Origin of the sequence: Streptomyces syringium, assembly GCF_017876625.1 — a bacterium.
In the GTDB taxonomy this organism is placed as follows: Bacteria; Actinomycetota; Actinomycetes; order Streptomycetales; family Streptomycetaceae; genus Streptomyces; species Streptomyces syringius.
The window spans coordinates 1543371-1600657 of record NZ_JAGIOH010000001.1 but is presented as its reverse complement, the minus strand read 5'-3'; the positions used below and the strand labels follow the sequence as shown (position 1 = coordinate 1600657).

Below are 57287 nucleotides of genomic sequence, written 5' to 3'. Positions count from 1 at the left end.
GGCTGCCTGCCCGGCATCACCCGCGCCCTCGTCGTCGAGTGGACCGGGGCCAAGGAGACCGACCTCCCGCTCGACGTCCTGGACCGCGCCGAGGAGGTCTTCCTGACCTCCACCCTCCGCGACGTCCAGGCCGTGCACCGGGTCGACGGCCGTGAACTGCCGGACGCCCCGGGCCCGGTGACCGCGAAGGCCATGCGGATCTTCGACGAGCACGCGAGCGCGGACCTCGATCCGTAAAGCGAGTGACGCGACGCCGCGGGACCGGTACAACACCATCGTGACCACCACCCTGCGGCCCACCGCACCCGAGCAGCGCACCGACGACGGCGGCCGCTCCCGCCGTTACGAGATCTGCGTCAACAGCCGGCCGGTCGGCCGCGTCGACCTGGCCACGGACCGTCGCTTCGGCCCCCGCGCCGGCCGGATCGTCCACCTCGACGTGGACGAACGCGACCGGCACCGCGGCCGCGCCACCGTCGCCGCCCTCGCCGCCGAGGAAGTGCTGCGCGGCTGGGGCTGCGAGCGCGTCGAGGTGTCCGTGGACGCGGGCGCCGAGGTGGCCCTGGGCCTCGCCGGTGCCCTCGGCTACGTCGAGCGCAACCGCAACATGACCAAGCCCCTGACCGAGGCTCCCCGGCTGCCCGAGGGCACCGAAGGGCGGTCGATGACCGAGGCCGAGTTCACCGTCTGGCAGGAGCGCGCCAAGGCCGCGTACGCCCAGGACTGGATCACCCGCGGCGTCCCCGCCGACCAGGCGCACGCCAAGGCCGAGGCCGACCACGCCGGCGCGCTGCCCGCGGGCCTCGCCACCCCCGGCACGCTGATCAGCGTCCTCACCCACCACGGCACGACCGTCGGCACCCTCTGGATCGCCCTCCGGGAGGGCGGCACCGACGAGCCGGGCGCGTACGTCTACGACGTCGAGACCGCCGAGGAGCACCGGGGCCGGGGACACGGACGGTCACTGATGCTGCTGGCCGAGACCCAGTCCCTGGCCGCCGGTGTCCGCATCCTCGGCCTCAACGTCTTCGCGAACAACACCCCGGCGCTGCGCCTGTACGAGTCGCTGGGCTACCGGCCGACCGTCTTCCACCTGTACAAGGCGCTGCTCTAACCCAGCAGCCGGTCCACGGTCTCCTCGATCCGCTCCCGCAGCCCCTCCTGGCTCTTGCCGCCGTCGAGCCGCTGACCGTCGATGACGTACGTCGGCGTGCCCGTCACCCCGATCGCCTTGCCCTCGGCCTGGTCCGCGTCGACGATCAGCAGGTGCCGCCCGTCGATGAGCGCGGTGTCCACCTCCTCGGCGTCCAGGCCCAGCTCCCGCGCCACCTCCACGAGCAGCTTCTCGCCCCGCTCGCCCAGCTCCTCGGCCCGCGCCAGCACGGCCTCGACGTACGGCCAGGCCTGCCCCTGCTCGGCCGCCTCCTCGGCGGCCTGCGCGGCGGCGTACGCGTGCTTGTGCTTCTCCAGCGGGAAGTGCCGCAGCCGGATCTCCAGCCGGTCCCCGTAGCGGGCCCGCAGGGCCTGCAGATCGTCCAGGGCCAGGCGGCAGTCGGGGCACTGCAGCTCGCACCAGACGTCCAGGACGGGTCGGGCGGCAGGGGCGGTGCGGTCGGTGTCGGTCTCGCTCATGGGGCCAGTCTTCCAGCCCGCGCCCTCCCGGCCCGCCTCCGGCCCCGGCCACGGGGGCCGGGGCCCTCCTCGGCCCTGAGGAGGAGACGGGCCCTGCCCAACCCCTAGATCCCCCCGATCCCGGGCCCGGTCCTGGCCCGCGTCGCACCGGCCGGTGCAGGATGGACGGGAGGAGCCCCACGGCTGGAGGACCGGATGTTGATCTCGACCGTCTGCGCCGCGGTGTCCGCGGCCGGCCTGGGCATCGCCCTGCTGACGGCTTACCGCAAGCGTTTTCTCGCCGCGACCCGCATCGCGGCCTATGCCCTGATACCCGTCGGCCTGGTCATGACCGGCATCATCGACTGGGTCACGGACCTGGTCCTCAAGCCCGCCGTCTGGGCGGGCTTCGGCGTGCTCGCGCTCTCCGCCGCACTGTTCATGATCACGCGGGCGGTGGAGCGCCGCGGCGGCGCCACGGGGACCCGCAAGGAGCGCCGGGCGGCCGCCGCCGGCCGGCCCGAGGCCGTGGCCCCCGCGGCCGCCGCACCCTCTCTGGGCCCCGGCCGCGCCGCGCGGCCGCCCAAGGGCAAGAGCAAGCCCAAAGCGGGCGGCGACGACTTCGCCGACATCGAGGCCATCCTGAAGAAGCACGGAATCTGATGAACTGCCCCGCCACAGAGGCGCATTGGTAAGAGCAGTGCCTCCGGCTGCGCCATGATCAGGCGGAGATGAACGATGAACCCGCCGAGCTGACCGAGGAGCCGCGCGGATGCCTTTTCGCGCTCTCCCAACCGCCGCTGATGTTGTTTCTCGCCTTCGTCGGCACCCTGATCTTCCTGACCGGCCTGCACGATCTGTACCGCTGGTGATCCGGCACCCCGCCCCCGCGGCCCCGGCGCGGGCCTCAGTCCGCCGCTTCCCTGCGGCGCGCCCGGTACGCGGCGACATGGAGCCGGTTCCCGCAGGTCCGCCCGTCGCAATAGCGGCGCGACCGGTTACGGGAGAGATCCACGAAGGCCCGCCCGCAGTCCGGCGCCTCACAGCGCCGCAGCCGCTCCCGCTCACCCGCCACGACGAGGAACGCGAGCGCCATCCCGCCGTCGGCCGCGAGGTGCTCGGCGACCGAGGCACCGGGTGCGAAGTAATGCACATGCCAGTCATAGCCGTCGTGATCCGTCAGCTGCGGCGTGGTCCCGGCCTCGGCCACCAGCGCGTTCAGCAGCTCCGCCGCACTCCGCGTGTCGGCGGCGGCGAACACCTGAGCGAATGTATCCCGGACGTCCCGCACGGCCGCCAGATCCCGCTCGCCCAGCGCACCGACATCGCTCAGGTCCGTGCTCTCGACGAACCGGCGCAACGCCGCCAGATCCGTCAGCGCGTCGCTCGCCGGGCCGTCGGGCCCCTCCGGGGCGGTGTTCAGCAGCTCGACGACGGCGTTGAGCGCGCACCGGGTGTCGTGGTTGATCAGCACGGGCGTTCGCTCCCTGGCCGGCCGGGGACGGCATCTGTTCGATTGCGGGCAGACTCTAGCGGCTCCCCACGCGACGGCGCCGTCGCACGCGGTGGATCCGCGGCGACGGCGCCATGTCCTGCCGTAATGCGAGGGTGCGCACCCCGCCTCCCCGAGTGGGCGGGTGCGCGTCGGGCCGGATACCTCCCGGGCTCAGCTCTCGGCCAGGATGTGGGACAGCTCCGTATCCAGGTCGAAGTGCCGGTGCTCGGTGCCCGGCGGGACGGCGGCGTCGGTCCGCTTCAGGAACGACTCCAGGGCTCGCGCGGGGGCCTCCAGCAGGGCTTCCCCCTCCGGAGAGCTCAACGCGATGCAGACGACGCCCTGACCGTGGCTGCGGGACGGCCAGACACGGACGTCGCCGGTGCCGGTCGGACGGTGCAGCCCTTCGGCGAGCAGATCTCGCGCGAAGACCCATTCGACCGTCTCTTCGGCTCCGGTGTGGAAGGTGGCGTGCACGGCATACGGATCGGCCGTGTCGTAACGCAGCCCTGCGGGTACAGGCAGTGAGGACTCGCTCGACACGACGAGGCGCAGGTGCAGCTCGCAGCTGACCGTGGTGTTCATAAGCGCCAGGGCCTTTCGCTCAGTGTGCGCTCGGGGATTCGCACGTCGGCGAAATCGACATGCCACCTACGGTGCCGTTGTAAACCCCTCTGACCGTTTTGAGGCTCTTCGGATACCTCGTACGGCGGTGTTGTTCCGCCGCTTGTACCGCCATACCGGTGAGCAGTTCCCGGTCGGGTACGTTTGACCCCATGAACGCGGAGAGTGACGAGCGGCCCGCGACGGCCGCGGCGGGGGACAGCACCGAAACAGAGCCGCCTCTCGGCTCCCGGGCCCCGCATTTCATCAAGCGGTCCCGGCCCCTGCACGTGAGCTGGCAGGTCGGCGTCTTCATCGTCGGCCTCGCCGTCGTCGCAGCCGGCATCGTCATGCTGCCCCTGCCCGGCCCCGGCTGGCTGGTCATCTTCGGCGGCATGGCGATCTGGGCCACCGAATTCGTCTGGGCCCAGCTCGTGCTGCGCTGGACCAAGCGCAAGGTCACCGAGGCCGCCCAGCGCGCCCTCGACCCCAAGGTGCGCCGCCGCAACATCATCCTCACCACGATCGGCCTCGTGATCATCGCGGTGCTCGTCGGCATCTACGTGTGGAAGTTCGGCATGGAGCTGCCCTGGAAGGTCCGCGACTGATCCCCGCCCGCCCCGGCCCGGGGCGGGCGCCATGGTCCCAAGCACCGTCTGACATGCGGTAATGTTTGCGGTGCGCCCGGGCGATTAGCTCAGCGGGAGAGCGCTTCGTTCACACCGAAGAGGTCACTGGTTCGATCCCAGTATCGCCCACACAGGACCGAGGGTCCGCAAGGTTCACCCCTTGCGGACCCTCGGTTTTTTGGTGTCCGCTGACCCTCATGCCCCGCAGCCGCCACACCTTCCGCTTCCGCAGCACCTGGACCCTCCCCGCCCCGCCGGAGACCGTCTACGCCGCCCTGGAGGCCACGGAGAGCTACCCCGCCTGGTGGCCCCAGGTCCGGGACGTGCGCCTCCTCGGCGAGGCCGACGGCACCGCCCGCTTCCGATCCTTCCTCCCGTACGACCTCACCGTCGCCGCCCGCGCGCGACGCCGCGACCCGGTCGCCCGGGTCCTGGAGATCGCCCTGACCGGCGACCTCGAAGGATGGGCCCGCTGGACCGTGCTGCCCCACGGCGCCACGGGCAGCCGCGCCCGATTCGAGCAGGAAGTCGAGGTCCGCAACCCCCTCATGCGGCGCTGGGCCCTGCCCGCCCGCCCGCTCTTCATCGCCAACCACGCGTGGATGATGCGCGCCGGACGACGCGGACTGCGCGCACACCTGGAGCGCCGGGCGGACGAGATTTGATGGAGAGCCGCCACGGGCTGTATTGTTCACTGCGTTGCCGGGGGAAACGCCGGTAGCGCACTCGGGCGATTAGCTCAGTGGGAGAGCGCTTCGTTCACACCGAAGAGGTCACTGGTTCGAACCCAGTATCGCCCACCCCGAGAAGGCCGGTACGTCAAATGACGGACCGGCCTTGTGCGTTGTGCGCAGCGGCCGTCGCAGTAGCCGTCGCAGGGGCCGGTCCGGACCTCAGGCCGCGGCGGGCACGTCCGGCCGCAGCGGCCAGGCCGGGTCGCACACCTCCTCCGAACCGTTGCGCGCGAACCACGCCTGAAGGCCACGGGCCTGCGCCGAGTGCCACACCGCCTGCCGCGTGTGCAGCTCCGCCGGACTCAGCCGCTCCAGCCGCGCCGCGAACCGGCGCCCCACCGCCCGCACCACCTCCAGCGCCGCCGTGGCGTCCGCCACCGCGTCGTGTGCGCCCGCCAGCTCCACCCCGTACTGCGCACACAGATCCGTCAGCGTGCGACGCCCCTTGCGGTACCGGTCCAGATGCTTGTCGAGCACCCAGGGATCCAGCACGCACAACGGCGTCACCCCCAGATACTCCGACAGCGGCGTCGCCCGGTGCCGCCGCAACTCCCGGTCCAGCAACGTCAGATCGAACGGCGCGTTCATCACCACCAGCGGCACCCCACGCGCCGACTGCCGCGCGAGCGCCCGCGCCACCTCCTCCATCACCGGAGCCGGCCAGCGCCCGTTCCGCTGGAGGTACTCATCCGTCAGACCGTGTATCGCCGTCGCCCCCTCGGGCACCGGCACCCCCGGATCCACCAGCCAACTGGTGACGATCGGCGCGGCCCCCGACTGCGACTGCAGCACGAGGGCCGCCGACACTATCCGGTCATTCTCGACATCGATCCCCGTGGTCTCGGTGTCGAAGGCGGCGAGCGGCCCCTCGAACCAGCACGACATGTCCCCAACTCCTCGCGCTCGACCGGCAATTGGCGTGTTCTCCTCCTTGCCAGGTGATACCCGGCCACCCCCGGATGCGAACCGTCCCTGTTTGCGGGGGAGTTCATACGGTGACAACACAGATGTACGGAACCGTTGGACCGGTGCAGCCCGGAAGGTATTTCGGACATGACCCTCGCGCAGCCCGACCCGGCCCTGCCGGCGAGCGGCCTGCTGCCCGACCGGATCCCCCCGCCGCGCGGGACGCTCGCCACCACCGCCTGCATGGAGACCCTCCAGGTCGGCTATCTGCACGCCGTCGCGGCAGCCGCCGGCTGCTCACTCGCCCAGCCCTTTCCCGACTACGGCATCGACTGGCACGTCAGCCACAGCACCCCCCGCCACGCCGTCGACGACGAGGTCACCATCAAGGTGCAGCTCAAGTGCACCTACCAGCTCGCCCCCCGCCCGCCCGGGCCGACCTTCTCCTTCACCCTCGACAACGACCACCTGGCCAAGCTCGCCCGCACCCCCGTCTCGGTGCACAAGATCCTCGTCGTGATGATCGTGCCCCGGGCCCGGGACGACTGGCTGCGAGCCGGCCACGACCGCCTCGAACTACGCCACTGCTGCTACTGGACCAACCTGGCCGGCCACCCCGTGACGGGCAGGCGCAGAACCACAGTGCGGATCCCGACCACGCGCGTCTTCGACGACCGAGCCCTCTGCGAGATCATGACGCGGGTCGGGGAGGGAGGGAGACCCTGATGGACCGACCGGCCGACGCCCCCCGACGACACCCCGCCCGGGAGCGAGTCGACCCCGCCGTTCTCAGCGCCCTGCTCACCCGCCACGGCTGGCGCCGCCGCGGAGGAGAAGTGGGCCGCTACGGCCGCTGGACCCCGCCCGACGGCACCGGCACCAGCCTCCTCGTCCCCGAGGACCCGGCCTTCCCCGACAGCGCCGACCTGCTCGCCGAAGCCCTCACCGCACTCGAACGCAGCCCCGTCCCCTCCGCCCGCGACGTCCTCGTCTCCCTGCGCACCCCCAGCGACGAGATCCGCTGGCACCGCGAGATCGCCGAACCCGCCGCCCCCGCCGCCGCCTGGACCGCACAGGAACGGCTCCGCGCCGGGGCCCGCGCCATGCTGCTCGCCGGAGCGCTCGCCGCCCACGGCCACGCCGGCCACCACGGCGCGCGCCGCCGCAGGCAGGCCGAGACCGCCCTCGACCCCCTGCTGGTGGGCCCCGCCCCCGGCGGCCGCGAACTGACGGTCTTCCTGCCGGTCGGCACGCCGGGCCCCGCCGGCCCGGACGCCATCGGCGGCCGCCGGGTCGCCACCGCCCTGCTACGGGCCCTCCAGGCCGCCCGGGACGCCACCGACTACCAGCGGGCGACCGGCAGGACCGAGGCCTTCGACGCGGCGCTGGAAGCGGGCGTGTGCCACGAGCTCACCGAGGCGATCACCACGCTGGTCCGCGGCTCGCAAGGCATCCGCGTCACCCTCGACTGGGCCCCGGCCGTCCCCCCGCCCCAGGGGTTCGCCGCCCGGCCCGAGCCGGTGGAGTTCTCCCCGGGCGACCTCCCCGCCCTCCGGGCCGCCGGAGCCCGGTACGTACGCGACGAGCCCTCCGTGCCCGTACGGCTCACCGGCACCGTGGTGCGGCTGCGGCGTGAGACACCGGGCGGGACCGGAGTGGTGCGCCTACGGGTGCTTGCCGGCGCGGACGTGGCGCAGGTGCGGGTGGCACTCGACGAGGACGACTACCGGATCGCCGGCCACGCCCACCTCGCGGGGCTCCCGCTGCGGGTCAGCGGGGACCTGGAGAGCCGGGGCGGCTTCCGCCGGCTGACCGGGGCGAGCGACGTCGCGCCCGTACAGGTCGACGAGGCGGAGCGGGACCGGCTGCTGAAGTCCCTCCACGTCGCCTTCTTCGAGGAGGCGCGCGACGACTGACGTCTGTGCGGCGGTCTTCCGACCGGGGTTCGACCGGCTACGCGTGCGCGCAGCGCAAACCGTTTCGCGACCAGGGTGCCCGGCTCGGTACGATTCAGGCGCGCAGCGTTCGCTGTCGCGCCCCGTGAGTCAGGAGAGACCGGTGTCAGACGTCCGTGTGATCATCCAGCGCGATTCCGAGCGGGACGAGCGTGTGGTGACGACGGGCACTACGGCCGCCGACCTGTTCGCCGGAGAGCGCACCATCGTCGCCGCCCGTGTCGCGGGCGAGCTGAAGGACCTCGCGTACGCGGTCGCCGACGGCGACGAGGTCGAGCCCGTCGAGATCTCCTCCGAGGACGGCCTCAACATCCTGCGCCACTCGACGGCCCACGTCATGGCCCAGGCCGTGCAGGAGCTCTTCCCCGAGGCCAAGCTGGGCATCGGCCCGCCGGTCAAGGACGGCTTCTACTACGACTTCGACGTCGAGAAGCCCTTCCACCCCGATGACCTCAAGGCCATCGAGAAGAAAATGCAGGAAATCCAGAAGCGGGGCCAGAAGTTCTCCCGCCGCGTGGTGACCGACGAGGCCGCCCGCGAGGAGCTCGCCGACGAGCCCTACAAGCTGGAGCTGATCGGCCTCAAGGGCTCCGCCTCGCACGAGGACGGCGCGGACGTCGAGGTGGGCGCCGGCGAGCTCACCATCTACGACAACCTGGACCCGAAGACCGGCGAGACGTGCTGGAGCGACCTCTGCCGCGGCCCGCACCTGCCGACCACCCGGTTCATCCCGGCGTTCAAGCTCATGCGCAACGCGGCGGCGTACTGGCGCGGCAGCGAGAAAAACCCCATGCTGCAGCGCATCTACGGCACCGCGTGGCCGACGAAGGACGAGCTGAAGGCGCACCTGGAGTTCCTCGCCGAGGCGGAGAAGCGTGACCATCGCAAGCTCGGTTCGGAGCTTGATCTCTTCTCCATCCCGGACGAGATCGGCTCGGGTCTCGCGGTCTTCCACCCCCGTGGCGGCATCATCCGCCGGGTCATGGAGGACTACTCGCGCCGGCGTCACGAGGAGGAGGGGTACGAGTTCGTCTACACCCCGCACGCCACCAAGGGCGCCCTCTTCGAGAAGTCGGGCCACCTGGACTGGTACGCCGACGGCATGTACCCCCCCATGCAGCTCGACGCGGGCACGGACTACTACCTCAAGCCCATGAACTGCCCGATGCACAACCTGATCTTCGACGCGCGCGGGCGTTCGTACCGTGAGCTGCCGTTGAGGCTGTTTGAATTCGGGACCGTGTACCGGTACGAGAAGTCGGGTGTCGTGCACGGCCTGACCCGTGCCCGTGGCTTCACGCAGGACGACGCGCACATCTACTGCACCCGCGAGCAGATGGCGGAGGAGCTCGACACGACGCTGACCTTCGTGCTCGACCTGCTCCGGGACTACGGTCTGAACGACTTCTACCTGGAGCTGTCCACCAAGGACCCGGAGAAGTTCGTCGGATCCGACGAGGCGTGGGAAGAAGCCACCGAGACCCTGCGCAAGGTCGCGGAGAAGCAGGGCCTCGAGCTGGTCGCCGACCCGGGCGGCGCGGCGTTCTACGGCCCGAAGATCTCGGTGCAGGCGCGGGACGCCATCGGCCGCACGTGGCAGATGTCGACCATCCAGCTCGACTTCAACCTGCCCGAGCGTTTCGACCTGGAGTACACCGGTGCCGACGGCACCAAGCAGCGCCCGGTCATGATCCACCGTGCGCTGTTCGGCAGCATCGAAAGGTTCTTCGCCGTTCTGCTGGAGCACTACGCGGGCGCGTTCCCGGCGTGGCTGGCCCCGGTCCAGGCGGTCGGCATCCCGATCGGTGACGGGCACGTCGAGTACCTGCAGGACTTCGCCGCCGAGGCGAAGAAGAAGGGCCTGCGGGTCGAGGTCGACGCTTCGTCGGACCGGATGCAGAAAAAGATCAGGAACCACCAGAAGGCCAAGGTCCCGTTCATGATCATCGTCGGTGACGAGGACATGGCCGCGGGCACGGTGTCCTTCCGCTACCGGGACGGGTCGCAGGAGAACGGGATTGCCCGTGACCAGGCCATCGCGAAGCTCGTTGACGTGGTGGAGCGCCGCGTCCAGGTGTGACTTGCTCCCCGTGCGAGCGGGGTGATCCGGATGCGATCGGCCGGACTTGGCAGATGACAACGTGCTCCCCGCACCCGCGGGGATTCCGAGGGGCGGCCCATCAGGGCCGCCCCTCGGCGCATCTTCACCCGCCCGGGGAATATGCTGCTCAACATGACGACTGAGCCGGAACAGCAGATCGGAGTCGGGACGCCGGACGCGTTCCAGCGCCTGTGGACGCCCCACCGGATGGCGTACATCCAGGGTGAGAACAAGCCGACCGGCCCCGGTGCCGACGACGGCTGTCCGTTCTGCTCGATTCCCGAGAAGAGCGACGAGGACGGGCTGATCATCGCCCGAGGTGAGCGCGTGTACGCGGTGCTCAACCTCTACCCGTACAACGGCGGGCACCTCATGGTCGTCCCCTTCCGGCACATCGCCGATTACACGGAGCTCGACGACGCCGAGACCCTGGAGCTCGCGGAATTCACCAAGCGGGCCATGGCCGCCCTGCGGGCCGCCTCCGGGGCGCACGGGTTCAACATCGGCATGAACCAGGGCAGCGTGGCCGGCGCCGGTATCGCCGCCCACCTGCACCAGCACATCGTGCCGCGCTGGGGCGGGGACACCAATTTCCTGCCCGTCATCGGCCACACCAAGGTGCTGCCCCAACTGCTCGCCGACACGCGGAAGATGCTCGCGGACGTCTGGCCGACCGTCTGACCTCGTCATACCGCCGTAAGGCGAGGACACGCCTCGCCTAAAACGGGCAAATCGCCCCAATTCTTTACAAAGAAGCTCTAATGGTGCGGTGACCTTCCTTCACCGCCGCACAGTGCTGCGCGCGGCCGCGAGCGGCGCCCTCGCCGGGGCCGCGGGGGCGGCCGCCGCGGGCTGCGCGGGGCGCGACGGGACCGCCGACGGTGGCGCGGCGGCCAGGGGCCCGGCGGCGTCGACGCCGGCCGAGGCGGCCAAGAAGCCCGACGCGCCCCGGCCGCCGGTGCTGCCCCCGCTGCCCGCCGGGCTGCCCGCCCAGATCGAGCACGGCCCGCGCACCGGGAACGCGGTGGCGCTCACCTTCCACGGCCAGGGTGATCCGAAGACGGCCACGGACATGCTGGCGGCGGCCGAACGGGCCGGGGCGCGGCTGACCGTGCTGGCCGTCGGTGACTGGCTGGACGCGGAGCCGGGGATGGCGCGCCGGGTGCTCGACGGCGGGCACGAGCTGGGCAATCACACCATGCGCCATCTGGACATCTCCACGATGAGCGCCACGGAGGCCGCCGCCGAGATCCGTGAGTGCGCCGAGCGGTTGCGGTCGCTCACGGGCGGGGTCGGCCGCTGGTTCCGGCCGTCGCGCACGCGGTACGCCACCGATCAGGTGGCCCGGCTCGCACGCGAGGCCGGATACCCGCACGTCCTGTCGTACGACGTGGACTCCCTGGACTTCACCGACCCGGGCGCGGAGGCGGTCCGGCGTACCGTGTTGGACGCGGTGCGGCCAGGGTCGGTCGTGAGTCTGCACTTCGGGCACGCCGGCACGGTCGCCGCGCTGCCCGCGATCCTCGACGGCTTGCACCGCCGCGGTCTGCGCGCGGTGACGACTACGGAGCTGCTGACCCGATGATCCTCCTCTCGCACCACCGTTCCCGCCCCCGTCCGCGGGGGGCCCGCCGGGCCGCGCTGCTGGCGGCCGCCTGTGCGTTGCTGGCCGCCGGCTGTGGTGGCACCGCCTCCAACGAGGCGGCGGACGGCTCGCACCGGGGCGCGCACCATCAGAAGGCGGCCGCGCCGCCCGGGCTGCCCGGCATGCCTCCGGTGCTCGACCCGAACGACCTGTACGCGGCCGACCGGCCGAACGCCCTGTCTCCCGTGGTGAAGAACTTTCCGTCGCGGGTGTACGTGCCCAATACCGAGTCCGACACGGTCAGCGTTATCGACCCGAAGACGTACAAGGTCATCGAGACGATCCCGGTCGGCGTGCAGCCGCAGCACGTGGTGCCGTCGTGGGACCTGAAGACGCTGTGGGTCAACAACAACCGCGGACACACTCTTACGCCCATCGATCCGGCCACCGGCAAGGTGGGGGAGACCGTCGAGGTCCACGACCCGTACAACCTGTACTTCACGCCGGACGGCAAGTACGCGGTGGTGATGGCGTCGATGGACCGGGAGCTGGTCTTCCGTGACGCGCACACGATGGAGCGCAAGCGCACGGAGCCGGTGACGTGTGCGGGGGTCAATCACGCGGACTTCTCGCCGGACGGGAGGTACTTCGTCGTCTCGTGCGAGTTCTCCGGGGAGCTGCTCAAGGTCGACACGGCGAAGATGAAGGTCATCGGTCAGCAGAAGCTGCCGTTCAAGGGGGCGATGCCGCAGGACGTGAAGATCTCGTCGGACGGCAAGACCTGGTACATCGCCGACATGATGGCCGACGGTGTGTGGGTGCTGAACGGCGACAAGTTCACCAAGCCCTGGCTGATGCCGACGGGCAAGGGCGCTCACGGGCTCTATGTGAGCCGGGACTCGAAGTCGATGTACATCTCCAACCGGGGTGAGGGCTCGGTCTCGGTGCTGGACCTGCCGAGCCGCAAGCTGGTGAAGAAGTGGGAGCTGCCGGACGGTGGCAGCCCGGACATGGGCGGGGTGTCGGCGGACGGCAAGGAGCTGTGGCTGTCCGGCCGCTACGACTCCGAGGTGTATGTGATCGACACCCGGGACGGTCACCAGATCGCCCGGATCCCGGTGGGTGACGGGCCGCACGGGCTCGCCTTCTATCCGCAGCCGGGCCGCTATTCGCTGGGCCACACGGGCATCTTCCGCTGACGGCTTCCCGGGTCGGGCACAGTCCCTGACCCACAGTCAGGCCCCGGGACCGTTTTGGTCCCGGGGCCTTGTCCTGTGTCACCCGCCGGTGTCTGGATCAGGCGTTGTAGACGTCGGCCTGAGTGGGCTTCACGTCCTGGATCGCGACGCTGAGCGAGCCCGCGCGCTTGCCGAAGTGCTCGGTGTCCACGCCGTTCTCCTTCAGGACGCGCAGGGCGGCCTCGTGGACCACGCGCAGGACGGGGGTGGCGGCGCGCAGTGCGTCGTCGGCCATGAAGCGGTGCCGCCAGGGCTTGTCGGCCCAGGCGTGGCGGAGGCCGAAGGGCTCGGGGAGGACGAGCTTGCCGCCCCAGTACTCCAGCAGGGGCGGGTACCAGGTGAGGGGGGCGCGGGCGGCGAGCCGTACGACCTCGCGGGGGGCGACGACGGGCAGGGTCACGGTCCGGGTCTCCCAGAACTTGAGGCCCTTTTTGAAGGTCTTGGTGCGGTTCTTGGGCTTGCCGTTGAACAGGGAGTGGGTGGGGCCGAGGGCGTGGCCGGTGACCTCGATGCGCAGCGTCTTGTGCAGGACGGTGACGGTGATGAGGAGGGTGATGACCAGCTGGCCGTCCCAGAGGACGAACTGGACGCCCAGGTAGTGGCGGTCGCCGCTGCCGAACTGCTGCTCGTTGCAGATCTTCTGGAGCTCCGCGCCGCGTATCTGGAAGGCGCCTTCGGTCCCTTCGGGCCGGGAGACGGCGGTCGCGCCCTCGCCGATGGGGGAGACGACCCAGTGCTCGACGAAGGGCGGGGTGAAGCCGCCGGTGTGGACGGGGCTGCGCTCGAGGAGGCGCAGCTGGTCGTGGATGGCGCGGATGACGTCCCAGCTGCGGAAGGGGTTGATTTCCTTGTCCGGGTCGAGGGGGATGAGCTCTTCGGCGAGCTGCCAGCTGCCCCAGCGGGTGCCCATGCCGAGTATGCCCTTGGGGCCGGCGTAGAAGACGATGTTGCTCCGCTGGTCGGCGCTGAGCCGCTCCAGGCTCTGGCGCAGTCGCTCGGCGGCGGTCTCGCCGGGGCTCTGGGGGACGGCTTCGGGGACCTTCGCGGCGACGCCGCCGCCGCTGAGCAGGCCGGTCCAGGCGCTGCGGAGGTCCTTGGCGGTGCGCTCGCAGATGCGCTTGGCCCACAGTCCGCCGATGACGGGGGCGATGACCATGGCCCGGATGTAGATGCCCCAGAAGCCGTGGACGGGCAGTTTGACCAGGAGGATGACGGCGATGATGCCGAGGGCGGTCAGCAGGAGGGTGCTGAGGGCCCCGGCGCGCTTGTTCTGTGCTCCGGCGAGCACGCGGCGGAGCTGGAAGACGCCGAGCCAGAGCAGGACGCCGGGGAGGAAGAGCACCCCGCAGACGGCCATGATGAGGGTCAGTCTGGCGTCGCGCTGTTTGCGGATGCGGTTGGCGGCGAGGCAGTGCTCGACGACGGGCCGGGGTTCGAGGCCGAAGGACTGGATGAGGGGTTTGCCGCCGAGCATCCGCTGCTGCACGGCGCGGGAGAAGGCTTCGCCCAGGTTGGGTTCGAAGAGGGCGATGCGGGGTTTCTTGACCTCGGAGGTGGCCCAGTCGGAGTTGGCCTTGAGCAGTTCCTCGACGGAGTCGTCGCGGTAGGCGGCGGAGGCCAGGGCCTGCGTCGCCGCGGTCTGTCCGGCGGCCCCCGTGAGGGGGATCTGCGCGCCCGGACTGAAGTCGAACGGGTCCCCTGCTGCCACTGTTGCCCCCAATGCCGCGCATTCCCGATGCTGCGACGTGCTCCCGACTACGGCCCGGTTGTCTACGTTATGGGGCCGCGTGCTCAGCGTAACGGGTGGGGTGCCGCCTGTCGTGGGAGATCGGAAAGCCGCCCGCCTCCGGCCAGTTGGGGCGGGCGGCTTGTGAACTATGCGCCGTTCTCGGCCTGTTCGCGGACGCGGTCCGCGACATTGGGCGGCATGGGTTCGTGCCGGGCGTAGGAGCGGCTGAAGCGTCCGGTGCCGTGCGAGAGGGAGCGCAGGTCCACCGCGTAGCGGTCGATCTCGATCTCCGGGACCTCGGCCCGTACGAGGGTGCGGCCGTCTCCGGACTGCTCGGTTCCGACGACGCGGCCGCGGCGGCCGGAGAGGTCGCTCATCACCGGGCCGACGTAGTCGTCGGAGACCAGGACCCGTACCTCGGCGACGGGTTCGAGGAGGTGGATGCGGGCCTCGGCGGCGGCTTCGCGCAGGGCGAGGGCGCCCGCGGTCTGGAAGGCGGCGTCGGAGGAGTCCACCGAGTGGGCCTTGCCGTCGAGGAGGGTGATCCGGACGTCGACGAGGGGGTGGCCGGCGGCGACGCCGCGGGCCGCCTGGGCGCGGACGCCCTTCTCCACCGAGGGGATGAACTGGCGGGGCACCGCGCCGCCGACGACCTTGTCGACGAATTCGATGCCGGAGCCGCCGGGCAGGGGTTCGACCTCGATCTCGCAGATGGCGTACTGGCCGTGGCCACCCGACTGTTTGACGTGCCGTCCGCGCCCCGCGGCCTTGGAGCCGAAGGTCTCGCGCAGGGACACCTTGTACGGCACGGCGTCGACGCGTACGCCGTAGCGGGTGCGCAGCCGTTCCAGGGCCACGTCGCGGTGGGCTTCGCCCAGGCACCACAGGACGACCTGGTGGGTGTGCGGGTTGTGTTCCAGGCGCATGGTGGGGTCTTCGGCGACCAGCCGGGCCAGGCCTTGGGAGAGCTTGTCCTCGTCGGCTTTGCTGTGGGCCTGGATGGCGACGGGCAGCAGGGGGTCGGGCATCTCCCAGGGTTCCATCAGGAGCGGGTCGCCCTTGGCGGAGAGGGTGTCGCCGGTCTCGGCGCGGGTGAGTTTGGCGACGCAGGCGATGTCGCCGGCGATGGCCTGGTTGAGCGGCCGCTGGTGTTTGCCGAAGGGCGAGGAGAGGGCGCCGACGCGTTCGTCGACGTCGTGGCTCTCGTGGCCCCGGTCCTCCAGCCCGTGTCCGGAGACGTGCACCGTCTCGTCGGGGCGCAGGGTGCCGGAGAAGACGCGGACCAGGGAGATCCGGCCGACGTACGGGTCCGAGGAGGTTTTGATCACCTCTGCGGCGAGGGGTCCGGCGGGGTCGCACTCCAGGGGCGGGCGCGGGGCGCCGCCGGGAGTGGTGACGACGGGGGTGCGGCGCTCGGGCGGGGTGGGGAAGGCGCCGGTGATCAGCTCCAGCAGCTCGATGGTGCCCAGGCCCGCCTTGGCGCCCTCGGCGGCGGGGGCGGCGGCGAGGACCGGGTGGAAGGTGCCGCGGGCGACGGCCCGTTCCAGGTCCTCGACGAGGGTCTTGACGTCGATGTCCTCGCCGGTGAGATAGCGGTCCATGAGGGTCTCGTCCTCGCTCTCGGCGATGATCCCCTCGATGAGCTTGTTGCGGGCCTCCTCGATCAGCGGCAGTTGGTCGGGGGAGGGCGCGGTGTCCGTCCGGGTTCCCGAGGAGTAGTCGAGGATCCGCTGGGAGAGCAGGCCGATGAGGCCGATCACGGGGTGGTGCCCGTCGGGCCCCTCCGCGCCGCGCAGCGGCAGATACAGCGGCAGTACGGAGTCGGGGGAGTCGCCGCCGAAGGCGTCGCGACAGGTGCGGGTCATCTCCTCGAAGTCCGCGCGGGCCGCTTCCAGATGGGTCACCACGATCGCGCGGGGCATGCCGACCGCCGCGCACTCCTCCCACACCGTGCGGGTCGCGCCGGCGATGCCTTCGGTGCCCTCGGCCGCCGAGACGACGAAGAGGGCCGCGTCCGCGGCGCGCAGACCGGCCCTCAGCTCGCCGACGAAGTCGGCGTAGCCGGGTGCGTCCAAGAGGTTGATCTTGATTCCGGCCCATTCGACAGGGACCAGGGACAGCTGTACGGAGCGCTGCTGGCGGTGTTCCATCTCGTCGTAGTCGGAGAGGGCCGCGCCGTCCTCGACCCGGCCCGCGCGGTTGATCGCGCCGGTGGCCAGGGCCAGGGCCTCCACCAGCGTCGTCTTCCCGGATCCGCTGTGGCCGACCAGCACCACGTTCCTGATGCGGCTGGGCCGGTCGGCCGACGCTGCCCTGCCCGCGGCCCCTGGATGTGTGCTCGTCTTCTCGCCCATGTGTCTCGCCTCCCGGTCGACACCTGCGGTCCTTCGAGCTTTCCACCGTGGTCACGCTGCGTCCATACGTCGAACACGGGACCGCCACCGCCGGCCGGGCGCGCGGCCGCCGTCGGCGGGAGGGGGCGGCTCCGGTCTCCCGGGCGCGTGCGACGGCCCCGGCACAGCCGCGGACCTGCGGGTTCGGGCCCGGGGGCCCGCCGGGTGGGCCGGGCGCGGCCGCCCCCGGCCGGACGCCGGTGGGACTGTTCTACGGGGCCCGCCGTGGGACGACGGGTTCCGGCCTGCTTTCCGGCCGCTTTCCGGGTTCGGCGGTCCGGGGGCGCACGTGATCTTCCGCATGCAGCGTGATCTTCCGCATGCCGCGGGCCCCCGGGGCGGCCTCCGGGGCACCGGGCCCGCGACGGGCGGGGCCGCCGCCGGGCCGCCCGGGATCGGCCGCCGGCCCGGGCCCGTTGGCCCAGGTGGCACGAAGGCGGCCGGCCGTTCACCGCCGTACGGGTGTGACCTGCGCCTTGGGCCCCACGAGTGACGCGTGCGCGGCGGGCCCCGGGCGCCTGGCTACGATGGGCCAGCCGGTGGCCTTCCGACCACCCGGCCCGACACGACCCTTCGGGAAGGCCATGCTGAACAAGTACGCGCGTGCGTTCTTCACGCGTGTTCTCACGCCGTTCGCCGCCCTGCTCATCCGCCTGGGCGTCAGCCCCGACGCGGTGACCCTCATCGGTACCGGCGGTGTGATGGCGGGCGCGCTGGTCTTCTACCCCCAGGGTGAGTTCTTCTGGGGCACGGTCGTCATCACGCTGTTCGTCTTCTCGGACCTGGTCGACGGCAACATGGCCCGTCAGCTGGGCCGCTCCAGCCGGTGGGGCGCCTTCCTCGACTCCACCCTCGACCGGGTCGCCGACGCGGCGATCTTCGGCGGGCTCGCGCTCTGGTACGCCGGGCGGGGCGACAGCCTCACCCTGTGCGCGGTGACGATCTTCTGCCTCGCCAGCGGCCAGGTGGTCTCGTACACCAAGGCACGCGGCGAGAGCATCGGCCTGCCGGTCAATGTCAACGGCCTGGTCGAGCGCGCCGAGCGGCTCGTCATCTCCCTGGTGGCCTGCGGCTTCTCCGGACTGCACAAGTTCGGCGTCCCGCACATCGACAAGCTGCTGCCCATCGCCCTGTGGATCGTGGCCGTCGGCAGCCTGGTCACCATGATCCAGCGAGTGGTGACCGTGCGCCGTGAGGCCGCCGAGGCGGACGCGGTGCCGGCCGGCGGGGGCGAGACCGGGTGAAGGAGAAGCTGACCGACGCGCTGTACGGGCTCGGCTGGGCCACGGTCAAGAAGCTTCCCGAGCCGGTCGCCGTGCGGCTGGGCCGGCGGATCGCGGACACCGTCTGGAAGCGGCGCGGCGCGGGCGTGCTGCGCCTGGAGTCCAACCTCGCCCGCGTGGTGCCGGACGCGGGCCCGGCGGAGCTCGCCCGGCTGTCCCGGGCGGGCATGCGCTCGTACACCCGCTACTGGATAGAGTCCTTCCGGCTGCCGGCCTGGAGCAGGAGCCGCATCCGTGACGGCTTCACGCCCGAGGGCCTCCACCATCTGGAAGACGCCCTGGCGGCCGGGCGCGGCGCTGTCATCGCCCTGCCCCACATGGGCAACTACGACCTCGCCGGGGCCTGGGTCACCACCAAGCTCGGGGTGCCCTTCACCACGGTCGCCGAGCGGCTCAAGCCCGAGACGCTCTACGACCGGTTCGTGGCCTACCGCGAGGGGCTCGGCATGGAGGTCCTGCCGCACGCGGGCGGCAGCGCCTTCGGGACGCTCGCCCGGCGGCTGCGCTCGGGCGGACTGGTCTGCCTGGTGGCCGACCGTGATCTGTCCTCCTCCGGCATAGAGGTCACCTTCTTCGGCGAGGCGACGAAGATGCCCGCCGGACCCGCGATGCTCGCGGTGCAGACCGGCGCGCCGCTGATGCCGGTCACCCTCTGGTACGACGGTTCGCCGGTCATGAAGGGCCGGATCCACGCACCGGTCGAGGTGCCCGCCACGGGCACCCGGGCCGAGAAGGCCGCGGCGATGACGCAGGGCATGGCCGACGCCTTCGCCTCCGGCATCGCAGAGCACCCGCAGGACTGGCACATGCTCCAACGGCTGTGGCTCGCCGATCTCGAGCCGCGGACCGGTCGCGCCGACCAGAGCTCGGGAACGGGGAAACGTTGAGGATCGGGATCGTCTGCCCGTACTCGTGGGACGTGCCCGGCGGGGTCCAGTTCCACATCCGGGACCTCGCCGAGCACCTCATCCGGCTGGGCCACGAGGTGTCGGTGCTGGCCCCGGCGGACGACGAGACGCCGCTGCCGCCGTTCGTCGTCTCGGCGGGCCGTGCCGTGCCCGTGCCGTACAACGGCTCGGTGGCGCGGCTCAACTTCGGTTTCCTCTCCGCCGCGCGGGTGCGCCGCTGGCTCCACGACGGCGACTTCGACGTCATCCACATCCACGAGCCGACCTCGCCGTCGCTGGGCCTGCTGGCCTGCTGGGCCGCGCAGGGGCCGATCGTGGCGACCTTCCACACCTCCAACCCCCGCTCCCGCGCGATGATCGCCGCGTATCCGATCCTGCAGCCCGCGCTGGAGAAGATCAGCGCGCGGATCGCGGTGAGCGAGTACGCGCGCCGGACGCTCGTCGAGCACCTCGGCGGTGACGCGGTGGTCATCCCCAACGGCGTCGACGTGGACTTCTTCGCCCGCGCCGAGCCCAAGCCGGAGTGGCAGGGCCGGACGATCGGCTTCATCGGCCGTATCGACGAGCCCCGCAAGGGCCTGCCCGTCCTGATGCGCGCCCTGCCGAAGATCCTCGCGGAGTGCCCGGACACGAGGCTGCTGGTTGCCGGGCGCGGTGACGAGGAGGAGGCCGTCGCGAGCCTGCCGGCCCGGATGCGCGAACGCGTGGAGTTCCTCGGCATGGTCAGCGACGAGGACAAGGCGCGGCTGCTGCGCAGCGTCGATGTGTACGTGGCGCCCAACACCGGCGGCGAGTCCTTCGGCATCATCCTGGTCGAGGCGATGTCGGCGGGCGCGCCCGTCCTCGCCAGCGATCTGGACGCCTTCGCCCAGGTCCTGGACCAGGGCTCGGCGGGCGAGCTGTTCGCCAACGAGGACGCCGACGCGCTCGCCGCGGCGGCCCTGCGCCTCCTCGCCGACCCCGCGCACCGCACCGGACTGAGCGAACGGGGCAGCAAGCACGTGCTCCGCTTCGACTGGTCCCGGGTCGGGGCGGACATCCTGGCCGTCTACGAGACGGTCACCGCGGGCGCGGCCTCGGTGGCCGCCGACGAACGCGTCAGCCTCCGCGCCCGCTTCGGCCTCGCCAGGGATTAGGGCCCGTCCGGCGGGCCGGGTCCGGGCTGAGCCCATCCCGGACCCGGCCCGCCGCCGCGGGCGGCACCGACGGCCCGCGGAGCGACGCGCGGCGAGCGGTAACGTGAGGCCGCGTGACCACACTCATCTGGATCGCGGCCGCTCTGGTCGTCATCGGCGTCTACTTGAGCTGGACAGCCGGCCGGCTGGACCGGCTGCACAGCCGTATCGACGCCGCGCGGGCGGCGCTGGACGCCCAGCTGCTGCGGCGGGCCTCGGTCGCCCAGGAACTCGGTACCGCCTCGGTCCTCGATCCCGCCTCCTCCATCGTTCTCTACCAGGCCGCGCACGCCGCCCGGCAGGCCGAGGAGGAGCACCGCGAGGTCGCCGAGAGCGAGCTGAGCCAGGCGCTGCGGGCCGTCTTCGCCGAGGCGCCGCAGGTCGAGGCCGTACGGCAGGCGCCGGGCGGTGAGGAGTCACTGCGGGAGCTGACGGAGGCCGTACGCCGGGTGCCGATGGCCCGGCGGTTCCACAACGACGCGGTGCGCGCCGCGCGGGCCGTGCGCAGGCACCGGGTGGTGCGCTGGTTCCGGCTCGCCGGGCACGCGCCGTTCCCCCTCGCCTTCGAGATGGACGACGAGCCTCCGGTGGCGCTCGGCGACCGGGCGGGCCACTAAGAAGCCACCGGCCTCGGATTGGCCCTTTTTCCCCGGCCGCGGCCCTGGGTTGTATGAGGGTGCAGTATTGCCGCCGCCCTTGATAGTGAGGTCACCATCGTGTCCAGCACGACCACCAGCACGTCCGCCAACCCCGAGACCGGCACCGCGCGCGTCAAGCGCGGCATGGCCGAGCAGCTCAAGGGCGGCGTGATCATGGACGTCGTCAACGCCGAGCAGGCGAAGATCGCCGAGGACGCGGGCGCCGTCGCGGTCATGGCGCTGGAGCGGGTTCCGGCCGACATCCGCAAGGACGGCGGCGTGGCCCGGATGTCGGACCCGAACATGATCGAGGAGATCATCGGCGCCGTCTCCATCCCGGTCATGGCCAAGTCCCGCATCGGCCACTTCGTCGAGGCCCAGGTGCTGCAGTCCCTCGGCGTCGACTACATCGACGAGTCCGAGGTCCTCACCCCGGCCGACGAGATCAACCACAGCGACAAGTGGGCCTTCACCACCCCCTTCGTCTGCGGTGCCACCAACCTGGGCGAGGCCCTGCGCCGCATAGCCGAGGGCGCGGCCATGATCCGCTCCAAGGGCGAGGCCGGCACCGGCAACGTCGTCGAGGCCGTCCGTCACCTGCGCCAGATCAAGAACGAGATCGCCCGTCTGCGCGGCTACGACAACAACGAGCTGTTCGCCGCCGCCAAGGAGCTGCGCGCCCCGTACGAGCTGGTCAAGGAGGTCGCCGAGCTCGGCAAGCTCCCCGTGGTGCTGTTCTCCGCCGGTGGCGTCGCCACCCCCGCCGACGCCGCGCTGATGCGCCAGCTCGGCGCCGAGGGCGTCTTCGTCGGCTCGGGCATCTTCAAGTCCGGCGACCCGGCCAAGCGCGCCGCCGCCATCGTGAAGGCCACCACCTTCTTCGACGACCCGAAGGTCATCGCGGACGCCTCCCGCAACCTGGGCGAGGCCATGGTCGGCATCAACTGCGACACCCTCCCCGAGTCGGAGCGCTACGCCAACCGCGGCTGGTAGTCCCGTCGTCTTCCCCGTGTGGGCGGTCCCCTTCGGCGGGGCCGCCCACCGGCCGTAGAAAGTGTTTGAGAGGTACCACCGTGTCCACTCCCGTCATCGGCGTACTCGCTCTGCAGGGCGATGTCCGCGAACACCTCATCGCCCTCGCCGCGGCGGACGCCGTCGCCCGCCCGGTCCGCCGACCCGAGGAGCTCGACGGCCTCGACGGCCTGGTCATACCCGGCGGCGAGTCCACCACCATGTCCAAGCTCGCGGTGGCCTTCGGCATGCTGGAGCCGCTGCGGGAGCGGGTGAAGGCCGGGCTGCCGGTCTACGGCACCTGCGCCGGCATGATCATGGTCGCCGACAAGCTGCTGGACGGGCGGGAGGACCAGGAGACCCTCGGCGGCATCGAGATGATCGTGCGCCGTAACGCGTTCGGGCGGCAGAACGAGTCCTTCGAGGCGGCCGTCGAGGTGGCCGGTATCGAGGGCGGGCCGGTCGAGGGCGTCTTCATCCGCGCCCCGTGGGTGGAGTCCGTCGGCGCCCAGGTCGAGGTGCTCGCCCGGTACGACGGGCACACCGTCGCCGTGCGGCAGGGCAATGTCCTGGCCACGTCCTTCCACCCCGAGCTGACCGGCGACCACCGGGTGCACGCCCTGTTCGTCGAGATGGCCCGGCAGAGCGTGGGTACGGTGGGCGCCACGACGTGAACCGGTCCCGGTAGGATCTCAGTCGTTCGTTAAGTAATTGGTTACGCGAAGGAGACAGGCGGATGTCCGGCCACTCTAAATGGGCTACGACGAAGCACAAGAAGGCCGTGATCGACGCCAAGCGCGGCAAGCTCTTCGCGAAGATGATCAAGAACATCGAGGTGGCGGCCCGTACGGGCGGCGCCGACCCGGCCGGTAACCCGACGCTCTTCGACGCCATCCAGAAGGCCAAGAAGAGCTCGGTCCCCAACAAGAACATCGACAGTGCCGTCAAGCGCGGCGCGGGTCTCGAAGCCGGCGGCGCCGACTACCAGACCATCATGTACGAGGGCTACGGGCCGAACGGCGTCGCGGTGCTCATCGAGTGCCTCACCGACAACCGCAACCGCGCCGCCTCCGACGTGCGCGTCGCCATGACCCGCAACGGCGGCTCGATGGCCGACCCCGGCTCGGTGTCGTACCTCTTCAACCGCAAGGGCGTCATCATCGTCCCCAAGGGTGAGCTGAGCGAGGACGACGTCCTGGGCGCGGTCCTCGACGCGGGTGCCGAAGAGGTCAACGACCTCGGCGAGACCTTCGAGGTCGTCAGCGAGGCCACCGACATGGTCGCGGTCCGCACCGCCCTCGTCGACGCCGGCATCGACTACGACTCGGCCGACGCCAACTTCCTGCCGACCATGCAGGTCGAGCTGGACGAGGACGGCGCGCGCAAGATCTTCAAGCTCATCGACGCGCTGGAGGACAGCGACGACGTGCAGAACGTCTTCGCCAACTTCGATGTCTCCGACGAGGTCATGGCCAAGGTCGACGCCTGATGGCCGACGCCTGATCTCCGCGAACAGAGCACGACGGGCCGACGGACACACTCCGTCGGCCCGTCGCTTTGTCAGTGGCAGCCGATAGCCTGCACAAACAGCTGACCGAAGGGAGGGCCGCGATGCGGGTGTTGGGTGTGGACCCGGGGCTGACGCGCTGTGGCGTCGGTGTGGTGGACGGCGTCGCCGGCCGACCGCTGACCATGGTCGGCGTCGGTGTCGTGCGGACCCCGGCGGACACCGACATCGCCGAGCGGCTCGTCCTCGTCGAGCAGGGCATCGAGCAGTGGCTGGACGAGTTCCGGCCCGAATACGTCGCCGTGGAGCGCGTGTTCAGCCAGCACAATGTCCGCACGGTCATGGGCACCGCCCAGGCCAGCGCCGTCGCCATGCTCTGTGCCGCCCGCCGCGGACTGCCCGTCGCCCTGCACACCCCCAGCGAGGTCAAGGCGGCCGTCACCGGCTCCGGCCGGGCCGACAAGGCACAGGTCGGCGCCATGGTCACCCGGCTGCTGCGGCTCGACGCGCCGCCCAAGCCGGCCGACGCCGCCGACGCCCTGGCCCTGGCCATCTGTCACATCTGGCGGGCCCCGGCGACCAACCGCCTCCAGCAGGCCGTCGCCGCCCACCGCCGCACCCACCGGCTGCCGGATGCGGCCGTACGAACCCTGAAGGGCAGCGCATGATCGCCTTTGTCTCCGGGCCGGTCGCGGCCCTCGCACCCGACACCGCCGTCATCGAGGTCGGCGGCGTCGGCATGGCTGTCCTGTGCACCCCGAACACGATCTCCACGCTCCGCATCGGCCAGCAGGCCAAGCTCGCGACGTCCCTCGTCGTGCGCGAGGAGTCCCTGACCCTCTACGGCTTCGCCGACGACGACGAGCGCCAGGTCTTCGAGCTGCTGCAGACGGCCAGCGGCGTCGGTCCGCGGCTGGCCCAGGCCATGCTCGCGGTGCACGACCCCGATGCCCTGCGCCGTGCCGTCTCCACCGGCGACGAGAAGGCGCTCACCGCCGTGCCCGGCATCGGGAAGAAGGGCGCACAGCGCCTGTTGCTCGAGCTCAAGGACCGCCTCGGCGACCCGGTCGGCCCCGGCGGCCCCGCCCGCAGCGGTGCCTCCGCCGCCGGGAGCTGGCGCGAGCAACTGCTCGCCGCGCTGGTGGGCCTCGGCTACGCCGCCCGGGAGGCGGAGGAGGCGATGGAGACGGTGGCACCGCAGGCCGAGGCGGTGACCGCCGACGGTGGCACACCGCAGGTCGGCCAGCTGCTGCGTGCGGCGCTGCAGAGCCTGAACCGGGCCCGCTGACGGAGGGGCCTCAGCCCTTCCCGCCGCCCGGGAGGCCCGGGCGGACCCCGATCAGCCACCGGCGGCCCGACCGTGCCGCCCCGCACCATTACCGACCGTGAGGTTCAACCCGTGAACTGGGACGACGAGTCCGCCCCCGAGACAGACGGCCCGTACGCCGCAGGCGACCGGCTGGTCGGGTCCCTCGCCGACGGCGAGGACCAGGCCGTCGAGGCGGCCCTGCGCCCCAAGGACCTCGACGAATTCGTCGGGCAGGAGCGGGTCCGCGAGCAGCTCGACCTCGTGCTCCGCGCCGCCCGCCAGCGCGGAGCCACCGCCGACCACGTCCTGCTCTCGGGCGCGCCCGGGCTCGGCAAGACCACCCTCTCGATGATCATCGCCGCCGAGATGGGCGCCCCCATCCGCATCACCTCCGGCCCCGCCATCCAGCACGCCGGCGACCTGGCCGCGATCCTGTCCTCCCTCACCGAGGGCGAGGTCCTCTTCCTCGACGAGATCCACCGCATGTCCCGGCCCGCCGAGGAGATGCTGTACATGGCGATGGAGGACTTCCGCGTCGACGTCATCGTCGGCAAGGGCCCCGGCGCCACCGCCATCCCGCTGGAGCTGCCGCCCTTCACCCTCGTCGGCGCCACTACCCGGGCCGGACTGCTGCCGCCCCCGCTGCGGGACCGCTTCGGTTTCACCGGGCACATGGAGTTCTACGCCCCGGCCGAGCTCCAGCGCGTCATCCACCGCTCGGCCCGTCTCCTGGACGTGGAGATAGAGGGCGACGGGGCCGCCGAGATCGCCGGCCGCTCCCGCGGCACCCCGCGCATCGCCAACCGGCTGCTGCGCCGGGTGCGCGACTACGCCCAGGTCAAGGCCGACGGTGTCGTGACACGCGAGATCGCCGCCCAGGCGCTGAATGTCTACGAGGTCGACGGCCGGGGCCTGGACCGGCTGGACCGGGCCGTGCTGACCGCGCTGCTCAAGCTCTTCGGTGGCGGCCCCGTCGGCCTGTCCACCCTCGCCGTCGCCGTCGGCGAGGAGCGCGAGACGGTCGAGGAGGTCGCCGAGCCCTTCCTCGTCCGGGAGGGTCTGCTGGCCCGTACCCCCCGGGGCCGGGTCGCGACCCCGGCGGCCTGGGCGCACCTCGGTATGGTGCCGCCCCAGCAGGCCGCGGGCGGCCCCGGCCAGCAGGGACTCTTCGGCGGGTGACGGCGCGGGGACTTCTCGCCTCAGGAACCCCGGTGCCATGCTGAGCGTTGTTCGTTAGGCGCGGACTCGCTTAGACTCCGCCGATGCCGTCCGTATCGGTGCGGCATACCACCCCCGAAGACCAGGCCGCCCCCCTGCGGTCGTGTGAAGGAAACCCCGCCCCGTGAATATCGTGACTCTCCTGCCGTTCATCGTGCTCATCGGGGCCATGTTCCTGATGACGCGATCGGCCAAGAACAAGCAGCGCCAGGCCGCGCAGATGCGCGACCAGATGCAGCCGGGCACCGGTGTGCGGACGATCGGCGGCATGTACGCGACCGTCAAGGAGATCAGCGAGGACTCCGTGCTCCTCGAGGTCGCCCCGGGCGTCCACGCGATCTACGCGAAGAACTCCATCGGCGCCGTCCTGGAGGACGAGGAGTACAACCGCATCGTCCACGGCATCGAGCCCGACGAGACCGAGGTCCCCGACGACGCCTCCTCGCTGACCGAGGGCGACGCCCCGGCCGACGAGAAGAAGATCGACCTCGGCAAGGAGGCCCCCGAGGCCGCGGCCGACAAGGCTGACAAGGCCGACGAATCGGGCGAAGCCTCGGCGAAGGACGCCAAGCGGGACGGCGACGCCGACGCCAAGTAACCCCTTCAAGGAACCGCGGAACACCCACCGAGCGGTGTGCCGCGGTTCTCTTACGGTCTAGGCTCCGGCGGGGGGCAAGTCCCCACAACACATCGTGGCCGTCCGGCGAACACCCGACGCCCGGCGGTTGGACAGGGAGAAACGACAAGGTGGCAGCACCGAAGAAGGGCCGCAGGTCCCCGGGCGGCCAGGGCAGGCCGGGCCGCGTCCTGGCCCTGATCCTGATCGCCATGGTGGCGCTCATCGGGGGCATGTTCGCCTCCGGCGACACCACGCCACGATTGGGCATCGATCTCGCGGGCGGCACCAGCTTCACGCTGGAAGCCAAGAACGAGCCCGGCAAGCCCAACGCGATCAACAAGACCAACATGGACACCGCGGTCGGCATCATGGACCGGCGTGTCAACGGTCTGGGCGTCTCGGAATCCGAGGTGCAGACGCAGGGCGCGAAGCACATCATCGTGAACATCCCCAAGGGGACGAACGCGAAGCAGGCCCGTCAGCAGGTCGGTACCACCGCCAAGCTGGGCTTCCGCCCCGTCCTGACCTCGGCCCCCGGGGTCAAGTCCCCCGAGCCCAAGCCGAGTGCCTCGGTCGGCGACAAGGACAAGGACAAGGCCAAGGACAAGGACGACAAGAGCAAGGACGACAAGACCAAGCCGTCCGGCTCGTCCTCCGCGTCCGCCAGCCCCCAGGGCCGCGCCGTCACCGACGCCCTCAAGGCCAACCCCGCGGTTGACCCGAGCGCCTCGGCCAAGGACGGCAAGGCCGGGTCCGACAAGAAGGACCCGAAGGCGCCCACGCCCACGCCGGCCCCGGGTGACGTCGCCGCGCTGCAGAAGCAGCTCGCGGCGCTCGACTGCTCCACCCCGGCGTCCCGCGCCAAGGCGAGCGAGGCGGCGGCCGCCGCCAAGGCCAGCGACCCCATCGTCGCCTGCAAGACCGACGGCTCCGCCAAGGAGATCCTCGGTCCGGTGGCCGTCGAGGGCACCGGCGTGGACAAGGCCTCCGCCGTCATCGACACCCAACAGGGCAAGGGCTGGATCGTCCAGCTCAAGTTCACCAAGGACGGCGCCAAGAAGTTCGCCGACGTCACGGGCAAGCTGGCGACCCAGCAGCCCCCGCAGAACCAGTTCGCGATCGTCCTGGACGGCGAGGTCGTCTCCGACCCCTCGGTGACCAGCTCCATCGCCGGCGGCCAGGCGGAGATCTCCGGCGGGTTCACCCAGGAGAGCTCCCGGGACCTCGCCAACGTGCTGTCCTACGGTGCGCTGCCGCTGTCCTTCGACGTCGTCACCGAGACCACGGTCAGCCCCGCGCTCGGCGGTGAGCAGCTGCGCGCCGGTCTGATCGCCGGTGCCATCGGCCTCATCCTCGTGATCATCTACCTGGTGGCGTACTACCGCGGACTGGCGCTCGTCGCCCTGGCCAGCCTCCTGGTCTCCGCGATCCTCACCTACACGATCATGGTGCTGCTCGGTATCGCCCTCGGCTTCGCGCTGAACCTGCCGGCCGTCTGCGGTGCCATCGTGGCGATCGGCATCACCGCCGACTCCTTCATCGTCTACTTCGAGCGGATCCGGGACGAGATCCGGGAGGGCCGGTCCCTGCGCCCGGCCGTCGAGCGTGGCTGGCCGCGTGCCCGTCGCACCATCCTGGTCTCCGACTTCGTCTCCTTCCTCGCCGCCGCGGTGCTCTTCATCGTCACCGTCGGCAAGGTGCAGGGCTTCGCGTTCACGCTCGGTCTGACCACACTCCTCGACGTCGTCGTGGTCTTCTTCTTCACCAAGCCGCTCATGACGCTCCTCGCGCGCCGCAAGTTCTTCGCCAGCGGCCACCCGTGGTCCGGTCTGGACCCCAAGCGTCTCGGCGTCAAGCCGCCGCTGCGGGCCTCCCGCCGCCCCGCCGCCCCCGTCGACCCCAAGGAGGCGTGAGATGTCGAAACTCGGAAACCTCGGCGCCCGGCTCTACCGCGGTGAGGTCGGCTACGACTTCGTCGGCAAGCGGATGATCTGGTACGGCATCTCGATCCTCATCACCATCACGGCCATCGTCGGCCTGTCGGTGCGTGGCCTGAACATGGGCATCGAGTTCTCCGGCGGCGCGGTCTTCAACACCCCGAAGACCGCGGTCTCGGCCACCCAGGCCCAGCACGTCGCGGAGGAGACCTCCGGGCACACCGCCATCGTGCAGAAGCTCGGCGACCGCACGCTGCGCATCCAGGTCAGTGAACTGACCACGGAGCAGTCGCGGGCAACGCAGGAGGCGCTGGCCAAGAAGCTCGACGTCCCGCTGGACAAGATCAACACCGATATCGTCGGCCCCAGCTGGGGCGACCAGATCGCCAACAAGGCCTGGACCGGCCTGGCGATCTTCATGATCCTGGTGGTGATCTACCTCGCGATCGCCTTCGAGTGGCGCATGGCGCTCGCCGCCCTCGTCGCCCTGATCCACGACCTCACCATCACCGTCGGGATCTACGCCCTCGTCGGCTTCGAGGTCACCCCGGGCACCGTGATCGGTCTGCTGACCATCCTCGGTTACTCCCTCTACGACACCGTCGTCGTCTTCGACGGTCTCAAGGAGGGCGCGAAGGACATCACCAAGCAGACCCGCTTCACCTACAGCGAGATCGCCAACCGCAGCCTCAACTCGACCCTGGTGCGTTCGATCAACACCACGGTCGTGGCGCTGCTGCCGGTCGCCGGCCTGCTCTTCATCGGCGGCGGTTTCCTCGGCGCGGGCATGCTCAACGACATCTCGCTCGCCCTGTTCGTCGGCCTCGCGGCCGGCGCGTACTCCTCGATCTTCATCGCCACCCCGCTGGTCGCCGACCTCAAGGAGCGCGACCCGCAGATGAAGGCCCTGGCCAAGCGGGTGCGTGCCAAGCGCGCCGCCGCGGCCGCCAAGGGCGAGTCGGGCACGGAGCAGCCGCAGGACGCGGTGGACGGGCAGGACGCCGAGGGTGACGACGAGGACGACACGGCCGCGGCCGGCGTCGTCGGCCCCCGCCGTCAGTCGGCGGGCCGGGGCGGCCGTGACGGCCGCGGTGGCCGCGGCCGTCCGTCGGGGAAGCGCCGATGAGCGCGGCGCTCACCGGCGGGGCCGGTACGGAGCTGCGTGAGCTGCTCCTCGACCGGATCCACGACGTGCCGGACTACCCGAAGCCGGGCGTGATGTTCAAGGACATCACCCCGCTGCTCGCCGACGCCCGGGCGTTCGGCGCGCTGACCGACGCCCTCGTCGAGCTGTGCGAGCGGTACGACGCGGACAAGGTCGTGGGCCTGGAGGCCCGCGGCTTCATCCTCGCCGCCCCGGTCGCCGTCCGCGCCGGGCTGGGCTTCGTGCCCGTCCGCAAGGCGGGCAAGCTGCCCGGCGCGACGCTGGCCCAGGCCTACGACCTGGAGTACGGCACCGCCGAGATCGAGATCCACGCCGACGCGCTGCGCGCCGGCGACCGGGTGCTGGTCATCGACGACGTGCTGGCCACCGGCGGTACGGCCGAGGCGTCGCTGCGGCTCATCCGCCGCGCCGGCGCCGAGGTGGCCGGTGTGGCCGTCCTGATGGAGCTCGGCTTCCTCGACGGCCGGCAGCGGCTGGCGGACGCCCTCGAGGGCGCCCCGCTGGAGGCACTGATCACGGTCTGATCCATTGCCGGACGTCATGGAACCGCGCAAACCGGTCCAGGGCGGCCGCAGGGGCCCGGAAAACGGGCCCGCGAGGCCACGAGGCGGGCATCGGGGAGAACCCGGTGCCCGCCTCGCGCGTCTCTTCGGGTGCCGGGCCAGCGGGAGCGATCCGGCCGGGATCGATACCATGGCAGTCCGGACCTGATCGGGGGGCCGGACCCCGCATGAGGAGTGCTCTTGCCAGACAAGGCCCAGCCGCTCACCGCCGCACAGTCGGACCAGTCGTCTCCCGAGGCCGCGGCGGCCAAGGGCACGCCCGCGGGCCGCCCCCACAGCGGTGCGCCCGAGTCCGGCTCCACGGCCGGGGGACAGAGCGCGGCGCAGCCGAACACCCCCGCCGCCGAACCCCGCCACGAGGCCGCCTCCCGACCCGAGGCGCCCACCCCGGCCGCCCGGCCGCGTACCTCCGGCGACAAGCCGGCCACCGTCGCGGGCGCCGGGCCGGTCCGGCCCGCGCCCCCGCAGGGCCCCACGCCCCGCCCCGGTTCCTCCAGCCGCGTCCGGGCCCGCCTCGCCCGCCTCGGCGTCCAGCGCTCCAGCCCGTACAACCCCGTCCTCGAACCGCTGCTGCGCATCGTCCGGGGCAACGACCCCAAGGCCGACGTCACGACCCTGCGCCAGATCGAGCGGGCCTACCAGGTCGCCGAGCGCTGGCACCGCGGCCAGAAGCGCAAGAGCGGCGACCCGTACATCACCCACCCCCTCGCCGTCACCACGATCCTCGCCGAGCTGGGCATGGATCCGGCCACCTTGATGGCGGGGCTGCTGCACGACACCGTCGAGGACACCGAGTACGGCCTGGACGACCTGCGCCGGGACTTCGGCGACCAGGTCGCGCTCCTCGTCGACGGCGTCACCAAGCTCGACCGGGTGCAGTTCGGCGAGGCCGCGCAGGCCGAGACCGTGCGCAAGATGGTCGTCGCCATGGCCAAGGACCCGCGCGTCCTGGTCATCAAGCTCGCCGACCGCCTGCACAACATGCGCACCATGCGCTACCTCAAGCGGGAGAAGCAGGAGAAGAAGGCCCGCGAGACCCTGGAGATCTACGCCCCGCTGGCACACCGGCTGGGCATGAACACCATCAAGTGGGAGCTGGAGGACCTCGCCTTCGCGATCCTCTACCCCAAGATGTACGACGAGATCGTCCGCCTCGTCGCCGAGCGGGCCCCCAAGCGCGACGAATACCTGGCCATCGTCACCGACGAGGTCCAGGCCGATCTGCGCGCCGCCCGCATCAAGGCCACCGTCACCGGCCGCCCGAAGCACTACTACAGCGTCTACCAGAAGATGATCGTGCGAGGCCGTGACTTCGCCGAGATCTACGACCTGGTGGGCATCCGCGTCCTCGTCGACACCGTCCGCGACTGCTACGCGGCGCTCGGCACCGTCCACGCCCGGTGGAACCCGGTCCCGGGGCGGTTCAAGGACTACATCGCGATGCCCAAGTTCAACATGTACCAGTCGCTGCACACGACGGTCATAGGGCCCAGCGGGAAGCCCGTCGAGCTGCAGATCCGCACGTTCGACATGCACCGCCGCGCCGAGTACGGTATCGCCGCGCACTGGAAGTACAAGCAGGAGGCCGTCGCCGGAGCGTCCAAGATCCGCACGGACGTCCCCAAGAATGCCGGCAAGAACCAGGACACCGTCAATGACATGGCCTGGCTGCGGCAGTTGCTCGACTGGCAGAAGGAGACGGAGGACCCGGGCGAGTTCCTGGAGTCCCTGCGCTTCGACCTCTCGCGCAACGAGGTCTTCGTCTTCACGCCCAAGGGCGACGTCATAGCGCTCCCGGCCGGTGCCACACCGGTCGACTTCGCCTACGCCGTGCACACCGAGGTCGGCCACCGCACGATAGGCGCCCGGGTCAACGGGCGGCTCGTGCCGCTCGAATCGACCCTGGACAACGGCGACCTGGTGGAGGTCTTCACCTCCAAGGCGCCGGGCGCCGCGCCCTCGCGCGACTGGCTCGGCTTCGTCAAGTCGCCCCGCGCCCGCAACAAGATCCGCGCCTGGTTCTCCAAGGAGCGCCGCGACGAGGCCATCGAGCAGGGCAAGGACGCCATCGCGCGGGCCATGCGCAAGCAGAACCTGCCGATCCAGCGGATCCTCACCGGTGACTCGCTCGTCACCCTCGCGCACGAGATGCGCTACCCCGACATCTCCTCGCTCTACGCCGCCATCGGCGAGGGCCACGTCGCGGCCCAGGGCGTCGTGCAGAAGCTCGTCCAGGCCCTCGGCGGCGAGGACGCGGCGACCGAGGACATCGAGGAGTCCGCACCGATCCGCGGCCGCTCCAAGCGCCGCTCCAGCGCCGACCCGGGCGTGGTCGTCAAGGGCGTCGACGACGTCTGGGTGAAGCTGGCCCGCTGCTGCACCCCGGTTCCCGGCGACCCGATCATCGGCTTCGTCACCCGGGGCAACGGCATCTCGGTCCACCGCGCCGACTGCGTCAACGTCGACTCGCTCTCGCAGCAGCCCGAGCGGATCCTCGAGGTCGAGTGGGCGCCCACCCAGTCCTCGGTCTTCCTGGTCGCCATCCAGGTGGAGGCGCTGGACCGGTCCCGGCTGCTGTCGGACGTCACCCGGGTGCTGTCCGACCAGCACGTCAACATCCTCTCCGCCGCCGTGCAGACCTCCCGCGACCGGGTCGCCACCTCGCGCTTCACCTTCGAGATGGGCGACCCCAAGCACCTGGGCCACGTCCTGAAGGCGGTGCGCGGCGTCGAGGGCGTCTACGACGTCTACCGCGTCACCTCCGCCCGCAGGCCGTAACCGGCGCACACGAAAAGACGGCCCCGACGAGAACCGTCGGGGCCGTCTTTTCGTACGCGATGGGCGCCTACCGTCAGCCGCCGAACTCCTCCAGGCCCTTCAGGGCCTGGTCCAGCAGCGCCTTGCGGCCCTGGAGCTCCTTGGTGAGCTTGTCCGCCTTGGCGTCATTGCCCGCGGCCCGCGCCTTGTCGGCCTGCTCCTGGAGCTTGTCGACCGCGGCCTGGAGCTGACCCGTCAGACCGGCCGCACGGGCCCGCGCCTCCGGGTTCGTCCGCCGCCACTCGGCCTCCTCGGCCTCCTGGATGGCGCGCTCGACCGCGTGCATCCGGCCCTCGATCTTCGGCCGGGCGTCCCGCGGCACATGACCGATGGCCTCCCAGCGCTCGTTGATCGAGCGGAAGGCGGCCCGCGCCGCCTTCAGGTCCGCCACCGGCAGCAGCTTCTCCGCCTCGGCGACCAGCTCCTCCTTGCGCGTGAGGTTGCCCGCCTGCTCGGCGTCACGCTCGGCGAACACCCCGCTGCGCGCCTGGAAGAAGACGTCCTGCGCACCGCGGAAGCGGGTCCACAGATCGTCCTCGGACTCGCGCTGCGCACGGCCCGCGGCCTTCCAGTCCGCCATCAGCTCGCGGTAGCGCGCGGCCGTCGGGCCCCAGTCCGTGGACCCGGAGAGCGCCTCGGCCTCGGCGACCAGCCTCTCCTTGGTCTTACGGGCCTCCTCGCGCTGCGCGTCCAGCGAGGCGAAGTGCGCCTTGCGCCGCTTGGAGAACGCCGAGCGGGCGTGCGAGAAGCGGTGCCACAGCTCGTCGTCCGCCTTGCGGTCCAGCCGCGGCAGGCCCTTCCAGATGTCGACCAGGGCGCGCAGCCGCTCGCCCGCCGACCGCCACTGCTCGCTCGCCGCCAGCTCCTCGGCCTCGGCGACCAGCTTCTCCTTGGCCGTACGCGCCTCGTCGGACTGCTTGGCCTTCGCCGCCTTGCGCTCCTCGCGGCGCGACTCGACGGCGGTGACCAGCTTGTCGAGCCGCTCCCGCAGCGCCTGCAGATCGCCGACCGCGTGGTGCTCGTCGACCTGCTTCCGCAGGTGGTCGATCGCGGTCATCGCGTCCTTGGCGGACAGGTCGGTGGTCCTGACCCGGCGCTCGAGGAGGCCGATCTCGACGACCAGGCCCTCGTACTTGCGCTCGAAGTAAGCGAGGGCCTCCTCGGGAGACCCCGCCTGCCACGAGCCGACGACCTGCTCGCCGTCGGCGGTACGCACGTACACAGTCCCCGTCTCATCGACGCGGCCCCATGGGTCGCTGCTCACAGCGCCTCCTCCACATGATGCCGGGGCCGGCGTGCGACCCGCGGGCATCGTCCACAGTTTGTTCCGGCAGGGCCGCGCCCTGACCGGTCCGACGGCTTGTCATTGGGGTGCGGGTCGCCGTCGGATCAGGCACCCTACACAACGCAAACATAGGCGACCGGTGGCCTGGCTGTCCGTATCCCGCGCGACCGAAATTTCCCCGCGCGGGGCACCACCGGCCGCCCGGTCATCAGGATTTCCTGACGACCGCCTTGTTGATCACCACGGTCGCGTTCGGGGCACCGTCGCCGGCGCCCGACTGCTCGCCCGCGGCGGCGATCTTCTTGAGGACCTTCATGCCGTCGGCGCCGATCGTGCCGAAGGGCGTGTACGTCGGCGGCAGCTGGCTGTCCTGGTAGACGAGGAAGAACTGGCTGCCCCCGGAACCGGGCCGGCCGGTGTTGGCCATGGCGACCGTGCCCGCGGGATAGACGTTCCCCTTGAGCCTGGGGTCCTTCAGGTTCTCGTCGGGGATGTTGTAGCCCGGGTTGCCCTGGCCGGTGCCCTTCGGGTCGCCGCACTGCAGGACGTAGATCCCGCCGGTGGTGAGCCGGTGGCACTTGGTGTGGTCGAAGTAGCCCTTCCCGGCCAGGAAGTCGAAGGAGTTGACCGTGTGCGGGGCGTTCTTCGCGTCGAGCTTGATGTCGACGGTGCCGCAGGTCGTCCGCAGATCCATCGCGTACGAGGCCGACTTGTCGATGGCCAGCTCCGGCTCCTTCTTCCACGTCGCCGTCGCGGGAACCCCCGGCTCGGCCTTCGCGCAGGGGTCCGGCTTCTTCGCCGGCGGCGAGTCCGGCGCCGCGGCGTCGGTCTTGTCCTTCTTGTCGTCGCCGGACAGCGCGCCCGTGGCGAACGCGGTGGCCCCGGCGGCCAGGACCACCGCGAGACCCGCGGCGATCACCGCGTTGCGGCGGACCACCTTGCGCCGGGCCGCCTCGCGGCGCTCCTGCTGCCGTTCGAACTTCTCCCGGGCGAGCTGCCGCCGCCGCTGCTCGTTCGTGACCACCGGGCGTCTCCTCGTGTGCCGTCTGTGTGCCGTCTTGTTTGTGTCTGAGCCGCGTGTTGCGCGCGTGCCCGTACCGTATACGGGTTCGCCCCGGCGGGAGTGCCGCCGGTAGGCTCTTCACCAGCCGGGAACCCCCGCCCGGGGGCTCCCGCCGACGCCACCGCCGGCTGACCGCTGGTCGATCATTAAGGACGAATGTGCTCATTGCCGGGTTCCCCGCCGGAGCCTGGGGCACCAATTGCTATCTGGTCGCCCCTGCCGCAGGCGAGGAGTGCGTGATCATCGACCCGGGCCACCAGGCGGCCCAGGGCGTCGAGGACGCACTCAAGAAGCATCGGCTCAAGCCCGTCGCCGTCGTCCTCACCCACGGCCATATCGACCACGTCGCCTCGGTCGTCCCGGTGTGCGGCGCCCATGACGTCCCGGCCTGGATCCACCCCGCCGACCGCTACATGATGAGCGACCCGGAGAAGGCCCTCGGCCGCGCCTTCGGGCAGCAGCTCGTGGGCGAGCTCACCGTGGGCGAGCCGGACGACGTCAAGGAGCTGACCGATGGCGCCCGGCTGGACCTCGCGGGGATGGAGTTCACCGTCGCGCACGCGCCCGGGCATACCAAGGGGTCGGTGACCTTCCGGATGCCCGAGACCGCCGAGATCCCCTCGGTGTTCTTCTCGGGCGACCTGTTGTTCGCCGGCTCCATCGGACGCACCGACCTGCCCGGTGGCGACCACACCGAGATGCTCCAGTCGCTGGCCCGTGTGTGCCTGCCCCTGGACGACTCGACCGTGGTGCTGTCCGGCCACGGCCCCCAGACCAGCATCGGCCGCGAGCGCGCCACCAACCCGTACCTGCGGGAACTGCAGGCCACAGCCGGCGACGCGCGACGCGGCTTCGGAGGCGGCGCTACCGCCCCTCCGCGACGAGGAATGTGACGATTTTTCCGTGAGCACCTTCAAGGCCCCCAAGGGCACCTACGATCTGACCCCGCCGGACTCCGCGGTCTACCTCGCCGTGCGCGAGGCCATCGCCGCGCCGCTCAAGCGCTCGGGGTACGGCTACATCGAGACCCCCGGCTTCGAGCAGGTCGAGCTGTTCTCCCGCGGCGTCGGCGAGTCCACCGACATCGTGACCAAGGAGATGTACACCCTCACCACGCGCGGCGGCGACGAGCTCGCGCTGCGCCCCGAGGGCACCGCCTCCGTGCTGCGCGCGGCACTGGAGGCCAATCTGCACAAGGCAGGCAACCTGCCCGTCAAGCTCTGGTACTCCGGCTCCTACTACCGCTACGAGCGCCCGCAGGCCGGCCGCTACCGTCACTTCTCGCAGGTCGGCGCGGAGGCCATCGGCGCGGAGGACCCGGCGCTGGACGCCGAGCTGATCATCCTGGCCGTCGACGCCTACAAGTCGCTCGGTCTGCAGAACTTCCGGCTGCTGCTGAACTCGCTCGGTGACAAGGAGTGCCGCCCCGCCTACCGCGAGGCCCTCCAGGAGTTCCTGCGCGGCCTCGACCTCGACGAGGACACCCGCCGCCGGATCGAGATCAACCCGCTCCGCGTCCTCGACGACAAGCGCGAGGCCGTCCAGAAGCAGCTGGTCGGCGCGCCCATGCTCCGCGACCACCTGTGCGAGGCCTGCAAGGCCTACCACGAGGAGGTGCGCGCGCTGCTGACCGCCGCGGGCGTCGCCTTCGAGGACGACGAGAAGCTCGTGCGCGGCCTGGACTACTACACCCGCACCACCTTCGAGTTCGTCCACGGCGGTCTCGGCTCGCAGTCCGCGGTCGGCGGCGGCGGCCGCTACGACGGCCTGTCCGAGATGATCGGCGGCCCCGCACTGCCGTCCGTCGGCTGGGCGCTGGGCGTGGACCGTACGGTGCTCGCGCTGGCGTCCGAGGGCATCGAGCTCGAACTGCCCTCCCCGACCGAGGTCTTCGCCGTGCCGCTCGGCGAGGAGGCGCGGCGGGTGCTGTTCGGTCTCGTGACCGAGCTGCGCCGGGCGGGCGTCGCCACCGACTTCGCCTTCGGCGGCAAGGGCCTGAAGAACGCGATGAAGTCCGCGAACCGCTCCGGCGCCCGCTTCGCGCTCGTCGCGGGCGAGCGGGACCTGGCCGAGGGCGTGGTCCAGCTCAAGGACCTGCAGAGCGGTGAGCAGAAGGCCGTCGCGCTCGACGCCGTCGTGAGTGAACTGCGGGCCGCGCAGGGCTGATTACAAGGGCGTTGGTGCAGAATGGGCGGCAACGACCGACTGATGGGATCAACGGCGCTATGACCACTTCGGCTCTTGACCGCTCCGACCTCGACGGCGACGAGCGGGACGGCCCCGCCCCGGGCCCGGTGGGCGGCGGGCGCGGCTTCGCCCTGCTCCTGGTGATCACCGGTGCGCTGGGGCTGCTCGCGGCCTGGGTCATCACGCTCGACAAGAACAAGATCCTCGAGGCCAAGGCCGAGGGGAAGACGTTCACCCCCGGGTGCAGCCTCAACCCCATCGTCTCCTGCGGCAACATCATGGAGAGCGACCAGGCCGCGGCGTTCGGCTTCCCGAACCCGATGCTGGGCCTGGTCGCCTACGGCGCGATCATCGCGATCGGGCTGGCCCTCCTCGCCGGCGCCCGCTACCGCCGCTGGTACTGGCTGGGTATGGAGGCCGGCACGCTCTTCGGCGTCGCCTTCTGCACCTGGCTCCAGTACCAGTCGCTGTACGTGATCGGCTCGCTGTGCCTGTGGTGCTGCCTCGCCTGGGTCGCGACCATCGTCATGTTCTGGTACGTGACCGTGCAGAACCTCCGGCACGGCTTCATCCCCGCCCCGGCGGGGCTCAAGCGCGCGCTGCTGGAGTTCCACTGGGTGGTGCCCGTCCTGTGGGTCGGGATCATCGGGATGCTGATCCTCACCAAGTGGTGGTGGTTCTGGACCGGCGGCACCGCCTAGCCGGCCGGCTTGCGGCTGTGGGCGCCCTGCGGGCGCGTCCTCAATCTCCCCCAGCTACCGCTGGGAGGTGCCCCCAGCGGGCTTGATGTGGCTGAGCTCAGTCACATCAAGCCCGTCCGGCGATTGAGGACACCGCCGCGCGGCGGTGGTGCGGGCGACACGGCCCGCAGCGCGCCCGCTCACATGATCCGCCGGACAGGCAATGTCAGTGGTGTGCCATAGGGTTTCGAGCGTGGAACCCGACCTGTTCACCGCAGCCGCAGAGGACCGCCAGGAGAAAGACCCGGCGAGCAGCCCGCTGGCCGTCCGCATGCGCCCCCGCACCCTCGACGAAGTCGTCGGCCAGGGCCATCTCCTCAAGCAGGGCTCACCGCTGCGCCGACTGGTGGGGGAGGGGAGCGGCGGCCCCGCCGGGCCGTCCTCGGTGATCCTCTGGGGCCCGCCCGGCATCGGCAAGACGACGCTGGCCTATGTCGTCAGCCAGGCGACCAATAAGCGCTTCGTCGAGCTCTCGGCGATCACCGCCGGGGTCAAGGAGGTGCGGGCCGTCATCGACGGTGCCCGCCGCGCCTCGGGCGGGTACGGCAAGGACACCGTCCTCTTCCTCGACGAGATCCACCGCTTCAGCAAGGCGCAGCAGGACTCCCTGCTGCCCGCCGTGGAGAACCGCTGGGTCACCCTCATCGCGGCCACCACGGAGAACCCCTATTTCTCGATCATCTCGCCGCTGCTCTCGCGTTCCCTGCTGCTGACGCTCCAGGCGCTCACCGACGACGATCTGCGCGGTCTGGTGCACCGCGCGCTCACCGACGAGCGCGGGCTCGGCGGCGCGGTCACCCTGCCCGAGGATGCCGAGGGCCATCTGCTGCGGATCGCCGGGGGCGATGCCCGGCGTGCTCTGACGGCCCTGGAGGCGGGGGCCGGGTCGGCCATCGCCAAGGGCGAGAGCGAGATCACCCTGGAGACGCTGGAGGACGCCGTCGACCGGGCGGCGGTGAAGTACGACCGCGCCGGCGACCAGCACTACGACGTGGCCAGCGCGCTCATCAAGTCCATCCGCGGCTCGGACGTGGACGCCACGCTGCACTACCTCGCCCGCATGATCGAGGCGGGGGAGGACCCGAGGTTCATCGCCCGGCGGCTGATGATCTCCGCGAGCGAGGACATCGGCCTGGCCGACCCCACGGCCCTGCAGACCGCGGTCGCCGGTGCCCAGGCCGTCGCGCTGATCGGCTTCCCCGAGGCGCGGATCGTGCTGGGGCAGGTGGCCGTGGCGCTCGCCCTGGCCCCGAAGTCCAACGCGGCGTATCTCGCGATCGACGCGGCCCTCGCGGACGTGCGGGCGGGGCTCGCCGGGCCCGTGCCCCCGCATCTGCGGGACGGGCACTACAAGGGCGCCGAGAAGCTCGGCCACGCGCAGGGCTATCTCTACCCCCACGACCTGCCCGGCGGTATCGCCGCCCAGCAGTACGCACCGGACGCGATCCACGGCAAGCGGTACTACGAGCCGACGCGCTACGGCGCCGAGGCGCGCTACGCGGACGTGGTGGAGCGGGTCCGGGCCCGGCTGCGCGGCGAGCAGCCACCGGCCGCGGAGCAGTAGCCGGGCTGCCGGGGCGGGGTTCCCCCGTCCGGGTGATCCCCGGCGCTCACTCCGCCGCGGCCTCGAAGAGGGTGTGCATCGCCCGGCGCAGTTCGGCGATGTCGCGGACCGGCTCGGGGAATTCGAAGCGGGCGTCGAAGGACCGGTCCGCCGCGCTGCCGCCGCCCTGCGCCCGGGTGAAGCGCACCCGCAGACCGAAGCGGTCCAGGGCCACCGGCACGGCGGCGGCACCGGTCTCCCGCGCGGCGCGGCCGCAGGTGTCCTCGGCCCCGGTATCCCCGTCGCGTTCGCCGAGCAGGCCCCACAGCCCCCGCACCTGGTCGCCGTGGGCGGAGTGCAGGTGCTGCAGGAGTTCCACCTCGTGCTCCACGAGCGGATCGGCCGAGGAGCGGGCGAAGTCTTCCGGCTCGACGCCCGAGGCGCCCCACAGGTCGTCGACGCACACCTCGCCGACCTCCAGCCGCAGCAGCATCCGGCCGGGCTCGGTCACCCCGGGGCAGGAGGTGAGCCAGCCGGAGATCCACGCCCGGCCGCGGATACGGTTGGGTACGGAGACCGGCGCGACGTCGGTGAGCTCCAGCACTGCGGCCAGCTCGTCGTCCTGCGCGTGGGTGGCTGCGCGTACGGCCGGTGAGTCGGCGGGGAAGACCAGGAACAGCTCCCCGTCAGGGCCGACGCTGCGCGCCTCGGGCATCAGCTGGTCCGCGCGGGCCCCTTCGAGGCCGGGAATCAGCACTACCGCGGAGCATGTACTCTGTACGAGAGTTCGTGTGCGCTCGGCTGCTGACGGCATCCGTGCGATTTCAAGCCCGCTGGGACGCGGCTGACCATGATCTGATCGGACCTCCGTCGTATCGATGCCCTGCGCGGCGTCGACGCTGTCTGTGCTGTCCGTGTGCGTGGTTTTCCCCGGGCGAGACATGCGATCTCCTTAAGTAAGGTGAGCCTAACCTAACCTACAACGGAGGTCTGGAGAACGTGCCTAACCAGTCGCGTCCCAAGGTCAAGAAGTCTCGTGCGCTCGGCATCGCGCTGACGCCGAAGGCCGTCAAGTACTTCGAGGCCCGCCCCTACCCGCCGGGCGAGCACGGCCGTGGCCGCAAGCAGAACTCGGACTACAAGGTCCGTCTGCTCGAGAAGCAGCGTCTGCGCGCCCAGTACGACATCAGCGAGCGCCAGATGGCCCGCGCCTACGACCGCGCCAAGAAGGCCGAAGGCAAGACGGGCGAGGCCCTGGTCATCGAGCTCGAGCGCCGCCTCGACGCGCTGGTCCTGCGTTCGGGCATCGCCCGCACCATTTACCAGGCCCGCCAGATGGTCGTCCACGGCCACATCGAGGTCAACGGTGGCAAGGTCGACAAGCCGTCCTTCCGCGTCCGTCCCGACGACGTCGTGATGGTCCGCGAGCGCAGCCGCGCCAAGCACCCCTTCCAGGTCGCCATGGCCGGTGGCTACGACACCGACGGTGAGACCCCGCGCTACCTGCAGGTCAACCTGCCGGCGCTGGCCTTCCGCCTGGACCGTGAGCCGAACCGCAAGGAGATCCCCGTGATCTGCGACGAGCAGCTCGTCGTCGAGTACTACGCCCGCTGATCCGGACGTCTCACTCACCTTTCGCTCAGCCCGCTTCTTCCCCGGCCCCCGCGGCCGGGGAAGAAGCGGGCTGGTGCGTTTCCGGGGCCGGATGCCGTCGTGGGCCCGGCACCGCGGCCGCCCGCCCCCGGTGCGCGCCCCGCAGCGCCCGCGCCACCGCCGCGTCCAGATCGAGCCGCGCGCCCTCGCGCAGGTACTCCTCGTACCGCTCCGCGCCCAGCCGCTCCCGGGCGCCCCGTTCGCACAGCACGTGCGGCGCGTTGAAGAACCGCGAGCCGAACAGCGGCAGCCCCACCGAGCGCCACAACCGCCCCGCGGCCCCCTGGAGCACCGCCGCCTCCACCGCGGCTTCCTCCGCGGCTTCATCCGTCGCGCTCTTCGCGCCGGCGTCACCCGCCCGCGCGGCGCGCTCTGCCCCCTCCTCCCCTTCTGCCCCCTCCTCCCCTTCTTCCAGTGCCACCAGGGCCAGCAGCTCGAGTGCCAGGACCGCGCCCACCAGATCGTGGAAGGCGTGATCGATGGCCAGGCACTCCTCCAGCAGCGCCCGGGCCCGGCCCCGGTCCCCGCCGCCGAAGGCCACGAAGCCCAGGACGTAGAGCGCATACGCCAGCGTCCAGCGCTCGCCGTGGTCCTCGCAGACCTCCCGCACCTCCTCGCAGAGGGCCACCGCACCCGCGAGATCCCCCTGGAAGGCGACGGCCATCGCCAGCTCCACCCGGCCCATCAGCACATTGCTGTTCAGCTCGCCGATCTCGGCATAGCGCGCCAGCGCCGCCCGCAGTACCTCCTCGGCGCGCGGCATGTCGTCCGAGACCAGCGCGAGACAGCCCATGCGGTGCTCGGCGTAGGCCGCCGCCCGCTCGTCAGCCGTGCGCTCCGCTAGCTCCCGGCACTCGCCGAGCGCGCCGACCGCCCGCGCCCGGTCGCCCTGGAGCACCGCGACATGGCCCAGCACCCACAGGGCCTTCGCCCGCGTCTCCGGGTAGCCCGCGGGCGCGCGCAGCGCCCGCTCCAGCCAGTACCGGCCCTCGGCCAGCCGCCCGCACCCCACCCAGCAGAACCACAGGGTCCCCGCCAGGCACTGACCGAGGTGCGCCTCGTCGCCGTCCCCCAGGCTGTGCTCCAGGGCGGTCCGCAGATTCGGCAGCTCGGCCTCGACCCTGGCCGCCACCTCGCCCTGACGCGGCCCGAACCAGTCGAGCTCGCACCACGTGGCCAGGCCCATGTACCAGTCGCGGTGCCGCCGGAGCATCCGCTCGTCGTCCCCCAGGGCCCGCAGCCAGTCCGCGCCGTAGGCCCGCACGGAGTCCAGCAGCCGGTAGCGCGGCCCCAGCGGGCCGTCCTCCCGGACCACCACGGACTGCGCCACCAGCGAGGCCAGCACGTCGAGCAGATCCTCGGCGGGCAGCTCGGGGCCCGAGCAGACGTATTCCGCCGCCTCCAGGTCGAACAGCCCCGCGAAGACCGTCAGCCGCGCCCACAGCAGCCGCTCGGCGGGCGTGCACAGCTCATGGCTCCAGCCGATCGCCGTCCGCAGCGTGCGATGGCGGGGCAGCGCCCCGCGCGAGCCCCCGGTCAGCAGCCGGAACCGGTCGTCCAGCCGGTCCAGCACCTGGTCCGCGGAGAGGGCGTCCAGCCGCCCGGCGGCCAGCTCCAGGGCCAGCGGAATGCCGTCGAGACGCCGGCACAGCTCGGCCGCCGCGACCAGCTCGCCCGCCCCGGCGGGAAAGCCGGGCCGGACCGCCGTGGCCCGGTCCTCGAACAGCGCGACGGCATCGGCCCCGCCCATCGGCGACAGCGGGAAGACCCGCTCGCCCGCGACGCCCAGCGGCCGCCGCGCGGCCACCAGCACGCTCAGCCCCGGCGCCGTGCGCAGCAGCGCGTGCGCGAGCGCAGCGGTCTCCCGGGCGAGGTGCTCGACCCCGTCCAGTACGAGCAGCAGCCGGCGGTCCGCGAGCTGCTCCAGCAGACACGCGCGCGGTGGACGGTCCGTGTGATCGGTGAGCCCGAGGGCCGCGGCGACCGCGTGGTCCAGCAGCGCCGGGTCGCTCAGCGCCGAGAGCCCGGCCAGCCACACCCCGTCGCAGAAGCGATCCTGCACCGCCTGAGCGGCCCGGATCGCCAGCCGTGTCTTGCCCACCCCGCCCACCCCGGTGACCGTCACCAGCCGGGAGTGCCCCAACTGCGCGGTCAGGGCGGCGAGTTCACGGTCACGGCCGATGAAGCGGCTCGGCTCGGCGGGCAGATTGCCCGGCGGCCGGGCCGGTGCGGCGCCCTCGTCGGACGACGGGCCGGGGAACGGGGAGCCGGAGAGCGGTGCCATGGCACACAGAGCGTACTGACGGGTGTGCGGACCGTAAACTCTGCCTGGTGAACCGCCCGATCAGGGCCGTAATGCGGTACGGGCCCCGACGCCCGGCGCGATAAGGTCGGTACCCGACGTTTGACGATCGGCGACGGCCGGCGCCGGCCGGCGGCGAACAGCTCGACAAACCAGCTCGACGACCAGCTAAGGAGCGGTGCAACGTGTCCGGTGGAGAGGTGGCCGGGATCCTCGTGGCCGTCTTCTGGGCGATCCTCGTGTCCTTCATCGCCCTGGTGCTGGTCCGGCTCGCGCAGACGCTGAAGGCGACCACGAAGCTGGTGGCCGAGGTCAGCGAGCAGGCCGTGCCGCTCCTGGCCGACGCCTCCGCGACCGTGCGCTCCGCGAACACCCAGCTCGCCCGCGTCGACTCGATCGCCGCGGACGTCCAGGAGGTCACGGCGAACGCCTCGGCGCTCTCCTCGACCGTCTCCTCCGCCTTCGGCGGACCGCTGGTCAAGGTCGCCGCGTTCGGCTACGGCGTGCGCCGCGCGATCGGCCGCAAGGCGGAGCCCGCGCCGAAGGCCACCGTTTTCGTCGGCAGGACCGCACAGGATCTGCCGTCCGCAAGGCGCGGCAGCCGCCGTACCCGTGGGAAGGGTTGACCCCGGAAATGTTTCGCCGCACGTTCTGGTTCACGACTGGTGTAGCAGCCGGTGTCTGGGCCACCACCAAGGTCAACCGCAAGTTGAGCAAGCTCACCCCGGAGAGCCTGGCCCTGCAGGCCGCGGACCGCGCGGTCATCGCCGGCCGCCGCGTCAAGCTCTTCGCGCTGGACGTCCGCGACGGCATGGCCGATCGCGAGGCGGCGCTCAAGGACGCGCTGGGTCTCGGCCCGGTGGCGGAGCCCGAGCGCCGGGAGCTGCCCGAGCAGCGCCGGCTGGTCGCCCTCGACCAGCGCCACCCCTACAACTCGATCACCCGGAAAGAGGACCACTGATGGAGTCGGCTGAAATCCGCCGCCGCTGGCTGCGCTTCTTCGAGGAGCGCGGGCACACCGTCGTGCCGTCGGCGTCGCTCATCGCGGACGACCCGACCCTGCTACTGGTCCCCGCGGGCATGGTGCCCTTCAAGCCGTACTTCCTCGGCGAGGTCAAGCCGCCCTTCCCGCGCGCCACCAGCGTGCAGAAGTGCGTCCGTACCCCGGACATCGAAGAGGTCGGCAAGACCACCCGGCACGGCACGTTCTTCCAGATGTGCGGCAACTTCTCCTTCGGGGACTACTTCAAGGAAGGCGCCATCAAGTACGCCTGGGAGCTGCTCACCAGCTCCGTGGCGGACGGTGGCTACGGCCTGGAGCCCGAGAAGCTCTGGATCACCGTCTACCTCGAGGACGACGAGGCCGAGCGCATCTGGCGCGACGTCGTCGGCGTCCCCGCCGAGCGGATCCAGCGCCTGGGCAAGAAGGACAACTACTGGTCCATGGGCGTCCCCGGCCCGTGCGGTCCCTGCTCCGAGATCAACTACGACCGCGGCCCCGAGTTCGGCGTCGAGGGCGGCCCGGCCGTCAACGACGAGCGGTACGTGGAGATCTGGAACCTGGTCTTCATGCAGTACGAGCGCGGCGCCGGCGAGGACAAGGAGAACTTCCCGATCCTCGGCGACCTGCCCAGCCAGAACATCGACACCGGTCTCGGCCTCGAGCGCCTGGCGATGATCCTGCAGGGCGTGCAGAACATGTACGAGACCGACACCCTGCGCGTCGTCATGGACAAGGCCACCGAGCTGACCGGTGTCCGCTACGGCGCCGCCCACGGCACCGATGTGTCGCTGCGCGTGGTCGCCGACCACATGCGCACCTCCGTCATGCTCATCGGCGACGGCGTCACCCCCGGCAACGAGGGCCGTGGCTACGTCCTGCGCCGCATCATGCGCCGCGCCGTCCGCAACATGCGCCTGCTCGGCGCCACCGGCCCGGTCGTCGCCGAGCTGGTCGACGTCGTGCTCAAGACGATGGGCGAGCAGTACCCGGAGCTCCTCACCGACCGCAAGCGCATCGAGACCGTCGCCCTCGCCGAGGAGGCCGCGTTCCTCAAGGCCCTCAAGGGCGGCACCAACATCCTCGACTCCGCCGTCACCGAGACCAAGGCCGCCGGCGGCACGGTCCTCGCCGGCGACAAGGCGTTCCTGCTGCACGACACGTGGGGCTTCCCCATCGACCTCACCCTGGAGATGGCCGCCGAGCAGGGGCTGTCCGTGGACGAGGACGGCTTCCGCCGCCTGATGAAGGAGCAGCGGGAGCGGGCCAAGGCCGACGCCAAGGCCAAGAAGACCGGCCACGCCGACGTCTCCGCCTACCGCGCGGTCGCCGACACCGCCGGCTCCACCGTCTTCACCGGCTACACCGACACCGAGGGCGAGTCCACCGTCGTCGGTCTGCTGGTCGACGGCGTGCCGTCGCCGGCCGCCCAGGAGGGTGACGAGGTCGAGGTCGTCCTCGACCGCACCCCCTTCTACGCCGAGGGCGGCGGCCAGCTCGCCGACCAGGGCCGGATCCGGCTCGACACCGGTGCCGTCGTGGAGATCCGCGACGTCCAGCAGCCGGTGCCCGGCGTCAGCGTCCACAAGGGCGTCGTCCAGGTCGGCGAGGTCACGGTCGGCGCGTCCGTGTACGCCCAGATCGATGTGCGCCGCCGCCGGGCCATCGCCCGCGCCCACAGCGCCACCCACCTCACCCACCAGGCGCTGCGCGACGCCCTCGGCCCGACGGCCGCCCAGGCCGGTTCGGAGAACTCGCCCGGCCGCTTCCGCTTCGACTTCGGCTCCCCGGCCGCCGTGCCGGGCACCGTCCTCACGGACGTGGAGCAGCGGATCAACGAGGTCCTCTCCCGTGAGCTCGATGTGCACGCCGAGGTCATGAGCATGGAGGACGCCAAGAAGCAGGGCGCCATCGCCGAGTTCGGCGAGAAGTACGGCGACCGGGTGCGCGTCGTGACCATCGGTGACTTCTCCAAGGAGCTGTGCGGCGGCACGCACGTGCACAACACCGCCCAGCTCGGTCTGGTGAAGCTGCTCGGCGAGTCCTCCATCGGCTCCGGTGTGCGCCGTGTCGAGGCCCTCGTCGGCGTGGACGCCTACAACTTCCTCGCCCGTGAGCACACGGTCGTCTCCCAGCTGACGGACCTGGTCAAGGGCCGTCCGGAGGAGCTGCCGGAGAAGATCTCCGGGATGCTCGCCAAGCTGAAGGACGCCGAGAAGGAGATCGAGCGGTTCCGCGCCGAGAAGGTGCTCCAGGCCGCCGCCGGTCTCGCCGAGGGTGCCAAGGACGTCCGGGGCGTGGCGCTGGCCGTCGGCCGGGTGCCGGACGGCACGGGCGCCGACGACCTGCGCAAGCTCGTCCTCGACGTCCGGGGCCGGATCCAGGGCGGCCGCGCCGCCGTCGTCGCGCTGTTCACCGTGGTCAACGGTCGCCCGCTGACCGTGATCGCCACCAACGAGGCCGCGCGCGAGCGTGGGCTCAAGGCCGGTGACCTGGTGCGTACGGCCGCCAAGACGCTCGGTGGCGGAGGCGGCGGCAAGCCGGACGTCGCCCAGGGCGGCGGCCAGAACGCCGACGCTCTCGACGAGGCCATGGCCGCCGTCGAGCGCCTCGTCGCCGAGGCGGCCTGATCGTGCGACGCGGCAGGCGGATCGCCGTCGACGTCGGGGACGCCCGGATCGGGGTCGCCTCGTGCGACCCCGACGGGGTCCTCGCCACCCCGGTCGAGACCGTCCCCGGACGTGACATCCCGTCAGCCCACAAGCGGCTGGCGGCGATTGTCGAGGAGTACGAACCCGTCGAGGTCGTGGTCGGCCTGCCCCGCTCGCTGAGCGGACGGGAAGGCCCGGCGGCGGCCAAGGTGCGGACCTTCGCCAAGGAGATGGCCCGGCGCATCGCTCCCGTGCCGGTCAGACTGGTCGACGAGCGGATGACGACGGTCACGGCCACGCAGGGTCTGCGGGCCTCCGGGGTCAGCTCCAAGAAGGGCCGCTCCGTCGTCGACCAGGCCGCGGCTGTGATCATTCTGCAGAACGCTCTGGAGATCGAGAAGATCTCCGGTCGTCCTCCGGGTGAATCCGTAGAAGTGGTCATCTGATCGCGATACGGTAACGTTCCGCGCGACATGGCAGCCGTTCGAACGTCTTCCGTACAGGACCGGACGCATCGAACGTGCACTCCACGGAGCGCTCACCGGCTGCCGCTGTGCGGCTCTAGGGGATCGATGACTGAGTATGGCCGGGGCTCCGGCTCCCAACCGTGGCATCCCGAGGACCCTCTGTACGGGGACCAGGGATACAACGGGCAGCAGTATCCGCAGCCTCCGTACGGTCAGCAGTACCCCGAGCAGCAGCAGTACGCGGAGCAGCAGTACGGCTGGGACCCCTCGCAGAGCGCGGGGGGTCAGTACGGCGCGAACCCGGCGGAGCAGTACGGCCGCCAGGACTACTACGGCCCTGACGGCTACCCGCAGCAGCAGGAGCACCACACCGGCCAGCACCAGCAGCCGCATCAGACGGGGCAGCACCAGCAGCCGGAGCAGCACACCGGCCAGCACCAGCAGCCCCATCAGACCGGCCAGCATCAGCAGCCGCACCAGACGGGGCAGCACGAGCAGCCCCATCACACGGGGCAGCACCAGCAGCCGCGTCCCGGCGTGCCGCAGCAGGCGCACGACACCGGGCAGCACGAGCAGTGGCACCCGGAGCCGGGGCCCGAGCCGGAAGAGGAGAAGCACCCCTTCTTCACCGGTGCCGACGACCCCGACGATCCCGACGGCACGGACGACTCCCGCGAGGAGAGCCGTCGCGACCGCCGCGGCAAGGGCAAGTCCAAAGGCAACGCCAAGGGCAAGAACAAGCGCCGCAGCGGCACGGCCTGCCTGCTCGTCGCCGTCGTGCTCGTCGGCGTCGTGGGCGGTGGCGGCTACCTCGCCTACGACTACTGGCAGACCCACTTCGGTGCCGCGCCCGACTACTCGGGCGAGGGCAGCGGCGAGGTCCAGGTCGAGATCCCCAAGGGTTCGACCCTGACCGGGATGGGCCAGGTCCTGGAGAAGGCGGGCGTGGTCAAGAGCGTCGGCGCCTTCACCGCGGCCGCCGGCAAGGGCGTGGCCATCCAGCCGGGCACCTACACCCTCCGCAAGGAGATGTCGGGTTCGGCGGCCGTCGCGATGATGACCCACACCGGAAACTTCCTCACCATCGGTGAGGGACGCCGGGCCGTCCAGATCTATGCCGCGATCGACCAGAAGCTCGGTCTGAAGCAGGGCACGACCAAGGACGTCGCCACCAGCCAGGTGAAGAACCTCGGGCTGCCCGAGTGGGCCAACAGCGACCCCAAGATCAAGGACCCGCTGGAGGGCTTCCTCTACCCGTCGCAGTACAGCGCGGCCAAGGGCACCAAGCCGGAGGCCATCCTCAAGCAGATGGTCGCGCGGGCCAAGGAGAACTACGCCAAGGAAGACCTGGAGGGCAAGGCCAAGGAACTGGGCCTGAAGTCCCCGCTCCAGCTCATCACCGTGGCGAGCATGGTCAACGCGGAGGGCATGACGCACGACGACTTCCGCAAGATGGCGCGCGTCATATACAACCGCCTCAAGCCGACCAACATCGAGACGAACGGCAAGCTGGAATTCGACTCGACGTACAACTACCTGAAGAACCAGAGCAAGCTGGACCTCAGCCCCAAGCAGCTCCGGTCCTTCGACGACCCGTACAACACGTACTTCTACCGGGGTCTGACACCCGGTCCCATCGGCAACCCCGGGGCCGAGGCGCTCAAGGCCGCGATGGACCCCGAGGCCGGTGACTGGTACTACTTCGTCTCCATCGACGGGAAGACGCGGTTCACCAAGAACCTCAAGGAACACCAGAAGCTCGTGGACGAGTTCAACGAAAGCCAGAAGGCGAAGAAGCAGGGATGAGTGACCCGAGGGAGCACCGCCGCCGGGCGGCGGTGCTCGGTTCGCCGATCGCCCACTCGCTCTCCCCGGTCCTGCACCGGGCCGCGTACGCGGACCTGGGCCTGGGGGAGTGGACCTACGACCGCTTCGAGGTCGACGAGGCCGCGCTGCCCGGCTTCCTGGACGGACTCGACGGCACCTGGGCGGGGCTCTCCCTGACCATGCCGCTCAAGCGGGCGGTCATCCCGCTGCTGGACGGCATCAGCGCCACGGCCGAGTCCGTCGGGGCCGTCAACACCGTCGTCCTCACCGGCGACGGCCGCCGCCTGGGCGACAACACCGACATCCCCGGCATCGCGGCGGCGCTGCGCGAGCGCGGCGTCGAGAAGGTGGCCTCCGCCACCGTGCTCGGCGCCGGGGCCACGGCCTCCTCCGCCCTCGCCGCCCTCGCCCGGATCTGCACCGGCGAGGTCACCGCCTACGTCCGCAGCGCCGAGCGCGCCGCCGAGATGCGGCACTGGGGCGAGCGGCTCGGTGTCGACGTCCGCACCGCCGACTGGAGCCGCGCGGCCGAGGGCCTCGGTGCGCCGCTGGTCGTCGCGACCACCCCGGCCGGGGCCACGGACGGCCTCGCGGCCGAGGTCCCGGAGCACCCCGGCACGCTCTTCGACGTGCTCTACGAGCCGTGGCCGACCCCGCTGGCGGCCGCCTGGGCGGACCGCGGCGGCGCGATCCTCGGCGGCCTGGACCTGCTCGTCCACCAGGCGGTGCTGCAGGTCGAGCAGATGACCGGGTGCCCCACCGCCCCGCTGGCCGCTATGCGCGCGGCGGGCGAGGCGGCCCTCGCGGCCCGTACGGCCTGACCCGCGAGGCGGCCCCCGGCCCGTTACCGGAGCCGACGCGACCGGTCCACAACCCGGACCGGCTGCCGGAAGGGGCTCCGGGTCGTGGGAGGATCTGAGGTGGCGGGCCCGGGCCGCGCACGCGCTCCGGACACGTCACCGCATGATCCAGGCGCGAGCAAGAGGAGTCCCGTTGAGCAGGTTGCGCTGGCTGACGGCCGGGGAGTCGCACGGCCCCGCACTCGTGGCGACGCTGGAGGGCCTTCCCGCCGGCGTGCCGATCACCACCGACATGGTGGCGGACCACCTGGCCCGACGGCGCCTCGGCTATGGGCGCGGCGCGCGCATGAAGTTCGAGCGTGACGAGATCACCTTCCTCGGCGGTGTCCGCCACGGCCTGTCCATGGGTTCCCCGATCGCGGTCATGGTGGGCAACACCGAGTGGCCCAAGTGGGAAAAGGTCATGGCGGCCGACCCGGTGGACCCCGACGAGCTCGCCTCGCTGGCCCGCAACGCCCCGCTGACCCGGCCGCGCCCCGGCCACGCCGACCTCGCGGGGATGCAGAAGTACGGTTTCGACGAGGCCCGGCCGGTCCTGGAGCGCGCCTCCGCCCGTGAGACCGCCGCCCGTGTCGCCCTCGGCGCCGTCGCCCGTTCCTTCCTCAAGGAGACGGCCGGCATCGAGATCGTCTCGCACGTGGTGGAGCTGGCGGCGGCCAAGGCCCCGTACGGCGTCCTCCCCAAGCCCTCCGACGTCGAGCGGCTCGACGCCGACCCGGTGCGCTGCCTGGACGCCGACGCGTCGAAGGCGATGGTCGCCGAGATCGACCAGGCCCACAAGGACGGTGACACCCTCGGTGGCGTCGTCGAGGTCCTCGCCTACGGCGTGCCGGTCGGCCTCGGCTCGCACGTCCACTGGGACCGGCGTCTGGACGCCCGCCTGGCCGCCGCTCTGATGGGCATTCAGGCCATCAAGGGCGTCGAGGTCGGCGACGGCTTCGACCTGGCCCGGGTGCCCGGCTCCAAGGCGCACGACGAGATCGTCGCCACCGAGGACGGCATCCGCCGCACCTCCGGCCGCTCCGGCGGCACCGAGGGCGGTCTGACCACCGGTGAGCTGCTGCGCGTCCGGGCGGCGATGAAGCCGATCGCGACCGTGCCGCGCGCGCTGGCCACCGTCGACGTCGTCACCGGCGAGGCGACGCAGGCGCACCACCAGCGCTCCGACGTCTGTGCCGTCCCCGCCGCCGGCATCGTCGCCGAGGCCATGGTGGCGCTCGTCCTGGCGGACGCGGTCGTCGAGAAGTTCGGCGGCGACAGCGTCACCGAGACGCGTCGCAACGTCCGGGGCTACCTCGACAACCTGGCCATCAAGTGACCCCGCCCGGCACACCCGTCGTCGTCCTGGTGGGCCCGCCCGGAGCGGGCAAGTCCACCATCGGTGCCCTGCTCGCCGAGCGGCTGGGCACCGGCTACCGGGACACCGACGCCGACATCGAGCGGACCGCCGGCAAGCCCATCCCGGAGATCTTCATCGACGAGGGCGAGCCGCACTTCCGTGAGCTGGAGCGGCAGGCCGTGGCCGCCGCCGTGGCCGAGCACCCCGGGGTGCTCTCCCTCGGCGGCGGCGCCGTCATGGACCCGGCCACCCGCGCCCTGCTCACGGGCCTGCCCGTGGTCTTCCTCGACGTCGAGCTCGCCGACGCCGTCCACCGGGTGGGCCTGGACGCCCCGCGGCCGCTGCTCGCCGTCAATCCCCGCAAGCGGTGGCGCGAGCTGATGGAAGCGCGCCGCCCGCTCTACACCGAGGTCGCCCGCGCCGTCGTCGGCACCGGCGGCCGCACCCCGGCCCAGGTGGCCGACGCCGTGCTGGAGGCACTCCAGCTGCCCCGGGCCCACACACCGGACATCCCGCAGTGAGGAACGCATGACCGACGCCCCTACCCGAATCCAGGTTGCCGGCAGCGCGGGCACCGCGCCGTACGAGGTCCTGGTCGGCAGCCAGCTGCTGGGCGAGCTGCCCGGCCTGATCGGCACCGCCGCCCAGCGGGTGGCCGTGCTGCACCCCGAGGCGCTCGCCGAGACCGGTGAGGTGCTCCGCGCGGACCTGGCCGCGCAGGGCTACGAGGCCATCGCCATCCAGCTCCCGAACGCCGAGGAGGCCAAGACCGTCGAGGTCGCCGCCTACTGCTGGAAGGCGCTCGGGCAGACCAACTTCACCCGCACCGACGTCATCGTCGGCGTCGGCGGCGGTGCCACCACGGACGTGGCGGGCTTCGTCGCCGCCACCTGGCTGCGCGGGGTGCGCTGGATCGCCGTGCCCACCACCGTGCTGGGCATGGTCGACGCGGCCGTCGGCGGCAAGACCGGCATCAACACCGCCGAGGGCAAGAACCTCGTCGGCGCCTTCCACCCCCCGGCCGGGGTGCTGTGCGACCTCGCCGCGCTGGAGTCGCTGCCGGTCCACGACTACGTCAGCGGCCTCGCCGAGATCATCAAGGCGGGCTTCATCGCCGACCCCGCGATCCTGGACCTCATCGAGGCCGACCCCGAGGCCGCCCGCACGCCGCGGGGTCCGCACACCTCGGAGCTGATCGAGCGCGCGATCAAGGTCAAGGCCGACGTCGTCTCCTCGGACCTGAAGGAATCGGGCCTGCGGGAGATCCTCAACTACGGCCACACCCTCGCCCACGCCATCGAGAAGAACGAGCGCTACAACTGGCGGCACGGCGCGGCCGTCGCCGTCGGCATGGTCTTCGCCGCGGAACTCGGCCGGATCGCCGGCCGCCTGGACGACGCGACGGCCGACCGGCACCGCGCCATCCTCGAATCCGTGGGCCTGCCCGTCACCTACCGTGGCGACCAGTGGCCCAAGCTGGTGGAGACCATGAAGGTCGACAAGAAGTCCCGCGGCGACCGGCTGCGCTTCATCGTCCTGGACGGCCTGGCCAAGCCGACGGTCCTGGAGGCACCGGACCCGGCGATGCTGCTGGCGGCACACGCGGAGATCGCCTCGTGAGCGGGCGCCGGGTGCTGGTACTCAACGGGCCGAACCTCGGCCGGCTGGGCTCCCGCGAGCCCGACGTCTACGGCTCGACCTCGTACAAGGGCCTGGTCGAGGAGTGCACCCGGCTCGGCGGCGAGCTCGGTCTCGCCGTCGAGGTCCGGGAGACCAACGACGAGGGCGAGCTGATCCGCTGGCTGCACGAGGCCGCGGACGGCTCGGTCCCCGTCGTCATCAACCCCGGGGCCTTCACGCACTATTCGTACGCGATGCGTGACGCGGCGGCCCAGCGCACCGCGCCCCTCATCGAGGTGCACATCTCCAACCCGTACACGCGCGAGGAGTTCCGCCACACCTCCGTCATCGCGGCGGTCGCCAGCGGCACGGTCGCCGGGTTCGGCATCGGTTCGTACCGGCTCGCGCTGCGTGCGCTGGCGGAGGAACTGACGGGCTGACGGGGCCGTTCCCCCGGTGGGAGCCGGAGAGCTTACTCTTTCCCCGGTCCCGCCCCTTCCCGACTCCGGTCCTCGAACTCCCCCAGCTACCGCTGGGAGGTGCCCCCAGCGGGCTGAAATTCAGTCCGTCCGGCGTTCGAGGACGCCGCGCGTCAGCGCGGTCCGGGGGCCAGGGGGGACCCCCCGCCAGTCGCCCGTACGAGACGGAGTGCCACCGGATGCAGTACCCCGTGGGGCCGCCAACGCACCCCCCGATGCCGGCAGTGCCGCCGCCCGCGCCCGGGCAGGACGCCGTGGCGCAGACCGCCGCCGTCGCGGTGCTGCTCATCGGCCCGGCGGGCGCGGGCAAGACCACCGTGGCCCGGCACTGGGCCGATACCCGCCGGGTGCCCACGGCCCACATCAGCCTCGACGACGTGCGCGAATGGGTGCGCTCCGGCTTCGCCGACCCGCAGTCCGGGTGGAACGACCACTCCGAGGCCCAGTACCGGCTCGCCCGCCGCACCTGCGGCTTCGCGGCCCGCAATTTCCTGGCCAACGGCATCTCCTGCATCCTCGACGACGCCGTCTTCCCCGACCGGCCCGTCGTGGGCCTCGGCGGCTGGAAGCGGCACGTCGGGCCCGGCCTGCTGCCCGTCGTGCTGCTGCCGGGCCTGGAGGTCGTCCTGGAGCGCAACGCCGAGCGCAGTGGCAACCGCCGCCTCAGTGACGAGGAGGTCGCCCGGATCCACGGCCGCATGGCCGGCTGGTACGGCTCCGGCCTGCCCATCATCGACAACTCCCAGCAGGACGTCACCACCACCGCCCGGCTCCTGGACGACGTGGTCGCCCGCGCACTGGCCGGCCCGCCCGGCTGGTAGGCCCCCGGGACCGCTTCCGGTCCGGCCCTCGGTCGGACGCGCTGGAACGGCCGCCCACGGCGCCTGACCGTACGCTCGGAAGCATGTCCGAGGTCTACGCGGCACGGCGCACGCGGCTGCGCGAGCGGTGCGAGGCGGCCGGCAGCGAGGCCGCCCTCGTCTCCGGGGACGCCAATGTCCGCTATCTGGCAGGCGGGGCCCCCGCCGGCGCCGCGCTGCTGGTCGGCGGGGGCGAGGACGTGCTGCTGTGCGCCGACGATCCGTACGCGGACGGCGCGGCCGGCCGGCCCGCCGAGGATCTGCGGGTCGTGGTGCTGCCGACGCCGGAGGGCGACCCGGCCGTGGCGGGTGCCGAGCGCGCCGCGGCCGCCAAGGTGGGCTCCCTCGCGGTCGAGGAGCACCATCTGACCGTGGCCCGGCACCGCGCGCTGCGCTCCGTCGCGCCCGGGCTGCGGCTGGCGGATCTCGGTACGGCTGTGGAGCAGCAGCGGATCGTCAAGGACGACGAGGAGATCTCCACGCTGCGCATCGCCGCGGAGATCGCCGACCACGCCCTGGGCGAGCTGCTCGAATCGATCCTCGTCGGGCGCACCGAGCGGCACCTCGCGCTGGAACTCGAGCGCCGGCTGATCGATCACGGCGCGCGGGGCCCCGCCTTTCCGACGTCGGTCGGCACCGGGCCGAATTCGGGTCTGGTCGGTCATCCGCCCAGCGACCGCCGGGTGGAGGAAGGAGATTTCCTCAGTGTCTGCCTGGGCGCCGACTACCGCGGCTACCGCAGCGAGGTGGCCCGTACGTTTGTGATCGGCACCTCCCCGGCGGACTGGCAGATCGAGCTGTACGAGCACGTGTTCGCAGCCCAGCGAGCCGGCCGGGAGGCGCTCGCACCGGGCGCCGCGTATCGCGAAGTGGACCGCGCGGCACGGCTGGTGCTGGAGGGCGCGGGGCACGCCGAGCGGCTCGGACCGCGCATCGGCCACGGTGTGGGACTCGAAATCGGCGAGGACCCTCGGCTGGCGCCCTCGGCCATGGGTAAACTGGACGCTTGCGTGCCGGTCACCGTAGATCCGGGGGTTCACCTCCCGGGGCGGGGCGGCGTCCGGATCGATGACACGCTCGTCGTCCGCCCTGAGGCGGACGGCGGACCCGAGCTACTCACCATCACGACCAAGGAGCTGCTCGCGCTTTAGCGCGCATCTCCTGGTTCCACCAGCTTCAGTCCAGGAGATTCCGCAACCGTGGCTTCCACGAACGACCTCAAGAACGGCATGGTGCTCAAGCTCGACGGGGGCCAGCTCTGGTCCGTCGTCGAGTTCCAGCACGTCAAGCCCGGCAAGGGCCCCGCCTTCGTCCGTACCAAGCTCAAGAATGTGCTGTCGGGCAAGGTCGTCGACAAGACCTTCAACGCCGGCGTCAAGGTCGAGACGGCCACCGTCGACAAGCGCGGTATGCAGTTCTCGTACATGGACGGCGAGTACTTCGTGTTCATGGACATGGACACGTACGACCAGCTGCACGTCGACCGCAAGGCCGTCGGTGACGCCGCCAACTTCCTGCTCGAGGGCTTCGAGGCCGTCGTCGCCAAGCACGGCGACGAGGTGCTCTACGTCGAGCTGCCGGCCGCGGTCGAGCTCGTCATCGAGCACACCGACCCGGGCGTCCAGGGCGACCGCTCCACCGGTGGCACCAAGCCCGCCAAGCTGGAGACCGGTTACGAGATCCAGGTCCCGCTCTTCATCACCACGGGTGAGAAGATCAAGGTCGACACTCGCACCGGTGATTACCTCGGTCGGGTGAACAGCTAACCGTGGCCGCCCGTAGCAAGGCCCGTAAGCGCGCCTTCCAGATCCTCTTCGAGGCCGATCAGCGCGGTTCCTCCGTGCAGAACGTGCTCGCGGACTGGGTCCGGCACTCGCGGTCCGACGACCGGCAGCCGCCGGTCAACGAGTACACGATGCAGCTGGTCGAGGGATACGCGCAGCACGTGTCCCGGATCGACGAGCTGATCGCGACCTATGCGGTCGACTGGGACCTGGACCGGATGCCGGTCGCCGACCGGAACATCGTGCGCCTCGGTGCGTACGAGCTGATCTGGGAGGACGAGACCCCGGACGCGGTGGCGATCGACGAGGCGGTGCAGCTCGCCAAGGAGTTCTCCACCGACGACTCGCCCGCTTTCGTCAACGGTCTGCTCGGCCGTTTCAAGGAGCTCAAGCCGGGGCTGCGGCGCGCGGAATAGCCGCCGCGGACCGCACAGCACCCGCACAGCACCCGCACAGCGCAAAAAACCGCCGGGGGCGGTGAGAACCCGAAAGGGTTCC

General features: G+C 71.5%; 56 protein-coding genes and 2 tRNA genes (1 of these 58 only partly in view). 48 read left to right on the top strand and 10 right to left on the bottom strand.

The genetic code is table 11. From position 1 onward, the window contains the following. Positions 1-237, top strand: the final stretch of a protein-coding gene (locus JO379_RS07020; protein WP_130876911.1) for an aminotransferase class IV. The gene continues 585 nt to the left of window position 1, outside the view; only the last 237 of its 822 coding nucleotides appear in the window; its start codon lies beyond the left edge, outside the window; the stop codon is at positions 235-237. A gap of 40 nt (positions 238-277) precedes the next feature. Continuing rightward, positions 278-1114 carry a GNAT family N-acetyltransferase gene (locus tag JO379_RS07015; RefSeq protein WP_130876910.1) on the top strand — a complete coding sequence of 279 codons (837 nt, stop codon included), beginning with the start codon at positions 278-280 and terminating at the stop codon, positions 1112-1114. Here the strand turns inward: JO379_RS07015 and JO379_RS07010 are convergent. Continuing rightward, a complete protein-coding gene (locus JO379_RS07010) occupies positions 1111-1632 on the bottom strand; it encodes a DsbA family protein (RefSeq protein WP_209514353.1) in 522 nt (173 codons plus the stop codon). The two genes, JO379_RS07015 and JO379_RS07010, sit on opposite strands and share 4 nt — an antisense overlap. Before the next feature lie 195 nt (positions 1633-1827). On the opposite strand from JO379_RS07010, the gene JO379_RS07005 reads away from it, so the two are divergent. Continuing rightward, on the top strand, positions 1828-2274 hold the full coding sequence (locus JO379_RS07005) for a hypothetical protein (protein WP_130876908.1): 447 nt from the start codon (positions 1828-1830) through the stop codon (positions 2272-2274). Between the two features lie 68 nt (positions 2275-2342). Beyond that, positions 2343-2483 carry a hypothetical protein gene (locus tag JO379_RS07000; protein WP_184733594.1) on the top strand — a complete coding sequence of 47 codons (141 nt, stop codon included), beginning with the start codon at positions 2343-2345 and terminating at the stop codon, positions 2481-2483. 35 nt (positions 2484-2518) lie between these two features. Here the strand turns inward: JO379_RS07000 and JO379_RS06995 are convergent, their stop codons facing one another. After that, positions 2519-3085, bottom strand: coding sequence for a CGNR zinc finger domain-containing protein (locus JO379_RS06995; RefSeq protein WP_130876907.1), 567 nt, complete (start codon positions 3083-3085; stop codon positions 2519-2521). A gap of 192 nt (positions 3086-3277) precedes the next feature. Continuing rightward, positions 3278-3691: an SsgA family sporulation/cell division regulator gene (locus JO379_RS06990; protein ID WP_003959770.1), complete on the bottom strand. Its 414-nt coding sequence runs from the start codon at positions 3689-3691 to the stop codon at positions 3278-3280. 191 nt (positions 3692-3882) lie between these two features. Between JO379_RS06990 and JO379_RS06985 the strand changes: the two genes are divergently transcribed. The 4 genes from JO379_RS06985 to JO379_RS06970 all read left to right on the top strand — a co-directional run bounded on the left by JO379_RS06985 (position 3883) and on the right by JO379_RS06970 (position 5138). Further along, complete coding sequence (locus JO379_RS06985; RefSeq protein ID WP_130876906.1) at positions 3883-4317, top strand: TIGR02611 family protein; 435 nt, start codon at positions 3883-3885, stop codon at positions 4315-4317. Between the two features lie 78 nt (positions 4318-4395). Continuing rightward, positions 4396-4467 (top strand) — tRNA-Val (locus JO379_RS06980). A 68-nt stretch (positions 4468-4535) separates the two neighbouring features. Then, positions 4536-5003: an SRPBCC family protein gene (locus JO379_RS06975; RefSeq protein ID WP_130876905.1), complete on the top strand. Its 468-nt coding sequence runs from the start codon at positions 4536-4538 to the stop codon at positions 5001-5003. 63 nt (positions 5004-5066) lie between these two features. Then, a tRNA-Val gene (locus tag JO379_RS06970) sits at positions 5067-5138 on the top strand. Positions 5139-5231: 93 nt separating this feature from the next. Here JO379_RS06970 and JO379_RS06965 read toward each other — a convergent pair. After that, on the bottom strand, positions 5232-5957 hold the full coding sequence (locus JO379_RS06965) for a 3'-5' exonuclease (RefSeq protein ID WP_130876904.1): 726 nt from the start codon (positions 5955-5957) through the stop codon (positions 5232-5234). A 168-nt stretch (positions 5958-6125) separates the two neighbouring features. On the opposite strand from JO379_RS06965, the gene JO379_RS06960 reads away from it, so the two are divergent. From JO379_RS06960 to JO379_RS06935, 6 genes are all read left to right on the top strand, one after another. Then, positions 6126-6704 carry a DUF4365 domain-containing protein gene (locus tag JO379_RS06960; protein ID WP_209514351.1) on the top strand — a complete coding sequence of 193 codons (579 nt, stop codon included), beginning with the start codon at positions 6126-6128 and terminating at the stop codon, positions 6702-6704. Beyond that, the gene (locus JO379_RS06955; protein WP_130876902.1) at positions 6704-7894 is read left to right on the top strand and encodes a hypothetical protein; all 1191 of its coding nucleotides are present in this window, start codon (positions 6704-6706) and stop codon (positions 7892-7894) included. The genes JO379_RS06960 and JO379_RS06955 overlap by 1 nt, the downstream gene beginning before the upstream one ends. Before the next feature lie 142 nt (positions 7895-8036). Then, positions 8037-10013, top strand: coding sequence for a threonine--tRNA ligase (gene thrS / locus JO379_RS06950; RefSeq protein ID WP_130876901.1), 1977 nt, complete (start codon positions 8037-8039; stop codon positions 10011-10013). 141 nt (positions 10014-10154) lie between these two features. Next, a complete protein-coding gene (locus tag JO379_RS06945) occupies positions 10155-10715 on the top strand; it encodes an HIT family protein (protein WP_184733586.1) in 561 nt (186 codons plus the stop codon). Between the two features lie 88 nt (positions 10716-10803). Next, entirely contained in the window at positions 10804-11619 is an 816-nt protein-coding gene (locus tag JO379_RS06940; RefSeq protein ID WP_130876899.1) for a polysaccharide deacetylase family protein, read from the top strand. After that, the gene (locus JO379_RS06935; protein ID WP_130876898.1) at positions 11616-12818 is read left to right on the top strand and encodes a YncE family protein; all 1203 of its coding nucleotides are present in this window, start codon (positions 11616-11618) and stop codon (positions 12816-12818) included. The genes JO379_RS06940 and JO379_RS06935 overlap by 4 nt, the downstream gene beginning before the upstream one ends. Before the next feature lie 97 nt (positions 12819-12915). Here JO379_RS06935 and JO379_RS06930 read toward each other — a convergent pair whose 3' ends face one another. Beyond that, positions 12916-14565: an AbeC-like domain-containing protein gene (locus tag JO379_RS06930; RefSeq protein ID WP_130876897.1), complete on the bottom strand. Its 1650-nt coding sequence runs from the start codon at positions 14563-14565 to the stop codon at positions 12916-12918. Between the two features lie 167 nt (positions 14566-14732). Next, positions 14733-16940 (bottom strand): elongation factor G-like protein EF-G2, encoded by a 2208-nt coding sequence (locus JO379_RS06925; RefSeq protein ID WP_130876896.1) that lies wholly within the window; start codon positions 16938-16940, stop codon positions 14733-14735. A 623-nt stretch (positions 16941-17563) separates the two neighbouring features. Here JO379_RS06925 and pgsA point away from each other — a divergent pair. From pgsA to JO379_RS06850, 15 genes are all read left to right on the top strand, one after another. After that, on the top strand, positions 17564-18223 hold the full coding sequence (gene pgsA / locus JO379_RS06920) for a phosphatidylinositol phosphate synthase (RefSeq protein WP_165451502.1): 660 nt from the start codon (positions 17564-17566) through the stop codon (positions 18221-18223). Beyond that, complete coding sequence (locus JO379_RS06915) at positions 18220-19149, top strand: phosphatidylinositol mannoside acyltransferase (RefSeq protein ID WP_130876894.1); 930 nt, start codon at positions 18220-18222, stop codon at positions 19147-19149. The genes pgsA and JO379_RS06915 overlap by 4 nt, the downstream gene beginning before the upstream one ends. Beyond that, complete coding sequence (locus tag JO379_RS06910; RefSeq protein WP_130876893.1) at positions 19146-20306, top strand: glycosyltransferase family 4 protein; 1161 nt, start codon at positions 19146-19148, stop codon at positions 20304-20306. The genes JO379_RS06915 and JO379_RS06910 overlap by 4 nt, the downstream gene beginning before the upstream one ends. A gap of 113 nt (positions 20307-20419) precedes the next feature. Continuing rightward, positions 20420-20962: a LemA family protein gene (locus JO379_RS06905; RefSeq protein ID WP_130876892.1), complete on the top strand. Its 543-nt coding sequence runs from the start codon at positions 20420-20422 to the stop codon at positions 20960-20962. 99 nt (positions 20963-21061) lie between these two features. Continuing rightward, positions 21062-21976: a pyridoxal 5'-phosphate synthase lyase subunit PdxS gene (gene pdxS / locus JO379_RS06900; protein WP_130876891.1), complete on the top strand. Its 915-nt coding sequence runs from the start codon at positions 21062-21064 to the stop codon at positions 21974-21976. Between the two features lie 80 nt (positions 21977-22056). After that, a complete protein-coding gene (gene pdxT / locus JO379_RS06895) occupies positions 22057-22668 on the top strand; it encodes a pyridoxal 5'-phosphate synthase glutaminase subunit PdxT (protein ID WP_130876890.1) in 612 nt (203 codons plus the stop codon). A 62-nt stretch (positions 22669-22730) separates the two neighbouring features. Beyond that, positions 22731-23483, top strand: coding sequence for a YebC/PmpR family DNA-binding transcriptional regulator (locus JO379_RS06890; protein WP_130876889.1), 753 nt, complete (start codon positions 22731-22733; stop codon positions 23481-23483). A gap of 122 nt (positions 23484-23605) precedes the next feature. Next, complete coding sequence (ruvC, locus tag JO379_RS06885) at positions 23606-24169, top strand: crossover junction endodeoxyribonuclease RuvC (protein ID WP_130876888.1); 564 nt, start codon at positions 23606-23608, stop codon at positions 24167-24169. Continuing rightward, positions 24166-24789 carry a Holliday junction branch migration protein RuvA gene (gene ruvA, locus JO379_RS06880; RefSeq protein WP_130876887.1) on the top strand — a complete coding sequence of 208 codons (624 nt, stop codon included), beginning with the start codon at positions 24166-24168 and terminating at the stop codon, positions 24787-24789. Before ruvC ends, ruvA begins: the two co-directional genes overlap by 4 nt. 111 nt (positions 24790-24900) lie before the next feature. After that, entirely contained in the window at positions 24901-25989 is a 1089-nt protein-coding gene (gene ruvB / locus JO379_RS06875; protein ID WP_130876886.1) for a Holliday junction branch migration DNA helicase RuvB, read from the top strand. Between the two features lie 163 nt (positions 25990-26152). After that, positions 26153-26626, top strand: coding sequence for a preprotein translocase subunit YajC (gene yajC / locus JO379_RS06870; protein ID WP_209514349.1), 474 nt, complete (start codon positions 26153-26155; stop codon positions 26624-26626). Positions 26627-26775: 149 nt separating this feature from the next. After that, positions 26776-28560, top strand: a complete 1785-nt coding sequence (gene secD / locus JO379_RS06865; protein WP_209514347.1) for a protein translocase subunit SecD — start codon at positions 26776-26778, stop codon at positions 28558-28560. 1 nt (position 28561) lies between these two features. Further along, the gene (gene secF, locus JO379_RS06860; protein ID WP_130876883.1) at positions 28562-29710 is read left to right on the top strand and encodes a protein translocase subunit SecF; all 1149 of its coding nucleotides are present in this window, start codon (positions 28562-28564) and stop codon (positions 29708-29710) included. After that, positions 29707-30273, top strand: a complete 567-nt coding sequence (locus tag JO379_RS06855) for an adenine phosphoribosyltransferase (protein WP_130876882.1) — start codon at positions 29707-29709, stop codon at positions 30271-30273. Before secF ends, JO379_RS06855 begins: the two co-directional genes overlap by 4 nt. A 219-nt stretch (positions 30274-30492) precedes the next feature. After that, positions 30493-33090, top strand: coding sequence for a RelA/SpoT family protein (locus tag JO379_RS06850; protein WP_130876881.1), 2598 nt, complete (start codon positions 30493-30495; stop codon positions 33088-33090). Between the two features lie 73 nt (positions 33091-33163). Here the strand turns inward: JO379_RS06850 and JO379_RS06845 are convergent, their stop codons facing one another. Both JO379_RS06845 and JO379_RS06840 read right to left on the bottom strand, forming a co-directional pair. After that, complete coding sequence (locus JO379_RS06845) at positions 33164-34393, bottom strand: DUF349 domain-containing protein (protein WP_130876880.1); 1230 nt, start codon at positions 34391-34393, stop codon at positions 33164-33166. Positions 34394-34622: 229 nt separating this feature from the next. After that, complete coding sequence (locus tag JO379_RS06840) at positions 34623-35438, bottom strand: peptidylprolyl isomerase (protein ID WP_209514345.1); 816 nt, start codon at positions 35436-35438, stop codon at positions 34623-34625. 197 nt (positions 35439-35635) lie between these two features. Between JO379_RS06840 and JO379_RS06835 the strand changes: the two genes are divergently transcribed. The 4 genes from JO379_RS06835 to JO379_RS06820 all read left to right on the top strand — a co-directional run bounded on the left by JO379_RS06835 (position 35636) and on the right by JO379_RS06820 (position 39968). Next, the gene (locus JO379_RS06835) at positions 35636-36370 is read left to right on the top strand and encodes an MBL fold metallo-hydrolase (RefSeq protein WP_130876878.1); all 735 of its coding nucleotides are present in this window, start codon (positions 35636-35638) and stop codon (positions 36368-36370) included. A 10-nt stretch (positions 36371-36380) separates the two neighbouring features. Beyond that, entirely contained in the window at positions 36381-37643 is a 1263-nt protein-coding gene (gene hisS, locus JO379_RS06830) for a histidine--tRNA ligase (protein ID WP_130876877.1), read from the top strand. A 59-nt stretch (positions 37644-37702) separates the two neighbouring features. Continuing rightward, on the top strand, positions 37703-38365 hold the full coding sequence (locus tag JO379_RS06825) for a vitamin K epoxide reductase family protein (RefSeq protein ID WP_130876876.1): 663 nt from the start codon (positions 37703-37705) through the stop codon (positions 38363-38365). Positions 38366-38597: 232 nt separating this feature from the next. Further along, on the top strand, positions 38598-39968 hold the full coding sequence (locus tag JO379_RS06820) for a replication-associated recombination protein A (protein WP_130876875.1): 1371 nt from the start codon (positions 38598-38600) through the stop codon (positions 39966-39968). A 46-nt stretch (positions 39969-40014) separates the two neighbouring features. Here JO379_RS06820 and JO379_RS06815 read toward each other — a convergent pair whose 3' ends face one another. Continuing rightward, positions 40015-40761 (bottom strand): DUF2470 domain-containing protein, encoded by a 747-nt coding sequence (locus tag JO379_RS06815; protein ID WP_130876874.1) that lies wholly within the window; start codon positions 40759-40761, stop codon positions 40015-40017. A 185-nt stretch (positions 40762-40946) separates the two neighbouring features. Between JO379_RS06815 and rpsD the strand changes: the two genes are divergently transcribed. Beyond that, complete coding sequence (gene rpsD / locus JO379_RS06810; RefSeq protein WP_130876873.1) at positions 40947-41561, top strand: 30S ribosomal protein S4; 615 nt, start codon at positions 40947-40949, stop codon at positions 41559-41561. Between the two features lie 25 nt (positions 41562-41586). On the opposite strand, the gene JO379_RS06805 is transcribed toward rpsD, so the two are convergent. Next, the gene (locus JO379_RS06805) at positions 41587-43884 is read right to left on the bottom strand and encodes an ATP-binding protein (RefSeq protein WP_245381399.1); all 2298 of its coding nucleotides are present in this window, start codon (positions 43882-43884) and stop codon (positions 41587-41589) included. 203 nt (positions 43885-44087) lie between these two features. Here JO379_RS06805 and JO379_RS06800 point away from each other — a divergent pair, with 203 nt between their 5' ends. The 14 genes from JO379_RS06800 to nusB all read left to right on the top strand — a co-directional run bounded on the left by JO379_RS06800 (position 44088) and on the right by nusB (position 57205). Continuing rightward, a complete protein-coding gene (locus JO379_RS06800) occupies positions 44088-44528 on the top strand; it encodes a DUF948 domain-containing protein (RefSeq protein ID WP_165451501.1) in 441 nt (146 codons plus the stop codon). An 8-nt stretch (positions 44529-44536) separates the two neighbouring features. Next, positions 44537-44863 carry a DUF6167 family protein gene (locus tag JO379_RS06795; protein ID WP_130876872.1) on the top strand — a complete coding sequence of 109 codons (327 nt, stop codon included), beginning with the start codon at positions 44537-44539 and terminating at the stop codon, positions 44861-44863. Beyond that, positions 44863-47532, top strand: coding sequence for an alanine--tRNA ligase (alaS, locus tag JO379_RS06790; RefSeq protein WP_130876871.1), 2670 nt, complete (start codon positions 44863-44865; stop codon positions 47530-47532). Before JO379_RS06795 ends, alaS begins: the two co-directional genes overlap by 1 nt. 2 nt (positions 47533-47534) lie before the next feature. Further along, entirely contained in the window at positions 47535-47999 is a 465-nt protein-coding gene (ruvX, locus tag JO379_RS06785; RefSeq protein WP_130876870.1) for a Holliday junction resolvase RuvX, read from the top strand. Between the two features lie 126 nt (positions 48000-48125). Then, on the top strand, positions 48126-49826 hold the full coding sequence (gene mltG, locus JO379_RS06780; RefSeq protein WP_209514344.1) for an endolytic transglycosylase MltG: 1701 nt from the start codon (positions 48126-48128) through the stop codon (positions 49824-49826). Next, entirely contained in the window at positions 49823-50668 is an 846-nt protein-coding gene (locus JO379_RS06775; RefSeq protein ID WP_209514342.1) for a shikimate dehydrogenase, read from the top strand. The genes mltG and JO379_RS06775 overlap by 4 nt, the downstream gene beginning before the upstream one ends. A 172-nt stretch (positions 50669-50840) precedes the next feature. Continuing rightward, the gene (gene aroC, locus JO379_RS06770; protein ID WP_130876867.1) at positions 50841-52025 is read left to right on the top strand and encodes a chorismate synthase; all 1185 of its coding nucleotides are present in this window, start codon (positions 50841-50843) and stop codon (positions 52023-52025) included. Then, positions 52022-52567: a shikimate kinase gene (locus tag JO379_RS06765; RefSeq protein WP_130876866.1), complete on the top strand. Its 546-nt coding sequence runs from the start codon at positions 52022-52024 to the stop codon at positions 52565-52567. Before aroC ends, JO379_RS06765 begins: the two co-directional genes overlap by 4 nt. A 7-nt stretch (positions 52568-52574) precedes the next feature. Further along, positions 52575-53666 (top strand): 3-dehydroquinate synthase, encoded by a 1092-nt coding sequence (gene aroB / locus JO379_RS06760; protein WP_130876865.1) that lies wholly within the window; start codon positions 52575-52577, stop codon positions 53664-53666. Continuing rightward, positions 53663-54106 carry a type II 3-dehydroquinate dehydratase gene (aroQ, locus tag JO379_RS06755; RefSeq protein ID WP_209514340.1) on the top strand — a complete coding sequence of 148 codons (444 nt, stop codon included), beginning with the start codon at positions 53663-53665 and terminating at the stop codon, positions 54104-54106. The genes aroB and aroQ overlap by 4 nt, the downstream gene beginning before the upstream one ends. A 113-nt stretch (positions 54107-54219) precedes the next feature. Beyond that, positions 54220-54966: an AAA family ATPase gene (locus tag JO379_RS06750; protein WP_372449138.1), complete on the top strand. Its 747-nt coding sequence runs from the start codon at positions 54220-54222 to the stop codon at positions 54964-54966. Between the two features lie 83 nt (positions 54967-55049). Continuing rightward, on the top strand, positions 55050-56156 hold the full coding sequence (locus tag JO379_RS06745) for an aminopeptidase P family protein (protein ID WP_130876863.1): 1107 nt from the start codon (positions 55050-55052) through the stop codon (positions 56154-56156). 48 nt (positions 56157-56204) lie between these two features. Beyond that, the gene (efp, locus tag JO379_RS06740; protein ID WP_130876862.1) at positions 56205-56771 is read left to right on the top strand and encodes an elongation factor P; all 567 of its coding nucleotides are present in this window, start codon (positions 56205-56207) and stop codon (positions 56769-56771) included. Positions 56772-56773: 2 nt separating this feature from the next. Then, entirely contained in the window at positions 56774-57205 is a 432-nt protein-coding gene (gene nusB, locus JO379_RS06735) for a transcription antitermination factor NusB (protein ID WP_130876861.1), read from the top strand. The last annotated feature ends 82 nt before the right edge of the window (positions 57206-57287 follow it).

Excerpts from the sequence above, each read along its gene's own strand:
- aroB (WP_130876865.1), top strand. The coding sequence starts at position 52,575 with ATGACCGACGCCCCTACCCGAATCCAGGTTGCCGGCAGCGCGGGCACC.
- JO379_RS06975 (WP_130876905.1), top strand. The coding sequence starts at position 4,536 with ATGCCCCGCAGCCGCCACACCTTCCGCTTCCGCAGCACCTGGACCCTC.
- mltG (WP_209514344.1), top strand. The coding sequence starts at position 48,126 with ATGACTGAGTATGGCCGGGGCTCCGGCTCCCAACCGTGGCATCCCGAG.
- ruvA (WP_130876887.1), top strand. The coding sequence starts at position 24,166 with ATGATCGCCTTTGTCTCCGGGCCGGTCGCGGCCCTCGCACCCGACACC.
- JO379_RS06990 (WP_003959770.1), bottom strand. The coding sequence starts at position 3,691 with ATGAACACCACGGTCAGCTGCGAGCTGCACCTGCGCCTCGTCGTGTCG.
- JO379_RS06935 (WP_130876898.1), top strand. The coding sequence starts at position 11,616 with ATGATCCTCCTCTCGCACCACCGTTCCCGCCCCCGTCCGCGGGGGGCC.
- JO379_RS07000 (WP_184733594.1), top strand. The coding sequence starts at position 2,343 with ATGAACGATGAACCCGCCGAGCTGACCGAGGAGCCGCGCGGATGCCTT.
- JO379_RS06825 (WP_130876876.1), top strand. The coding sequence starts at position 37,703 with ATGACCACTTCGGCTCTTGACCGCTCCGACCTCGACGGCGACGAGCGG.
- pgsA (WP_165451502.1), top strand. The coding sequence starts at position 17,564 with ATGCTGAACAAGTACGCGCGTGCGTTCTTCACGCGTGTTCTCACGCCG.
- JO379_RS06795 (WP_130876872.1), top strand. The coding sequence starts at position 44,537 with ATGTTTCGCCGCACGTTCTGGTTCACGACTGGTGTAGCAGCCGGTGTC.
- JO379_RS06855 (WP_130876882.1), top strand. The coding sequence starts at position 29,707 with ATGAGCGCGGCGCTCACCGGCGGGGCCGGTACGGAGCTGCGTGAGCTG.
- JO379_RS06955 (WP_130876902.1), top strand. The coding sequence starts at position 6,704 with ATGGACCGACCGGCCGACGCCCCCCGACGACACCCCGCCCGGGAGCGA.
- JO379_RS06945 (WP_184733586.1), top strand. The coding sequence starts at position 10,155 with ATGCTGCTCAACATGACGACTGAGCCGGAACAGCAGATCGGAGTCGGG.
- JO379_RS06745 (WP_130876863.1), top strand. The coding sequence starts at position 55,050 with ATGTCCGAGGTCTACGCGGCACGGCGCACGCGGCTGCGCGAGCGGTGC.
- alaS (WP_130876871.1), top strand. The coding sequence starts at position 44,863 with ATGGAGTCGGCTGAAATCCGCCGCCGCTGGCTGCGCTTCTTCGAGGAG.
- JO379_RS06815 (WP_130876874.1), bottom strand. The coding sequence starts at position 40,761 with ATGCCGTCAGCAGCCGAGCGCACACGAACTCTCGTACAGAGTACATGC.
- JO379_RS06775 (WP_209514342.1), top strand. The coding sequence starts at position 49,823 with ATGAGTGACCCGAGGGAGCACCGCCGCCGGGCGGCGGTGCTCGGTTCG.
- secF (WP_130876883.1), top strand. The coding sequence starts at position 28,562 with ATGTCGAAACTCGGAAACCTCGGCGCCCGGCTCTACCGCGGTGAGGTC.
- JO379_RS06985 (WP_130876906.1), top strand. The coding sequence starts at position 3,883 with ATGAACGCGGAGAGTGACGAGCGGCCCGCGACGGCCGCGGCGGGGGAC.
- JO379_RS06960 (WP_209514351.1), top strand. The coding sequence starts at position 6,126 with ATGACCCTCGCGCAGCCCGACCCGGCCCTGCCGGCGAGCGGCCTGCTG.
- JO379_RS07005 (WP_130876908.1), top strand. The coding sequence starts at position 1,828 with ATGTTGATCTCGACCGTCTGCGCCGCGGTGTCCGCGGCCGGCCTGGGC.
- JO379_RS06965 (WP_130876904.1), bottom strand. The coding sequence starts at position 5,957 with ATGTCGTGCTGGTTCGAGGGGCCGCTCGCCGCCTTCGACACCGAGACC.
- JO379_RS06805 (WP_245381399.1), bottom strand. The coding sequence starts at position 43,884 with ATGGCACCGCTCTCCGGCTCCCCGTTCCCCGGCCCGTCGTCCGACGAG.
- JO379_RS06890 (WP_130876889.1), top strand. The coding sequence starts at position 22,731 with ATGTCCGGCCACTCTAAATGGGCTACGACGAAGCACAAGAAGGCCGTG.
- JO379_RS07010 (WP_209514353.1), bottom strand. The coding sequence starts at position 1,632 with ATGAGCGAGACCGACACCGACCGCACCGCCCCTGCCGCCCGACCCGTC.
- JO379_RS06925 (WP_130876896.1), bottom strand. The coding sequence starts at position 16,940 with ATGGGCGAGAAGACGAGCACACATCCAGGGGCCGCGGGCAGGGCAGCG.
- ruvC (WP_130876888.1), top strand. The coding sequence starts at position 23,606 with ATGCGGGTGTTGGGTGTGGACCCGGGGCTGACGCGCTGTGGCGTCGGT.